Origin of the sequence: Microbacterium sp. A20 (assembly GCF_004794515.1) — a bacterium.
Lineage (GTDB): Bacteria > Actinomycetota > Actinomycetes > Actinomycetales > Microbacteriaceae > Microbacterium.
In genome coordinates this window covers 1-53,836 of record NZ_SSDF01000036.1, presented here as the reverse complement: position 1 = coordinate 53,836, position 53,836 = coordinate 1, and the positions used below count along the sequence as shown (strand labels likewise).

Annotated in this window: 52 protein-coding genes and 1 pseudogene; 17 read left to right on the top strand and 36 right to left on the bottom strand. The window is 69.0% G+C overall.

The features are described from left to right. The coding region (locus DW298_RS19185) for a hypothetical protein (protein WP_205820219.1) at positions 1–791 on the bottom strand (791 nt) is incomplete at its 3' end. Between the two features lie 164 nt (positions 792–955). Between DW298_RS19185 and DW298_RS01935 the strand changes: the two genes are divergently transcribed. Genes DW298_RS01935 through DW298_RS01925 form a run of 3 tightly spaced genes read left to right on the top strand, consistent with a single transcriptional unit; the run spans position 956 to position 3,902 of the window. Then, entirely contained in the window at positions 956–2,062 is a 1,107-nt protein-coding gene (locus DW298_RS01935) for an ABC transporter substrate-binding protein (protein WP_136040825.1), read from the top strand. Continuing rightward, entirely contained in the window at positions 2,059–3,132 is a 1,074-nt protein-coding gene (locus DW298_RS01930) for an iron ABC transporter permease (RefSeq protein WP_136040824.1), read from the top strand. The genes DW298_RS01935 and DW298_RS01930 overlap by 4 nt, the downstream gene beginning before the upstream one ends. Beyond that, positions 3,129–3,902 carry a heme ABC transporter ATP-binding protein gene (locus DW298_RS01925; RefSeq protein ID WP_136040823.1) on the top strand — a complete coding sequence of 258 codons (774 nt, stop codon included), beginning with the start codon at positions 3,129–3,131 and terminating at the stop codon, positions 3,900–3,902. The genes DW298_RS01930 and DW298_RS01925 overlap by 4 nt, the downstream gene beginning before the upstream one ends. A gap of 8 nt (positions 3,903–3,910) precedes the next feature. Here the strand turns inward: DW298_RS01925 and DW298_RS01920 are convergent, their stop codons facing one another. Then, a complete protein-coding gene (locus DW298_RS01920; protein ID WP_136040822.1) occupies positions 3,911–4,279 on the bottom strand; it encodes a sterol carrier family protein in 369 nt (122 codons plus the stop codon). A gap of 53 nt (positions 4,280–4,332) precedes the next feature. Between DW298_RS01920 and DW298_RS01915 the strand changes: the two genes are divergently transcribed. From DW298_RS01915 to DW298_RS01900, 4 genes are all read left to right on the top strand, one after another. After that, positions 4,333–5,007: a CoA pyrophosphatase gene (locus DW298_RS01915; RefSeq protein WP_136040821.1), complete on the top strand. Its 675-nt coding sequence runs from the start codon at positions 4,333–4,335 to the stop codon at positions 5,005–5,007. Positions 5,008–5,174: 167 nt separating this feature from the next. Further along, positions 5,175–6,452, top strand: coding sequence for a phosphoribosylamine--glycine ligase (gene purD / locus DW298_RS01910; protein WP_136040820.1), 1,278 nt, complete (start codon positions 5,175–5,177; stop codon positions 6,450–6,452). Positions 6,453–6,729: 277 nt separating this feature from the next. Next, complete coding sequence (locus tag DW298_RS01905; protein ID WP_136040819.1) at positions 6,730–7,209, top strand: helix-turn-helix domain-containing protein; 480 nt, start codon at positions 6,730–6,732, stop codon at positions 7,207–7,209. Further along, positions 7,206–8,546: an MFS transporter gene (locus DW298_RS01900; protein WP_136040818.1), complete on the top strand. Its 1,341-nt coding sequence runs from the start codon at positions 7,206–7,208 to the stop codon at positions 8,544–8,546. The genes DW298_RS01905 and DW298_RS01900 overlap by 4 nt, the downstream gene beginning before the upstream one ends. Positions 8,547–8,753: 207 nt before the next feature. Here DW298_RS01900 and DW298_RS01895 read toward each other — a convergent pair whose 3' ends face one another. The 7 genes from DW298_RS01895 to DW298_RS01865 all read right to left on the bottom strand — a co-directional run bounded on the left by DW298_RS01895 (position 8,754) and on the right by DW298_RS01865 (position 16,455). Next, positions 8,754–9,482, bottom strand: a complete 729-nt coding sequence (locus tag DW298_RS01895) for an amino acid ABC transporter ATP-binding protein (RefSeq protein WP_136040817.1) — start codon at positions 9,480–9,482, stop codon at positions 8,754–8,756. Next, positions 9,479–10,957, bottom strand: a complete 1,479-nt coding sequence (locus DW298_RS01890) for an amino acid ABC transporter substrate-binding protein/permease (protein ID WP_136040816.1) — start codon at positions 10,955–10,957, stop codon at positions 9,479–9,481. Before DW298_RS01890 ends, DW298_RS01895 begins: the two co-directional genes overlap by 4 nt. A gap of 127 nt (positions 10,958–11,084) precedes the next feature. After that, positions 11,085–12,173, bottom strand: coding sequence for an ATP-binding cassette domain-containing protein (locus tag DW298_RS01885; RefSeq protein ID WP_136040815.1), 1,089 nt, complete (start codon positions 12,171–12,173; stop codon positions 11,085–11,087). Between the two features lie 2 nt (positions 12,174–12,175). Beyond that, positions 12,176–13,069: a carbohydrate ABC transporter permease gene (locus tag DW298_RS01880; protein ID WP_136040814.1), complete on the bottom strand. Its 894-nt coding sequence runs from the start codon at positions 13,067–13,069 to the stop codon at positions 12,176–12,178. Then, positions 13,062–13,988 (bottom strand): sugar ABC transporter permease, encoded by a 927-nt coding sequence (locus tag DW298_RS01875; protein ID WP_136040813.1) that lies wholly within the window; start codon positions 13,986–13,988, stop codon positions 13,062–13,064. The genes DW298_RS01880 and DW298_RS01875 overlap by 8 nt, the downstream gene beginning before the upstream one ends. Positions 13,989–14,001: 13 nt before the next feature. Then, positions 14,002–15,330 (bottom strand): extracellular solute-binding protein, encoded by a 1,329-nt coding sequence (locus DW298_RS01870; RefSeq protein WP_136040812.1) that lies wholly within the window; start codon positions 15,328–15,330, stop codon positions 14,002–14,004. Between the two features lie 96 nt (positions 15,331–15,426). Then, on the bottom strand, positions 15,427–16,455 hold the full coding sequence (locus DW298_RS01865; RefSeq protein ID WP_240744982.1) for a Gfo/Idh/MocA family oxidoreductase: 1,029 nt from the start codon (positions 16,453–16,455) through the stop codon (positions 15,427–15,429). Between the two features lie 135 nt (positions 16,456–16,590). Between DW298_RS01865 and DW298_RS01860 the strand changes: the two genes are divergently transcribed. Then, complete coding sequence (locus DW298_RS01860; protein ID WP_136040810.1) at positions 16,591–17,808, top strand: ROK family protein; 1,218 nt, start codon at positions 16,591–16,593, stop codon at positions 17,806–17,808. Between the two features lie 21 nt (positions 17,809–17,829). Here the strand turns inward: DW298_RS01860 and DW298_RS01855 are convergent, their stop codons facing one another. From DW298_RS01855 to DW298_RS01835, 5 genes are all read right to left on the bottom strand, one after another. Further along, positions 17,830–18,369 carry a GNAT family N-acetyltransferase gene (locus DW298_RS01855; RefSeq protein ID WP_136040809.1) on the bottom strand — a complete coding sequence of 180 codons (540 nt, stop codon included), beginning with the start codon at positions 18,367–18,369 and terminating at the stop codon, positions 17,830–17,832. A 41-nt stretch (positions 18,370–18,410) separates the two neighbouring features. Further along, positions 18,411–18,647 carry a DUF2442 domain-containing protein gene (locus DW298_RS01850; protein WP_240744979.1) on the bottom strand — a complete coding sequence of 79 codons (237 nt, stop codon included), beginning with the start codon at positions 18,645–18,647 and terminating at the stop codon, positions 18,411–18,413. Positions 18,648–18,660: 13 nt separating this feature from the next. Beyond that, positions 18,661–20,232: an MFS transporter gene (locus tag DW298_RS01845; RefSeq protein ID WP_275087527.1), complete on the bottom strand. Its 1,572-nt coding sequence runs from the start codon at positions 20,230–20,232 to the stop codon at positions 18,661–18,663. Continuing rightward, complete coding sequence (locus tag DW298_RS01840) at positions 20,229–20,855, bottom strand: PadR family transcriptional regulator (RefSeq protein WP_136040808.1); 627 nt, start codon at positions 20,853–20,855, stop codon at positions 20,229–20,231. Before DW298_RS01840 ends, DW298_RS01845 begins: the two co-directional genes overlap by 4 nt. A 141-nt stretch (positions 20,856–20,996) precedes the next feature. Further along, entirely contained in the window at positions 20,997–21,545 is a 549-nt protein-coding gene (locus DW298_RS01835) for a GNAT family N-acetyltransferase (protein ID WP_136040807.1), read from the bottom strand. A gap of 90 nt (positions 21,546–21,635) precedes the next feature. Between DW298_RS01835 and DW298_RS01830 the strand changes: the two genes are divergently transcribed. Next, positions 21,636–22,514, top strand: coding sequence for a phosphoribosylaminoimidazolesuccinocarboxamide synthase (locus DW298_RS01830; RefSeq protein WP_136040806.1), 879 nt, complete (start codon positions 21,636–21,638; stop codon positions 22,512–22,514). Positions 22,515–22,518: 4 nt separating this feature from the next. Here DW298_RS01830 and DW298_RS01825 read toward each other — a convergent pair whose 3' ends face one another. Continuing rightward, a complete protein-coding gene (locus DW298_RS01825) occupies positions 22,519–22,917 on the bottom strand; it encodes a type II toxin-antitoxin system VapC family toxin (RefSeq protein ID WP_136040805.1) in 399 nt (132 codons plus the stop codon). Beyond that, a complete protein-coding gene (locus tag DW298_RS01820) occupies positions 22,914–23,177 on the bottom strand; it encodes a type II toxin-antitoxin system VapB family antitoxin (RefSeq protein ID WP_136040804.1) in 264 nt (87 codons plus the stop codon). The genes DW298_RS01825 and DW298_RS01820 overlap by 4 nt, the downstream gene beginning before the upstream one ends. Positions 23,178–23,288: 111 nt before the next feature. Here DW298_RS01820 and DW298_RS01815 point away from each other — a divergent pair, with 111 nt between their 5' ends. Then, positions 23,289–24,617: a solute carrier family 23 protein gene (locus DW298_RS01815; RefSeq protein ID WP_136040803.1), complete on the top strand. Its 1,329-nt coding sequence runs from the start codon at positions 23,289–23,291 to the stop codon at positions 24,615–24,617. Positions 24,618–24,753: 136 nt separating this feature from the next. Here the strand turns inward: DW298_RS01815 and DW298_RS01810 are convergent, their stop codons facing one another. The 8 genes from DW298_RS01810 to DW298_RS01775 all read right to left on the bottom strand — a co-directional run bounded on the left by DW298_RS01810 (position 24,754) and on the right by DW298_RS01775 (position 34,164). Then, the gene (locus tag DW298_RS01810; protein WP_136040802.1) at positions 24,754–26,409 is read right to left on the bottom strand and encodes an urea amidolyase family protein; all 1,656 of its coding nucleotides are present in this window, start codon (positions 26,407–26,409) and stop codon (positions 24,754–24,756) included. A 22-nt stretch (positions 26,410–26,431) separates the two neighbouring features. Then, the gene (locus tag DW298_RS01805) at positions 26,432–27,199 is read right to left on the bottom strand and encodes a 5-oxoprolinase subunit PxpA (protein WP_136040801.1); all 768 of its coding nucleotides are present in this window, start codon (positions 27,197–27,199) and stop codon (positions 26,432–26,434) included. A gap of 4 nt (positions 27,200–27,203) precedes the next feature. Continuing rightward, on the bottom strand, positions 27,204–27,875 hold the full coding sequence (locus DW298_RS01800; RefSeq protein ID WP_240744977.1) for a TetR family transcriptional regulator: 672 nt from the start codon (positions 27,873–27,875) through the stop codon (positions 27,204–27,206). 353 nt (positions 27,876–28,228) lie between these two features. Continuing rightward, on the bottom strand, positions 28,229–29,224 hold the full coding sequence (locus tag DW298_RS01795) for a LacI family DNA-binding transcriptional regulator (protein ID WP_136040829.1): 996 nt from the start codon (positions 29,222–29,224) through the stop codon (positions 28,229–28,231). 116 nt (positions 29,225–29,340) lie between these two features. Then, positions 29,341–30,771 (bottom strand): GH1 family beta-glucosidase, encoded by a 1,431-nt coding sequence (locus DW298_RS01790; RefSeq protein WP_205820217.1) that lies wholly within the window; start codon positions 30,769–30,771, stop codon positions 29,341–29,343. A gap of 5 nt (positions 30,772–30,776) precedes the next feature. Beyond that, positions 30,777–31,667, bottom strand: coding sequence for a carbohydrate ABC transporter permease (locus tag DW298_RS01785; RefSeq protein ID WP_136040799.1), 891 nt, complete (start codon positions 31,665–31,667; stop codon positions 30,777–30,779). Further along, positions 31,664–32,755, bottom strand: coding sequence for a sugar ABC transporter permease (locus tag DW298_RS01780; protein WP_136040798.1), 1,092 nt, complete (start codon positions 32,753–32,755; stop codon positions 31,664–31,666). Before DW298_RS01780 ends, DW298_RS01785 begins: the two co-directional genes overlap by 4 nt. A gap of 98 nt (positions 32,756–32,853) precedes the next feature. After that, positions 32,854–34,164: an ABC transporter substrate-binding protein gene (locus DW298_RS01775; RefSeq protein WP_136040797.1), complete on the bottom strand. Its 1,311-nt coding sequence runs from the start codon at positions 34,162–34,164 to the stop codon at positions 32,854–32,856. A gap of 240 nt (positions 34,165–34,404) precedes the next feature. Here DW298_RS01775 and DW298_RS01770 point away from each other — a divergent pair, with 240 nt between their 5' ends. From DW298_RS01770 to purQ, 3 genes are all read left to right on the top strand, one after another. Further along, positions 34,405–34,938, top strand: a complete 534-nt coding sequence (locus DW298_RS01770; protein WP_136040796.1) for an adenine phosphoribosyltransferase — start codon at positions 34,405–34,407, stop codon at positions 34,936–34,938. 293 nt (positions 34,939–35,231) lie between these two features. Next, on the top strand, positions 35,232–35,480 hold the full coding sequence (gene purS / locus DW298_RS01765) for a phosphoribosylformylglycinamidine synthase subunit PurS (RefSeq protein ID WP_017204254.1): 249 nt from the start codon (positions 35,232–35,234) through the stop codon (positions 35,478–35,480). Continuing rightward, the gene (gene purQ / locus DW298_RS01760; protein ID WP_136040795.1) at positions 35,477–36,184 is read left to right on the top strand and encodes a phosphoribosylformylglycinamidine synthase subunit PurQ; all 708 of its coding nucleotides are present in this window, start codon (positions 35,477–35,479) and stop codon (positions 36,182–36,184) included. The genes purS and purQ overlap by 4 nt, the downstream gene beginning before the upstream one ends. 93 nt (positions 36,185–36,277) lie before the next feature. On the opposite strand, the gene DW298_RS01755 is transcribed toward purQ, so the two are convergent. The 7 genes from DW298_RS01755 to DW298_RS01725 form a co-directional block, all read right to left on the bottom strand. After that, positions 36,278–37,549, bottom strand: coding sequence for a hypothetical protein (locus tag DW298_RS01755; protein WP_136040794.1), 1,272 nt, complete (start codon positions 37,547–37,549; stop codon positions 36,278–36,280). A 155-nt stretch (positions 37,550–37,704) separates the two neighbouring features. Beyond that, positions 37,705–38,841, bottom strand: coding sequence for an ROK family protein (locus tag DW298_RS01750; RefSeq protein ID WP_136040793.1), 1,137 nt, complete (start codon positions 38,839–38,841; stop codon positions 37,705–37,707). A gap of 40 nt (positions 38,842–38,881) precedes the next feature. Continuing rightward, on the bottom strand, positions 38,882–40,000 hold the full coding sequence (locus tag DW298_RS01745; RefSeq protein WP_136040792.1) for an ROK family transcriptional regulator: 1,119 nt from the start codon (positions 39,998–40,000) through the stop codon (positions 38,882–38,884). Between the two features lie 49 nt (positions 40,001–40,049). After that, positions 40,050–41,507 (bottom strand): hypothetical protein, encoded by a 1,458-nt coding sequence (locus tag DW298_RS01740; protein ID WP_205820215.1) that lies wholly within the window; start codon positions 41,505–41,507, stop codon positions 40,050–40,052. A 31-nt stretch (positions 41,508–41,538) separates the two neighbouring features. Continuing rightward, the gene (locus tag DW298_RS01735) at positions 41,539–42,405 is read right to left on the bottom strand and encodes a carbohydrate ABC transporter permease (protein ID WP_205820214.1); all 867 of its coding nucleotides are present in this window, start codon (positions 42,403–42,405) and stop codon (positions 41,539–41,541) included. Further along, on the bottom strand, positions 42,402–43,376 hold the full coding sequence (locus DW298_RS01730; RefSeq protein WP_205820212.1) for a sugar ABC transporter permease: 975 nt from the start codon (positions 43,374–43,376) through the stop codon (positions 42,402–42,404). Before DW298_RS01730 ends, DW298_RS01735 begins: the two co-directional genes overlap by 4 nt. 106 nt (positions 43,377–43,482) lie before the next feature. After that, positions 43,483–44,805, bottom strand: a complete 1,323-nt coding sequence (locus DW298_RS01725) for an extracellular solute-binding protein (protein ID WP_136040791.1) — start codon at positions 44,803–44,805, stop codon at positions 43,483–43,485. Between the two features lie 208 nt (positions 44,806–45,013). Between DW298_RS01725 and DW298_RS01720 the strand changes: the two genes are divergently transcribed. Both DW298_RS01720 and DW298_RS01715 read left to right on the top strand, forming a co-directional pair. Continuing rightward, positions 45,014–46,702 (top strand): beta-N-acetylhexosaminidase, encoded by a 1,689-nt coding sequence (locus DW298_RS01720; protein WP_342670880.1) that lies wholly within the window; start codon positions 45,014–45,016, stop codon positions 46,700–46,702. A gap of 123 nt (positions 46,703–46,825) precedes the next feature. After that, positions 46,826–47,722 (top strand): SDR family oxidoreductase, encoded by an 897-nt coding sequence (locus DW298_RS01715; RefSeq protein ID WP_136040790.1) that lies wholly within the window; start codon positions 46,826–46,828, stop codon positions 47,720–47,722. A gap of 46 nt (positions 47,723–47,768) precedes the next feature. Here DW298_RS01715 and DW298_RS01710 read toward each other — a convergent pair whose 3' ends face one another. Continuing rightward, complete coding sequence (locus DW298_RS01710; RefSeq protein ID WP_136040789.1) at positions 47,769–48,197, bottom strand: DUF1761 domain-containing protein; 429 nt, start codon at positions 48,195–48,197, stop codon at positions 47,769–47,771. 117 nt (positions 48,198–48,314) lie between these two features. Here DW298_RS01710 and DW298_RS01705 point away from each other — a divergent pair, with 117 nt between their 5' ends. Both DW298_RS01705 and DW298_RS01700 read left to right on the top strand, forming a co-directional pair. Then, on the top strand, positions 48,315–49,985 hold the full coding sequence (locus tag DW298_RS01705) for a glycoside hydrolase family 13 protein (protein ID WP_136040788.1): 1,671 nt from the start codon (positions 48,315–48,317) through the stop codon (positions 49,983–49,985). An 87-nt stretch (positions 49,986–50,072) separates the two neighbouring features. After that, complete coding sequence (locus DW298_RS01700) at positions 50,073–51,080, top strand: LacI family DNA-binding transcriptional regulator (protein ID WP_136040787.1); 1,008 nt, start codon at positions 50,073–50,075, stop codon at positions 51,078–51,080. 125 nt (positions 51,081–51,205) lie between these two features. Here DW298_RS01700 and DW298_RS01695 read toward each other — a convergent pair whose 3' ends face one another. The 4 genes and pseudogenes from DW298_RS01695 to DW298_RS01680 all read right to left on the bottom strand — a co-directional run. Then, positions 51,206–51,835 (bottom strand): superoxide dismutase, encoded by a 630-nt coding sequence (locus DW298_RS01695; protein WP_136040786.1) that lies wholly within the window; start codon positions 51,833–51,835, stop codon positions 51,206–51,208. Between the two features lie 22 nt (positions 51,836–51,857). Next, the gene (locus tag DW298_RS01690) at positions 51,858–52,295 is read right to left on the bottom strand and encodes a flavin reductase family protein (RefSeq protein WP_136040785.1); all 438 of its coding nucleotides are present in this window, start codon (positions 52,293–52,295) and stop codon (positions 51,858–51,860) included. 39 nt (positions 52,296–52,334) lie between these two features. Then, a complete protein-coding gene (locus DW298_RS01685) occupies positions 52,335–53,693 on the bottom strand; it encodes an FAD-dependent oxidoreductase (protein WP_136040784.1) in 1,359 nt (452 codons plus the stop codon). Beyond that, positions 53,690–53,836, bottom strand: a pseudogene (locus DW298_RS01680) (ferredoxin); the annotation flags it as partial. The pseudogene DW298_RS01680 and the gene DW298_RS01685, both read right to left, overlap by 4 nt.

Below are 53,836 nucleotides of genomic sequence, written 5' to 3'. Positions count from 1 at the left end.
GGGATCGGAACGCCGCGGCCTCCGACGTTGGCCGCCGGGTCGTAGCCGGAGCCCTTCACCACGATCTCGTCGCCGGCCTTGAGAGCCTTGCCCGTCGCGGGGGTCTTGCCGTCGGCCAGGAAGACCTCGATCGCCGGAGAGAACGGCGTCTCGCCCGGGTCGGTGCCGGGATCCGTACCCGGGTCCGTGCCGGGGTCGGTGCCGGGATCGGTGCCGGGATCCGTACCCGGGTCCGTGCCGGGATCCGTACCGGGGTCGGTCCCCGGATCAGTGCCGGGGTCCGTGCCCGGGTCGGTTCCGGGGTCGGCGCCCGGGTCAGTGGGCACGGGTCCGAACACGGCGTTCCACTGCCCCGCGGAGATCGCGACGTCGCCGCGACCGTAGATCGTCGTCTCGTTCGGGTTCGAGTGCTTCTGCCAGACGAGCACCTCGTAGGACTTGGTCCGATCGAGCGAGCCGGCGGGCGCATCGAGAGTGAACGTGCTCGCCCCCGCCGCGACCGTCGGCATCACGAACGCCGCGTATCCGCCACTGCCGCTGAGTCCGGCCTCGGTGCCCTTCACGATGAGGGCCGCATAGGCGCCTTGGACCTCCGGCAGGCCGCTCACCTGCACCTGCGCGCTCACGCCGGAGGTGGTCGCAGAGGCGACCGTCGCTGTGACCGCGGCTCCGGCGGCATGCGCGGGCGGGACGATCACCGCACCGGCGGCGACGAGGAGGAAGGAGACGAAAGCGGCGAGCAGCACGCGTATGCGGGTGCTCCCTGAGGATGCTGTGGCTGTGGCGTTCACGGTTCTCCACGGCTCCGGGCACGCAGAAGAGCACGCGCGCCGGCGGTGCCGCAATGCAGTCGGGCGAAGGGTCGGATGTTGGTTAGGCTTGGCTAAGCAAGCCGCCGTTCCTGAGCGTAGAGGTGCAAATCAGCGCCCGTCAAGTTTTAGGATAGCCTTGCCTAATGCGTCGCGTCTTTGCCGTCTTCTTCGTCGCCGCTCTCGCCATGGGTCTCACCGCGTGCGCCGAGCCCGGAGCGACCGCCGCACCACCCGCCGCCGCAGAAGACACCTGCCCGCAGGCATCCACTCCCCTCGCCTCGCTCGACGTGATCGACGACGTCCGCGGGCATGAGGGCCCCTCCACCGCGTGCCTCTCCAGCCGCGCGATCGAGGCAGTCGATGACGACACCGCGCCGACGCTCCCGGTGACGGTGACCGACAGCGAGGGCCGAGAGATCGAGATCACCGACGTCGACCGCATCCTCCCGATCGACATCTCAGGCACGATCGCCTCGACCGTCTTCGCCCTCGGACTCGGCGACCAGGTGGTCGGGCGCGACGCGTCGACGGTCTTCGCCGGCACGGAAGACCTCCCGGTCGTCACGAAGACCGGTCACACGCTGAACGCCGAGGCGATCCTCGAACTCGCGCCGACCGTCGTCCTCACCGACACCACGATCGGTCCGAAGGAGGTTCGTCAGCAGCTGCGCGACGCGGGCATCGCGGTCGTGGTGATCTCCAGCGACCGGCGGCTCGACACCACCGACGAGCTGGTCACCGAGATCGCGACGGCCCTGGGGGTGCCGAGCCGGGGCGAGGCGCTCATCGCGCGGCTCGACGCCTCGGTCGACGAGACGCTCGCCGAGATCGCCGAAGTCGTGCCCGCGGATGAGGCCTATCGCGCGCGGATGCTCTTCCTCTACGTGCGCGGCAGCGCGAACGTCTACTACATCTTCGGCGAGGACTCCGGCGCCGACTCCCTCATCGACGCGGTGGGCGGGGTCGACGTCGCCGCCGAGATCGGCTGGGAGGGCATGAAGCCCATGACCGCGGAGGCCCTCGTCGCCGCGCAGCCCGATGTGCTCGTGATGATGACCGACGGACTCGAATCCGTCGGCGGCATCGACGGGCTCATCGAACGGATCCCCGCCGTCGCCGAGACGCCCGCCGGAGCGAACCGTCGCGTGATCGACATGGCCGACAGCGAGATCCTGAGCTTCGGCCCGCGCACCGCCGATGTGATCGGCGCCCTGGCCCGCGCCCTGTACACCCCCGAGCCCGCGAAGTGACCGGGGAGGTCGTCACACCGACGCCGACCAGGCACCGGGGGCTGCGCTTCGCCCTGGTGACGGCTGGCCTGGTCGTCGCACTCGCGATCACCTGCGTCGTCTCGATCACGAGCGGGCAGTACGACCTGTCCCCCACCTCGCTCGTCGGCGTGCTGCTGCGCGGCATCGGTATCGACACCGCCTGGGCGCCCTCGGCATCCACCGACTACGGCGTGATCTTCAACCTGCGGATGCCGCGCATCGTGCTCGGGCTCCTCGTCGGCGCCGCACTCGCCGTCTCGGGCGTGCTCATGCAGGCGATCTTCGGCAACCCGCTCGCGGATGCCGGTGTCGTCGGCGTCTCCTCGGGCGCGGCACTCGGCGCGGCGGCGAGCATCACGTTCGGCCTGGCGACCTTCGGCATGTGGACCACGCCGGCATTCGCGTTCGCCGGCGGGCTGATCGCGGTGTTCTCGGTGTACTTCATCAGCCGATCCGGCGGCCGCACCGAGGTCGTGACACTGCTGCTCACCGGCATCGCGATCAACGCGATCGCCGGCGCGGGGTTGGCCTTCTTCACCTTCCTCGGCACCACGTCGACGCGCGAGCAGATCGTGTTCTGGCAGCTCGGGTCGCTGAACGGCGCGCTGTGGTCGAACATCCAGCTGGTCGCACCGCTGGTCCTGATCGGCGTGGTCGTCGCACTGATCGTGGCACCCAGCCTCGATCTCTTCGCCCTCGGCGAGCGCACCGCGCGGCACCTCGGCGTCAACGTCGAGCTGCTGCGGATCGTGGTCATCGTGACCGTGGCCCTGCTCGTGTGCGCGGCCGTCGCGTTCGCCGGAATCATCGGTTTCGCAGGACTCGTCGTGCCGCACCTGATGCGCATGCTGATCGGCCCCGCCCACCTGCCGTTGGTGATCGCGTCGGCCCTCGGTGGCGCGCTGCTGATCGCCGTCGCCGATCTTGTCGCGCGCACGGCCGTTCCGCTCGCCGACCTGCCGATCGGCATGATCACCTCGCTCGTGGGCGGGCCGTTCTTCCTCTGGCTGCTCGTGCGCACGCGCCGTCGCTCCGGAGGATGGGCGTGACCGTGCGGCTCCGCGGGGCGGGGCTCACGGTGCGCGTCGGTGAGGGGCGGATGATCCTCGACGACGCGTCCATCGAGATCCACGCCGGGGAGATCCACGCACTCGTCGGCCCGAACGGCGCCGGCAAGTCCACCCTGTTCGGGGTTCTCGCCGGCGATGTCAGCGCGCAAGCGGGCACGGTCGAGATCGACGGTCAGCCCATCGAACGCGTGAAGCCCCGCCTCCTCGCCCGGGAGCGGGCCGTGCTGCTGCAGGAGAACTCCGTCACGTTCCCGTTCAGCGCCGAGCAGGTCGTGCGCATGGGGCGGACGCCGTGGGCACGCACGCCCGCGGCCGACGAAGACGACGAGCTGGTGTCATCCGCGATGGCGCAGACCGAGGTGACCGCCCTCAAAGCCCGCGCGGTGCCCTCACTCTCCGGCGGCGAGCGCGCTCGCGTCGCCCTCGCCCGCGTGATCGCCCAGAGCACCGGCATCCTGCTGCTGGACGAGCCGACCGCCGCCCTCGACCTCAAGCATCACGAAGACGTCATGCGGCTGATCCGCGGGCGCGCGGATGCCGGCATCGCCGTGGCGATCGTGCTGCACGACCTCAACGCCGCGCTCGCGCACGCCGACCGGGTCACACTGCTCTCCGACGGCCGGGTCGCGGCGACGGGGCCGGCGGCCGAGGTGCTCACGGCCGAACGGATCGAGCAGGTCTACGGACAGGCGGTCGACGTGTTCCCGCACCCCGCGACGGGAGTGCCGCTGGTGGTCGCGCGGCGCTGAGTGGTCGACTAGGGACGCACCGGGAGCACGTCGCTGAGATCCGCGCGCGTTCCCGAGGCATGGATGCGGCCCGCTGTTGCGGCATCCGCCCAGGGCTCCATGCCGGTGGCCACGGCGATCCACGTCGCGGCATCCATCTCGACGACGTTCGGCGGGGTGCCGCGCGTGTGGCGGGGGCCCTGGATCACCTGCACCGCGCCGAAGGGCGGCACCCGGACCTCGACACTGTTTCCCGGAGCCTTCTCGTCGAGCAGCTGCAACAGGTAGCGCACCGCCGTGGCGAGGTCGGTCCGCTGCGGCTTCGCGCCGGCGGCATCGGCAGCGCGAACGGCATCCAGCGCCACCCGCCCGTCGATGATGTCGATCTTCCTGGCCATTCCCCCAGCCTAGAACCGGCCACGCGCTCCCGACGCGTCCTAAGCTCGGACGCATGAGCATGCATCCGCAGGGCGCCCGCGCCGAGCTGCTCGCCGCCGTCGCCGACCACTCCTGGGGCGTCCGGATCCCGCCCCTCGCCGACCCGCACAACGCGCACGATGCCGCGGTGCTCATTCTGTTCGGGGTGCTGGACCGCACGCCCGCCGCGACAGCCGACGCCGCCGTCGCCCGCGACCTCGACGTACTGCTGCAGCGGCGAGCGCCCACCCTCTCCTCCCATCCGGGACAGGTGTCGTTCCCCGGAGGCCGAGTCGAGGCGGACGATGCGGATCTGGTCGCCACGGCGCTGCGCGAGGCCGAGGAGGAGACCGGGCTCGATCCGGCCGGCGTCGAGATCCTGGCGACGCTGCCCGTGATCCCCCTCGCTGCAAGCAACCACCTCGTCGCACCCGTACTCGCCTGGTGGCAGTCGCCATCGAGGGTCGTTGCCGTCGACCATGCCGAGACGGTCGAAGTGTTCCGGGTTCCGGTCGCGCAACTGCTCGACCCCGCGACCCGGTTCACCTCGACACTCACGCGGATGGGCCGCACCTTCCGCGGACCGGCGTTCGACGTCGATGGGACGATCGTGTGGGGCTTCACCGCGATGGTGCTCGATGCGCTGTTCGACGCGGCGGGATGGACCGTTCCCTGGGACGCATCGGTGGAGCGTGTGATCGAGCTCTGAGCCGGTCTGCGGCGCGGAGTCTCGGCCGCTTCCCGTTCATAACTCCTCAAGAACGTGCCAATCGGGCCCGACACGCCGCTGCCGGCCGCCGACCGGGCGAGTTTCTCCTGAGTTGTGAACGCGCCACGCGCCGAAACCCGGAGCGCGAGCCTCGGTAGTCTGGACGCGTGAAGATTCTCGTCCTCGGTTCCGGTGCCCGTGAGCACGCGATCATCCTCGCCCTGCGGGCCGAGCAGACGGAGCACGAGATCTTCGTCGCTCCCGGCAACGCCGGCATCGCGCAGGATGCGACCCCCGTCTCGGTCGACCCTCTCGACGGCGGAGCGGTCACCGCTTTCGCCCACGAGCACGCGATCGATCTGGTCGTCGTCGGGCCCGAGGCCCCCCTCGTCGCCGGAGTGGCCGACGCCCTGCGCGTCCGCGGCATCCCGGTGTTCGGACCGGGCAAGGCCGCAGCACAGCTCGAGGGCTCGAAGTCGTTCGCGAAGCGGGTGATGGATGCCGCCGGAGTGCCGACCGGACGCGCTGTCCGCGCCGCCAGCACGAGCGAGGTCGAGGCCGCATTCGACGATCTCGGCGCACCGTACGTGGTCAAGGCCGACGGCCTCGCAGCCGGCAAGGGCGTCATCGTCACGTCCGATCGCGCCGAAGCCCTCGCCCACGCCCAGCAGTACCTCCCCGCCGGCCCGGTGCTCATCGAGGAGTTCCTCTCGGGCCCCGAGGTCTCCCTGTTCTTCCTGAGCGACGGCGACACCGTGCGCGCGCTCAGCCCCGCCCAGGACTTCAAGCGCGCACTCGACGGCGACGCCGGACCCAACACGGGTGGCATGGGCGCCTACTCCCCGCTGCCCTGGCTCGCCGACCAGTTCGGCAGCGAGCAGGCCTTCGTCGAAGAGGTCACGCGCGACGTGGCGCTCCCCGTGGTGCGCCAGCTCGACGCGGAGGGCACCCCGTTCATCGGGCTTCTCTACGCGGGCCTGATCCTGACCCCGGCGGGCGTGCGCGTGATCGAGTTCAACGCGCGCTTCGGCGACCCCGAGACGCAGATCGTGCTGCCCCGCCTGGTCACCCCGCTGTCGCAGCTGCTGTTCGCCGCGGCATCCGGCACCCTGGAGGACCAGCCGGAGCCCGAGTTCAGTGATGACGTGGCGATCACGGTCGTGCTGGCCAGCGAGGGCTACCCCGAGGCACCGCAGACCGGGCGCCCGATCGAGGGTCTGGCCGACGCCGCGGCCGTCGAGGGCGTCCGCCTCGTGCACGCCGCGACCGCGAGCCCGGATGCTCCCGGCGGATCGCTCATCGCGACGGGTGGGCGCGTGCTGAACGTTGTGGCCGTGGCCTCCGACTTCCGCACCGCGCGCGACCGGGCGTATGAGGCGATCGCCCGCATCCGCCTCGACGGTTCGCACTACCGCACCGACATCGCCGCCCGCGTCGCGGACTAGCCCGCGGCGCCCCGCCGCCCGCACGCCCTGCACCTGCGCCTGCACGCCTCGCCGAGTGCACGGCTTCGCGACTCTGCCGCCTCGGCGAACGCACGGCTTGTCCGCGACAGCACGGCATCTCGACGAGAACGCCCCGTGCGCTCGACAGTATCCCGTGCACTCGGCATCCGGCGCCCACGGCAGCGGTGGCGCGTGATTTCGGACGAATCCCGACGCGAATCCTGCCAACGTCGAGGTCGCGGTTGACGCGGCGAGCTTTCTTCAAGAAAGTGGATGGATGCCGCTCCGCTCCGACTGGTCGTCCTCGACCTGCCCGATCGCTCACTCCGCCGATGTGCTCGCCGACCCGTGGGTGCTGCTCATCCTGCGCGAGCTCTTCTCGGGTCGCACCCGCTTCGAGCAGCTGCGCGAGGCGACCGGCGCGGCCGACTCGGTGCTCTCCCGGCGACTGACCGCGATGGGCGAGGCCGACCTCGTCGCGCGCGAAGAACCCGACGACGCCCGCAGCGGCTACCGGCTGACGGACGCGGGGCGCCAGACGCTCCCGATCCTGCACGCCTACGCACGTTTCTCCCGCATCACCGACCCGAGGGGGTCCTGGGGCCTGACGGTCAGCTGCAGCCGGTGCGGCGACGTCTCGGAGTCGGTGGACTGGTGCGCGACCTGTGCGGCGCCGCTCGACGCCGACAGCACCCGCTGGGCACGACGCAGCATGGGCGGGGAGCCCTTCGCGCTCCACGCCGGGCGCGCGGCATGACCGCCGAATCGGTGGACGAGCCGACCGCCGAGCCGACCGCCGAGCCGACCGCCAAGCCCGTCCGCGCGCGTCAGCGCCGCTTCCACCCGGCGTGGACCGTGGCCCTCGTCGCCCTCATCGCCCTCATCGGAGCCGCCGGATTCCGCGCAGCCCCCGGCGTGCTCATGGTGCCGCTCGAAGAGGAGTTCGGGTGGAGCACGGCCGAGCTGTCGCTGGCGGTCTCGATCAACCTGCTGCTCTACGGCCTCATCGCCCCGTTCGCCGCCGCCCTCATGCAGCGCTTCGGCATCCGCGCCGTCACGGTCGTCGCACTCTTCGTGATCGGGGCGGGCGCGGCACTCAGCGTGTTCGTCGCCACACCCGGACAGCTCATCCTGACCTGGGGTGTGCTGATCGGGCTCGGCACGGGATCCATGGCGCTGGTGTTCGCCGCGACCATCACCGACACCTGGTTCGCCACTCGGCGCGGACTGGTCTCCGGCGTGCTGACGGCGGGCAGTGCGACCGGACAGCTCATCTTCCTGCCCGTGATCGCGGCGGCGGCCGAAGACGTCGGATGGCGCGGGGCCTCGCTCATCATCGCGGGTGGTGCCCTCGCGGTCATGCCTCTCGTCTGGATCTTCCTGCGCAACCGCCCGAGCGACATCGGTGTCGCCCGCTATGGGGAGACCACTCCCACCGTGGCGCCGGCGCCGGTTCTCCGCGGAACGGCGTGGGGAGCCGCGAAGCTCGCCCTCACCACGCTGCGGGAGGCCGCGCGCACGAAGACGTTCTGGGCGCTGGCGATCGGCTTCGCGATCTGCGGTGCGACCACCAACGGACTCATCGGCACGCACTTCATCCCCAGCGCGCACGACCACGGGATGGCGACCACGACCGCGGCAGGTCTCCTCGCGGTGGTCGGCATCTTCGACATCGTCGGTACCGTGTTCTCGGGCTGGCTGACAGACCGCGTGAACCCGCGCATCCTCCTCGCCGCGTACTATGCGCTGCGCGGGGTGAGCCTGCTGTTCCTGCCGAGCCTGCTCTCGGCCGAGGTGCAGCCGAGCATCATCGTGTTCATCGTCATCTACGGCCTCGATTGGGTCGCCACCGTGCCGCCGACCATCGCGCTGTGCCGTGAGGTCTTCGGCGACAAGGGACCGCTCGTGTTCGGCTGGGTGTTCGCGGCGCACCAGATCGGCGCGGGCATCGCCTCCGTGCTCGCGGGGATCGTGCGCGACCACACCGGTCAATACACGTTCGCGTGGTTCGCCGCCGCGGGCCTCTGCGCGGTCGCGGCGCTGGTCAGCGCGACGATCCGTCGACACCCCACCCCCGCCCGCGCCCGCGAGTAGTCCGTCCCGTTTCCCCACCGTCCCGGCATCCGCCCCGGGATCCGCCCCGGCATCCGCCCCGGCGTCCCCGCGCCATCATCCCCGTCGCCTCCGGTGCACGGGATGCTGCCGAATGCACGGCCTGTTCACGTGAACTGCCCGTGCACTCGGCGCGAACCCGTGCACTCGACGGAGGCGAAGGGGCCGCTCGACCCCCGGGAGGGAGGGTCAGAGCACCTTCGAGAGGAAGTCCTTCAGGCGCTCGTTCTTGGGGGCACCGAAGAGCTCGGCGGGCGGGGCCTCCTCGACCACGACGCCGCCGTCCATGAAGACCGTGCGTCCGGACACCTCGCGGGCGAAGCCCATCTCATGCGTCACCAGCACCATCGTCATACCGCCCGAGGCCAGGTCGCGGATGACCTGCAGCACCTCGCCGACCATCTCGGGGTCGAGGGCGCTCGTCGCCTCGTCGAACAGCATGATCTCGGGATCCATCGCTAGCGCACGGGCGATCGCCACGCGCTGCTTCTGACCACCGGAGAGGGATGCCGGCTTCGCGTCCGCCTTCTCCGACAGGCCGACGCGCTCCAGCAGCGCCAGCGCACGCTCGCGCGCCTGAGCCTTGGTCATCTTGCCGCACTCGACCGGCGCGAGGGTGATGTTCTCGAGCACGGTCATGTGGGGGAACAGGTTGAAGTGCTGGAACACCATGCCGATGCGCTGACGCACCTCGTCGAGCTTCACGCTCTTGTCCGTGAGGTCAACGCCGTCGATGATGACGTGCCCTGACGTCGGCTCCTCGAGCTTGTTGAGGCAGCGCAGCAGCGTGGACTTCCCCGACCCCGACGGACCGATGACCGCGACGACCTCGCCGTCTTCCACCGCCAGGTCGATGCCCTTGAGCACCTCGTTGTCGCCGAACGACTTGTGCAGGTTCTGCACCACGATCTTGCTCATGCGTTGAACGTCCTCTCCAGGCGGTTCGCGAGCAGCGTCAGCAGCGTGATCACGATGAAGTAGATGATGGCGACGATCGTCAGCACCTGGGCCGAAAGATACGTCGAGGCGATGATCTGGCGCGACACGAACGTCAGCTCCGCGAGGCCGATGACGCTGATCAGCGACGTGTCCTTGAGGGTGATGATGCCCTGGTTCACGAACGACGGGATCATGATGCGGAACGCCTGCGGGAGCACGACCTTCTGCATCGTCTTCCAGTGGCTGAGGCCCAGCGAACGCGAGGCCTCGTTCTGACCGGGATCGACCGCCTGGATGCCGCCGCGGATGATCTCGGTCATGTACGCACCCGTGTTGAGCGAGAGCGTGATCGCGCCGGCGACGAACGGATCGAACTTCAGATCGGGGATCAGCTGCGGGATCGCGAAGAACACGAAGAACGCCTGGATGAGGATCGGGGTACCGCGGAAGATGTAGACGTACGCGGTGGAGATCCAGCGCAGGGGAGCGAACTTCGCGAGACGGCCGAACCCGAAGATGATGCCGAGGATGAACGCGGCCACGATCGCGACGATCGTCGCGAGGATCGTGAGCCAGAGCCCCTGCATGAGCGCGGGCCAGTACTCGACGGCCACCGAGATGATGTCGGTCGGCTGCGCGGACTCCTCGCCGCCGGACAGGTAGGTGTCGACGATCTCGTCGTACTCGCCGGAGGCCTTCAGGTTCGCGAGACCCTCGTTGAACATCTCGATCAGCTCGGGGTTCTCGCCCTTGTTGACCGCGAAGCCGTACTCGCCACCCAGCTCGGGCTGGCCGATCAGACGGAAGCCGGAGCCCTGCTGGATGCCGTAGGCCAGCACCGGGAAGTCCTCGAAGTAGCCGACAGCCTGGCCCGCTTTCACGGCGTCCACCATGTCGGTCGTGTCCTGGTACGGAGTGACCTTGAAGCCGTACTCGTCCTTGTTCTCTTCGGCGAAGGTCTGACCCTGCGTGCCGGTCTTCACGGCGACGGCCTTGCCGTCGAGGTCGTCGAGGGACTGGATGTCGCTTTCCTCGAGCACGCCCAGCTGGATGCCACTGGTGAAGTAGGGCTCGCTGAAGTCGAAGGTCTCCTGCCGCGCCTCGGTGATCGACATGCCGGCCATGACGGCGTCGACCTGGTTCGACTGCAGCGCCTGCACGGCGGCGTCGAATCCGAGCTGGCGGATCTCGACCTCGAAGCCCTGATCCTTCGCGATCGCACGGAGCAGGTCCATGTCGATGCCGACGAGGTCGCCGTTCGCATTCGTGAACTCGAACGGGGCGAACGTCGTGTCGGTGCCGATGACGTACTTCTCGCCGTCATCGGCGGCGGTGGCAGGGGCGGCGCCGGCGAGCAGCGCTCCCACGGCGACGAAGGCGACGAGTGCGGCCGCACCGGCGCGGCGCACAGATCGGCGCAGGCGGCCGGTCGCGGCGGATGGATTTCGGATCACGACGTGTGCTCCTCGGGATCGGATGATGCGACCGGACGATCGCCGAGCATCCACCTTAGTCGCCGCCTCGGCGCGCGCCCGCCTCCGTCGGGCGTCGGAGGCGGGCCGGGTACCGGGCATGCGCCGCTCAGTCGGAGGCGATCCGCCTGCCCGTCTCCACGTCGAAGCAGTGCAATCGAGCACCTTCGTGGACGATCATCACGGCATCACCCACACCGTAGGATCCGAACCCAGGTACACGCACCAGGAAGTCGAGGTCACCGACCGCGACGTGCACATCCGAGACGTTGCCGAGGGGCTCGACAGCGACGACATGCCCGTGCGGCTGCTCGCCGACCGACGGCGCACGGACCCCGCATTCCTCCGGACGGAGGCCGGCACGGATCTCCGCCTGAGCGATGTCACCGACATCGAGCGAGAGCGTCGTGTCCAGCAGGACGTAGCGCCCCGCCTCCTGCCGCTGCACGGTGAACAAGTTCATGCGCGGTTTGCCGACGAACGACGCGACGAACTCGGTCGCCGGCTCGTGGTAGACCTCGAACGGGCTGCCGTACTGCTCGAGCCGGCCGCGGCTCATGACGGCGATCCGGTCGGAGAGCGTCATCGCCTCCTCCTGATCGTGCGTCACGTACACGCTGGTGGCGTTGAGCTCTCGATGCAGCATCTTGAGCTCGCTGCGCGTCTGATCGCGCAGGAGCGCGTCGAGGTTCGACAACGGCTCGTCGAACAGGAATACCGCCGGACGCCGCGCGATCGCTCGCGCCAGGGCCACGCGTTGCCGCTGCCCTCCGGACAGGCTCTTCGGCTTCACGTCCAGCACGTGGCCGATGTCGAGGCGGCCCGCCGCATCAACGACGCGGCGGTCGATCTCGTCCTTCGCGACGTGCCGCATCCGGAGCCCGAAAGCGATGTTCTCGTAGACGCTCATGTGCGGGTACAGCGCGTAGTCCTGGAACACGAAAGCGAGGTCCCGCTTGTCCGGATCCAGGTCGTCGACGCGTCGCCCGTCGATGAGGATCTCGCCGCCGGAGATGTCCTCCAGACCGGCGATCATGTTGAGCGTCGTCGTCTTGCCGCAGCCGGATGGCCCGAGAAGGGAGACGAAGTGCCCGTCCTCGATCACATAGCTGAGGTCGGAGACCGCTTTTCGCGCCTCCTGACCCCGCTTCGGGCGTCCGTACGACTTCTCGACGCCCACCAATTCGATCTGTGCCATTATCAGCCCTTCACCGCACCCTCGGTCATGCCGCGGATGATCCATTTCTGTGCCACGAGCGTCAGGATCAGGACCGGGATGGCCGTGATCACCCCTGCCGTCGCCGCGGATGTGTAGTCCATGGCGAACAGCCCCTGGAACGCCGCGGTCTCGACCGGAAGGGTCACCGCATTGTTCGAAGTCAGCACCTTCGCCAGGAAGAAATCGCTCCAGCTCGTGATGAACGCCAGGATCGCGGTGGCCGCCATGCCAGGAGCAGCCAGGGGGAACGCGATCCGGTACATGATCTGCAGCCTGTTGCAGCCGTCGATCCGCGCCGCCCGCTCCAGGCTCGGCGGGATGTCCTCGAAGAACCCCACGAGCATCCAGATCACCAGCGGCAGGATGAACGCCGTGTAGGTGGCGATCAGTCCCAGAAGCTGGTCGTACAGGCCGACCGAGCGGAGGAGGATGAACAGCGGCACGGCCAGCACGATCACCGGGATCGCCTGCACCGTCATCATGCTGAGCAGGAGCGGCTGACGACCGCGGAAGCGGAACCGCGCGATCGCATAGGCGCAGGCCGCCCCGACTGTCATGCAGATGATGGTCGTGGAGAGCCCCACGATGGCCGAGTTGGCCATCGGGGTGAGGAAGCTCCCGTCCGACAGCAGCCGGGTGTACGAGTCCACGGTGAGCAGTGACGGCGACAGGTCGGGGGTGCCGCCCTGCAGCGCGCTGGCGGGATAGACGCTGAACACGAACATCCACAGGAACGGCGCGAGGAAGAACGCCATCACGAGGATGAGCAGCACGGCGCACACGATGGCCGTGAGGCGTCGACGTCCGCGGCGCGACACCCGCCTGGCACGGGGGCGGTCGGTGGTCACCAAGGCGGTGGTGGTCAGGTCAGGCATGCGCCTCTCCCCTCTTCCGACGGAATCCGCCGAACAGCAGGATCCAGAACACGGCAACGACGAGCACGAGGATCATGATCCCCACCGCCATCGCCGAGCCGTACCCGCGGTCCAGGTTGCTGAAGTTCACCAGATAGGCGAGGAAGTTGATGGTGGTCGTGCCCTCCGCCGGCCCGCCGGATCCGCCCGTGAGCACGTAAATGGTGTCGAAGACCTTCAACGACCACATCGACTGCACGATGAGGGCGAACATCAGCGCGCCCCGCATGTTCGGCAGCGTGATGCGCCAGAAAGCCCGCCAGGGCCCCGCGCCGTCGATCGCCGCCGCCCGGTAGAGGTTCGACGGGATGCCCTGGAGGGCCGCAAGCATCAGGAGGCAGAGGAAGGGCAGCAGCTTCCACATCTCCGCGAACACCAGGATGTTCATCGCGATCGCCGGGTCGGACAGCCACTGCACGTTCTGGTCGGTGAGGCCGAGACCCCGGAGGATCGTGTTCGCTACACCGGTGCTGCCATCGAAGATCAGCTTCCACATGATGCCGTTGACCACCGGCGGCACGGCCCACGGAACGAGGAGCAGCACGCGGGCCAGTGTCCGCCCGCGGAACTCCCGGTTCAGCAGCACCGCGATCGCGACCGCCAGCGCCACGCCCCCGATCACCGTGATCACGGAGAAGTACGCGGTTCGCTCCATCGCCCTGTGGACAGCAGGATCCGTCAGCAGCTGACCGTAGTTGTCGAGCCCGATGAACGGATGCTCCATCCCCAGCTTGTCGTTCCACTCATGGAACGACATGAACACCGCGTACCCCATCGGATAACCCAGCAGCATCACGATGATGAGCACCGCCGGGGCGATCAGCATCAGGCCGAAGCGCAGGTCGCGCCGTCGGCTCCTTTCGGCGAGGTTCACGCCCATCCCTGTTCCGCCCCTACTTCAGGTACTTGTTCACGAGGCCCTCTGCCGTCTTCTGTGCACTGGCGAGAGCCTCCTTCGGAGAGGTCTTGCCGTTCATCGCGTTGATGAGCTGCACGGAGAGTGCCTGATCGAGCTCGTTGGACCAGGGGGTCCCATAGCGCTTGGTGACGTACTCGGTGGACTCCTCATAGGTGGAGAGGATGGGCAGCGCCTCGCGTGCCGCCGGGTCGGCCAGCACGGTCTGCGAGACGGGGAACCAGCCCTCCTTCTCGACGATGTCGGTCTGCACATCACCGGTCGTGACGAACTGCAGCCACGCCAGCGCGGCCTCCTTGTTCTTCGAGAACTTGCTGATCGCGAAGCCCTCGGATCCGTCGATCGATGCGGAGCGCACCGAGATGCCGGGGAGCAGTCCGTTGCCGACCGTCGACGCGCTCGTCGCCGCGCCGTCGGCCGTCGCCACCGCGTACTGGAACGGCCAGTTGAACACCATGCCCGTGTTGCCCCGCGCGAACAGGTCGGCGAGGTCGGAGGCGTTCGTGATCTGCAACGACGAGGGGTCCATCACTTTGTGCACCTGCAGCAGTTCGACGAGCTTGGTGAGTGCCTCGACACCCTCATCTCCGGCGAAGGTCGGTCGGTAGTCGGCGTCATAGAACTCGCCCCCGTTGAGCAGAAGCATGCGCAGGAAGTTCTGGTACGCGCCGGCCGGGTTGCCCATGTCGCACGCGTACCCGTACCGGTCACCCGTGGTGAGCGCCTTGGCCGCGGCCACGAACTCGTCCCAGTTGGCCGGTCCGACCTCGGGATCAAGTCCGGCCGAGCCGTAGAGGTCCTTGTTCCAGAACATGGTCTGGGCGCTGACGAACTTCGGCAGGCCGTAGACCTTGCCTCGCCAGGACACGGCATCGAGCGCCGGCTGGATCAGGTCCTTGGGGATCACGGACTTGTCGAGTTCCTCGAGCCAACCCGCCTGCCCGAACTCGGCCGACCACCCCGCCCATGTCATCACGACGTCGAACGATGAATCCTGGGCGGCGAACATCGTGGCCATCTTGTCGTGCAGGTCGTTGAAGTTGCCCTGCTGATAGGTGGCGACCTTGATACCCGTCTTCTTCTCGAACTCCGCGATGGCGCGGGCCTTGAAGACGCTGTTGGTGTTGTCGTCGAGGATGCTGATCTGGCCGGACGGCTTTCCGCTGCCGGCGGTGAGGGGGCCTGAGCTCTGCTTCTGGCCTCCCGGGGTGCAGCCGGCGAGCGCGATCGCGCCCACGGCCAGCCCACCGAGCTGGAAGACCTGGCGCCGGGAGAAGCCCTGGCTCATCGACGATGATGCGTTCATTTCCTTGCTCCTTCGTGAAGTTCCTGTCGGGGTATCGCGTGTGTTTCGGGGTGACGCGGTGTTGCGGGATGAAGGTGTTGCGGGATGAGGAGGAGGTCAGACCGAGATCTCGACGACCTGTCCGGTCTCGAGGGCGGTGTGCACGGCTTCGATGGCTGCCGTGATGAGCAGACCGTCGCGGGCGTCCGGCACTGAGACGTCTTCGCCGCGCACGAGGCGGACGAAGTCGGACACCATGTCGATCGGCACGCCGTGGATACGTCCACCGCGCTCGTGCACGGCGGACTGCACGAGCTGCCCGCGCTCGACGCCGTAGTCGATCACGCCGTCGTCGGCGCCGTCGATGTGCACGACGTGCTCCGCCGCCTGGATCTCATACCGGAAGTCGAAGACAGAGGGCATGGACTCCGGCAGCACCCAGGACGAGTTGAGGGCCACGTGGGAGCCGTCCGCCATGGTGAAGATCGCGTTGACCCGGTCCCAGGTGTCGATGCCGCCAGCCGCGAGCCGGTCGCGCGCGCCGACTGCGTAGACCGACACCGGACGAGTGCGGCCGATCCAGCAGGCCAGGTCGAGGGAGTGCGGCATGAGGAACCAGGCCGGAGAGCTCTTCGCCGACCAGGACAGCATCTCGGTCGGCACGAACACCGTGTCGTTGAGGTGGATGATCTGGGCGCTGATGCGCGGATCCCCGTCTGCCCCGAGCCGGTCCCGCACCGAGGAGTAACGCACGTTCCACCGGTTCTCGAAGCCGACCATGACGCGCGAGCCGGACTCGGCGGCCGCGTCGAGGATGGCACGCGCGTCGCCGACCTCGGTAGCGAGCGGCTTCTCGATCATGAGGTCGAGCCCGGCGCCGGCGCTGAGCACGGCGGCATCTCGATGCGCGAAGTCCGGGGTGGCGATGACCACGGCGGTCAGTTCCGGGTGGGCGGCGAGCATCTCCTCGGTGGAGGAATACCCGGGGACGCCGAGCTGGTCGACCATCATCGACAGGACGGCGGGGCTCCGGTCGCAGATCGCCACGAGCTCGGCATCGGGATTCTCCTGGAGCGCCCGGGCGAACATGCCGCCGCGGATTCCGCCGCCGATGACTCCGACTCGTGCTGACCTGTTGTGGTTCACTGCCAACCCCACTTCTTCATGGATTCACCCGCGTGCCGCGAGGTATGTATGACACTAAACCATACATTCTTCCTTGTAAACTGATCCGCAGACGGAGCATCGCCGCCACCCGTCGCGAACGGAAAGGCAGGTGCGATGGCACCGTCCCGCAGATCTCAGTCCGACCTGGCGTTCTCCGACCAGTCGGCGCGGAAGCCCCTCATCACCACCAGCGCCATCGGCGCTGCGAACCGGCGTCGAGTGCTCGAGACCCTGCACCGCCTCGGCCCCTCCAGTCGAGCACAGCTTGCCCGATCACTCGGCGTCAACCGCGCGACGATCGCGACCATCCTCCAGCCGCTGCTCGACTCGGCCACCCTCGTCGAAGGCGAGCCCGTCGCCCCGTCGGAAGCGGGAGGGAAGCCCGCCCGCCCGCTGTGGTTCCGCAACGATGGACCCTGGCTCGGCGCCGTGCACCTCTCCCCCGACTTCGTCGTCGCCGCGCGCATCGCGTTCGACGGCACGATCCACGAGATGCACCACGCGGCATACAGCCGCGACGCCTCCGCCGAGGAGATCATCACCTCCCTTCACCAGGTCACCGACGGGTGCTTCGCCGGCCAGCAGCTGGTCGGGATCGGCGTCGCGGCGGCCGGCATGGTCGACACCAGCACGGGCAGCGTCATCTCGATGCACCTCACGCCCGGGCTCAACGGCCTCCCCGTCGTCGCCCTTCTCGAGAAGCGCTTCGGCGCCACGACCCTGATCGACCACCACCCCCGCGTGCAGGCGCTCGGGGACCGCTGGTTCGGTCTCGGACGCGAGATCCAGGACTTCGCCTCGGTGTACACGGGCGAGGCGCTGGGCTTCGGCATCATGCACGGCGGCGAGGTGCTGCGCGGCGAGAACGGGGCCGGCGGGGAATCCGGACACACCATCGTGCAGATGGACGGCGCTCTGTGCCGCTGCGGACGCCGCGGATGCTGGGAGACGGTCGCGACGCTCGGCTGGCTCCGCGATCGTGCAGCCGCGGCGAAACTCCCCGAGGCGGAGACGCTCGACTCACGCGCGCTCGCGGCACTGGTCGAGTCGGGATCGGAGGACGCGGCGACCCTGCTCGACCTGTATGCCCGGAACCTCGCGATAGGCATCGCGAACAACGAGCAGATCCTGGCACCCGGCCACTACATCATGCACGGCGACGCCTGCACGGGGGGCGACGCGATGCGCATGGCTCTGCAGGCGTGGGTCACCCAGCTGGCACCGGAGCGCGGACAGCCGCCAACGGTCATGTTCGCCGAAGACCCCGATCAGATCACCCTTCTGGGCGGGGCCGGGCTGGTGCTGTCATCGGTCTTCAGCACGCAGGCCTGATCCGCGGGCGACCGGGGATCCTCAGGCCGGCGACAGCTCGATCCAGTACTGCCGCACGCGCGGCTGCCCCGACTCCGAGGCGTCGATCACGCCCTCGAGCTCCCCGCCGGCGCCCTCGATCGTGTGGATAGAGCCGACGTTGTCGTCGTCGCAGGTGAGCATCACGCGGTCGTAGCCTTCGGACTTCGCGAAGCGGAGCACGAGGCGGAGGGCTTCGCGCACGATTCCCTCCCGGCGCCGCGACGGGATCGTCGAGTAGCCGATGTGGCCGCCGAAGCGACGCAGCCACTCGTTGAGCTCACGCCGGAACGCGATGAACCCGACGACGCGGTCGCCCTCGGTGATCCAGAAGAAGTCGCACGGCACGTGCCCCTCGGGCAGCACCGCACCCGGAGTGGCGTACAGCTCCGCCTTCTCGACGAACGCTTCGCATGCGGCACGGTCGGGCACGAACCCCTGCTCATAACCGCCGCCGTCGATGTGTCCGCCGTCGAACTCGGCCACGGCCGCGGCCCAGGAGTCGAAGAGGTCGATGGTCGGTCGAACGAGTGCGATCGTCATCGCCCGATGACATCACATTCCGCGATACCCCGCAAAGCGCGTCAGCGGCCTCGGAGCAGCGCGGCGATGGAGAGGTCTTCGTCCAGCTGCCGCCAGTGGACACCCTCCCCCGCGCCGATCAGGCGCCAGTCCGCTCGCTCATCGGCGCTCGCGTCGACAAGGCGCGGGAACCAGTCGAGAGGAACACTGATGGTGCGTCCGTCCTTCATGTGCACGTGCAGCTCGCGGTCGTCGATCAGGACTCCGGTCGCGACAGCGTCATCCACCGAAGTGATCATGCCACGCCTCCTTCTACTCCGGCTGCGCGGCCGAGGGAGCCGCGGCATCCGCCTTGTCGTAGCGACCCAGGAACAGCGAGGCGATGAGCGCGATCACCATGACGCAGGCCGGCAGCAGGATCGCCTGCGACATGCCGGCCGCGAACCCGTCGGCCACCTGCGGAGGCAGCGTCCCCCCGGTCGAGATGCCGGCCGGCGCATCGGCGAGACCGGGCAGGTTCGCCTCGAGCCGGGACTGCATGAACGCGGCGATGGATGCCGAGCCGATGACCGACCCGATCGTCCGGGTGGTGTTGTAGATGCCGGCTCCGGCACCCGCCTGGCGCGGCGGCAGCTTGCGCGTCGCGGTGGTGGCGAGAGGGCCCCACATGCCCGCGTTGCCGATGCCCATCAGAGCCGAGGGCAGCAGGAACATCAGGATCGGGGTGTCCATGTTGATCAGGACCGAGTACCAGACGAGCGCGCCGGCGACGCAGAGCAGACCGGGGATCAGGATGATGCGCGGATCCACCCGATCGAGCAGCTTGCCCGCCGCCGGGGCGAGCACACCCGACAGCACCGCCATCGGGATCAGCAGCAGCGCGGCCTCGGTCGGGGTGAGCCCGCGCGCCGACTGCAGGAAGAACATCATCGGCAGCGACATGCTCGTCACCGTGAAGCCGACCGCGGCGATCGCGACGTTGGCACCTGAGAAGTTGCGGTCGCGGAACAGCTCGAGCGGAACCAACGGCTCGCTGCGGGTCTTGGCCTGCTGCACGATGAACAGCCCGAGCACGATGAGGCCGACGATGATCAGACTCCACACCGAGATGGGACCCCAGATCACGCCCCAGTCGTACTTCTCGCCCTCCTGCAGTCCGAAGACGATCAGGAACAGTGCCACGGCGCTGAGCACGACGCCCACGATGTCGAAGCGGTGCGGGTGGGTGGCGAGCTTCGGGACCAGACGCCAGGCGAGCACGAACGCGACGATGCCGACCGGGATGTTCACGAAGAAGATCCACTCCCAGCCGAAGCCGTCGACGAGCAGGCCGCCCACGAGCGGACCGACGAGTGTGGCGACACCGGCCGTCGCACCCCAGAGACCCATGGCGGCGCCGCGGCGCTCGGGCGGGAATGTCCGGGTGATCACGGCCATGGTCTGCGGGGTCATGAACGCCGCTCCGAGACCCTGCACGGCGCGGGCGACGATCAGTCCCTCGAGCGAGTTCGACAGTCCGCACCACAGCGAGGCGAGCGTGAAGATCGCGAGGCCGATCAGGTAGATGTTCTTCGGGCCGAAGCGGTCGCCGAGGCGTCCGGTGATCAGCAGCGGCACCGCGTAGGCGAGCAGGTAGGCGCTGGTGACCCACACGACGTTGTCGAGGTTGTTCGTGTCGGGGTCGAGCGCGGCCTTGATGGCCGGGTTCGCGACCGACACGATCGTGGTGTCGACGAGGATCATGAAGAAGCCGATGACCAGAGCCCAGAGGGCAGGCCACGGACTCGTGGGCTTGTGCCCGACGGAGTAGGTGCCGGTCGAAGGACCGGATGTGGCGGGCGCGGACACCGGTGGGCGGTCTCCGTCGCGAGGAGTGTCTGTCATTGCTGTGCAGCCTTTCGCTGAGCGCGGTAGCGGTCTGAGTTCGGGAATGCCGTGGGACCCCACGGCAGGACTTGGGCCTCGAGGCGGTCGAGGAGGGAGTCGAGCCAGCGGAGCTCTGCGTCCAGCAGGGCCTCCTGCCGTTCGATCTCGACGAGCACCTGTTCGGGCACGTTCTTCTGCCGGGCCTTCGCGAGGCCGTCGAGGTGTCTGGCGTGGTCCTCGACGAGCGCCGCACGCCTCGCACGCAGGAGATCCAGGACCTCCGGACGCTCGAGGTTGTGCGCCTCGGCGAGCGCGACGCGGAAGTCGGCCGGGCGATCGATGCGCGGCAGCTCGCGCTGCACCCACGCGACGACCGCATCGCGCCCGGCATCCGTCAGGGCGTAGGTCGTGCGCTCCGGACGGTTGCCGTCACGATCGATGCCGAGCTCGTCGATCAGCCCGGCGCGGTGGAGTCGAGAGACCGTGTGGTACAGCGTCCCGTTGGTGATCGTGAGCAGTCGGTCGTCGTGCCTGGCACGCATCAGACGCACCATCTCGTAGGGGTGCATGTCGCCCTCGCGCAGCAGCGCGAGCACCATCACCCCCATCGGGGTGAGCCGATCGACGGCATCCTTCTTCATATCACCTCAAATAGTCCATGTGGACTATACGCCCCGCGGGGGGCAGCGACAAGACCGACCACCGAGCGGCCGGTCGGTCGGCCAGCCGAGCAGCAGGTCAGCCGGTCGGTCAGGCGGTCAGCCGGCCGGTCGGTCAGCCGGTCAGCCGAGGGCGGCCGCGAGCTGCATCGGGGTGAGCGGTCGATCTGCGTACACGAGCCGCATCACCGCCGGATCGGGGTTGCCGACATCCGGTGCCCGATGCACGAGCTCGAGGCCCAGTTTCTCTGCGACGTGCGCCGACGCCCGGTTGTGCTCCACGAGATAGGCGATCACGGGGCGATCGGGCGCGATGATGCGCGCCTGCTCGATGCCGGCGCGTGCCAGCTCGGTCGCGTACCCGTGTCCGTGATGGTCGGCCGCGATCCGGTAGCCGACGTTCCACACCTCATCGCGGAGCAGCGTGCACCCACCGTTTCCGATGATCTCGCCCGTGTCACGCAGACGCGCGACCCAGGATCCGAGTCCCGCCAGCTCCCAGCTGCGCTCCCAGCGCTCCATCATCTCGAGGGTCGTCGCGGGGTCGGCGTGTCGAAGACTCGGAAAGTGCGTCCACACCCGCGGATCGTTCTGGATCGCGAAGACCGCATCGAGGTCGGACGGGGTCGACCGCGAAAGGCGGAGCCGGTCGGTGAAGATGTCAGCAGTCACCCCTCAACGCTAGACAACCGCTCCGACACCGGGCGGCGCGACCCACGACCGACGGCGTTCGCGGTCGGATGGAACCGGGATAATGGGCGGGTGAGCACTCCTTCAGAAGGCACGGCACAGAGCATCCCCGGCTGGCGGCACATCTACTCGGGCAAGGTCCGCGACCTGTACGCCTCGGAGGATCCGGCGGACACGCGCATCCTGGTCGTGGCCTCCGACCGCGTGAGCGCCTTCGACTTCGTGCTCTCCCCCGGCATCACCGGCAAGGGCGCGCTCTTGACGCGGCTGAGCCGCTGGTGGTTCGCACAGCTCTCCGACTTCCCCAACCACATCGCCGAGGGCGAGCTGCCCGACGAGGTGGCCGATCACGCCATGCTCGCCCAGTCGCTCGAGATGCTGCCGATCGAGTGCGTGGTGCGCGGCTACATCACCGGTTCCGGCTGGGCCGAGTACCAGGAGAACGGCACCGTGTGCGGCATCCCGCTGCCCGCCGGCCTGCAGAACGGCGACCGTCTGCCGGAGCCCCTGTTCACGCCGGCCTACAAGGCGCCTATGGGCGAGCACGACGAGAACATCACGTTCGAGCGCACCGTCGAGCTGGTCGGCGCCGAGCGCGCGGCCGAGCTGCGCGATACCTCGCTCGCGATCTACGCCCGCGCCGCCGCGATCGCCGAGGAGAAGGGTCTGATCCTCGCCGACACCAAGTTCGAGTTCGGGACGGATGCCGAAGGCACCCTGCGCCTGGCCGACGAGGTGCTCACCAGCGACTCCTCGCGGTACTGGGACGCCGAGGCCTGGCGCACCGGCAGCACCCCGAGCGCACGCATGGCGAGCTTCGACAAGCAGATCGTGCGCGACTGGATGGCCGCGAACTGGGACAAGCAGGGGGAGCCGCCCGCACTCCCCGACGACGTGGTCGAGCGCACCGCCGACCGCTACCGCGAACTGATCGACCGCCTCGGCGCCTGAGTCGTCAGGCGAGCTCCACCCGACGCACGTCGGTGTGGATGAAGTCGTCGCCCTTGAAGAGCAGCGGTTCGTCGCGACTGATCGCGAGCGCGTAGGAGAAGCAGTCGCCGTAGTTCAGGCGCGCTGGGCTCCCGGAACCCCGCCCGTACGCAGCATGCCCACGACTTGCACTCCTGGCCTGCGTTTCATCGACCGGGATCACGCCGACGCCTCCTTCACGGAGGAGCCGGTCCACCTTCTCCACGCCGGGCTCACCCAGCCGCCGGCGCATCACGATATGCGACTCGAGCAGCGTCGCCGCCGAGATCACCGGATCCGCCTCCTCCGCCAACAGGCGCTGGAACAGAACTCCGTCGGGTTCACTCGTCAGGATCGCGACGATCACGGATGAGTCGAGGATCATCGAGGAAGGCCCATCTCGTCATACATCTCGTCCATGATCTCCTCATAGCTCGGCCCGATGACCGGTAGCTTCCGCGCTTCCTCCACCACAGCGGCGATCGCCGCACGCTTGCGCTCTATCTCCGCCTCACGCGTCTCCTCCAGCTCGGCGAGACGCCGCCGCACCGCATCCTCCACCGCACTCGTCTGACTCTGACCGGTCAACGCCGCGAGTCGGCGCACGAGCTCGTGCGTCGTCTCGTTCTTGATGTTGAGGCTCATGTCTACCATTCTACCGTCGCGTCTACCATGGTAGAAGCGCTCAGGGAAAACTCAGGAATCGATAGTGTTGCTCCAGCACTCCCGCCATCCCCCGAACCCTGAGGAGCCCGCATGGCCCTGTGGAAGCTGCACGGAAACGGCCGGACGGTCGAGCCCGGCGCCGTCGTCCGTCCCGACGAGCGCCTGAACTGGCCCGCCACGATCGCGATCGGACTCCAGCACGTCGTCGCGATGTTCGGCGCGACGTTCCTGGTGCCGATCATCACCGGCTTCCCGGTCGCCACGACCCTGCTGTTCAGCGGCGTGGGCACGATCCTGTTCCTCCTCGTCACGCGCAACAAGCTGCCCAGTTACCTGGGCTCGTCGTTCGCGTTCATCGCTCCGGTCACCGCCGCCACCGCCTCCGCGAACATGGGCACCGCCCTGGCCGGCATCGTCGCGGTCGGTGTGCTGCTCGCCATCATCGGCGTCGTGGTGCACACGGTCGGCGTGAAGTGGGTCGACCGCTTCCTGCCTCCGGTCCTCGCAGGGACGATCGTCGCCCTCATCGGATTCAACCTCGCGGGCGCCGCGCACAACAACTACGCCGCAGCCCCCGTGACCGCGACGTTCACGCTCGCCATCACGATCCTCTTCGCCGTCGTGTTCCGCGGCTTCCTCGGACGCATCTCGATCTTCCTCGGCGTGATCGCGGGATACATCTTCGCGGCGTTCCGCGGCGAACTGGACTTCTCGGCCGTGGAGAAGGCCGACTGGGTCGGCCTTCCCACCTTCCACTTCCCGAACTTCACCGAGCCCGGCACCCTCACGGCGCTCGCGATGTTCCTCCCGGTCGTGCTCGTGCTGATCGCCGAGAACGTCGGACACGTGCGCGGCGTCGCGACCATGACCGGCGACGCGAGCGTGAACCAGCAGACCGGAAAGGCGCTGATCGCCGACGGCGTCTCGACCACCCTGGCCGGCTTCTTCGGCGGTTCGGGCACCACGACCTACGGCGAGAACATCGGCGTGATGGCTTCCACCCGCGTGTACTCGACGGCCGCCTACTGGGTCGCTGGAGCCGCCGCGATCCTGCTCAGCCTCTCGCCCAAGTTCGGCGAGGTCATCAACTCCGTACCGGCCGGTGTGCTCGGCGGCGTGACCACTGCGCTGTACGGCCTCATCGGCGTCATCGGCATCAAGATCTGGGTCGACAACCGCGTCGACTTCTCGCGCCCGGTCAACCAGTACACGGCAGCCGTGGCGCTCATCATGGCGGTCGGCGGCTTCATGATCAAGGACGAGGCATCCGGCTTCGAGCTCGGCGGCATCGTCATCGCCACGGTCGCGGCGATCCTCATCTACCACCTGGGCAACCTGATCGCCCGCCTGCGCAAGACCGGCGCCGACGACCCGAAGCCGCTCGAGGCGGTCGGCCCGCTCGGCGGCGACCCCGCCTGAGCGGTCCCGCAGCGTCGGGTGCTTCACCCGTCGCGTTCACAACTCCTCAGAAACCAGCCCGCACGGCTCTGTACGGCGGTATCACTCCGGATCGGTGCAGTTTTCTGCGGAGTTGTGAACCGTCCGACGGCGGAACTCAGCCGGCGGACGGCACCCGGAGGGTGAACCGAACGCGCACTCCCGGCGGCAGCTGACCGGCGAGATCGAGGCTGCGGTCGGTCAGGGCGCCGATGATCGGGTACCCGCCGGTGAGCGGGTGGTCGGCGAGGAAGAGCACCGGCTGCCCGTCGGGCGGCACCTGGATCGCACCGGTGACCGCACCCTCGCTGGGCAGCTCGCCGTCGACGGAACGCTCCAGCGGCACCGCGCCATGGAGGCGGATGCCGACGCGGTCGGAGCGCGGTGTGACCGTCCACTCCTGGGTCGTGAGCACCTCGAGGGCACGGGTCGTGAACCAGTCGTCACGAGGGCCGAGCGTGATGTCGAGCTCGACGAGGTCGCCGGGGGCCGGGAGGTCGCGCGGCACGGCCCCGGGCTCGACCAGGTTCGGGGCGGCATCGCCGATCGCGAGGAGCGCACCGGCGGTGAGCGGCTCCGGCCCCAGCCCCGCGAGGGTGTCGGCCGCACGACTGCCCAGCGCGGGCGTCGCCTCGATTCCGCCGCGAACCCCGATCACGTACCGCAGACCACGGTCCGGATGGCCGAGGGTCAGTTCGTCGCCGTCGATCGTGGCGAAGGGCTCGCCGTGCACGACCGGACGGACGAGCCCCTCGGCTCCGCTCAGGGTGAGCGCGCCGACAGCCCCGATGACCACCGCGACGCCGGCCCCGTGGAACCGGAGCACCGCTCCGCCGACACTCTCGAGCACAGCAGCCGTGGGGGCGTTCCCCACGGCGCGGTTCGCATCCCGCATCGCGCGTCGGTCGGCGACTCCGGATGCCGAGACCCCGAGCGCCGCGTAACCCGGGCGCCCGGCATCCTGCACCAGGAGCTGCAGCGACGGCCGGATGACCTCGACGGCGGATGCAGCGCCCGCGGATGCCGCGCCGAATCCCGGATCATCCGCTTCCGCGTCGGCGAGTCGCTCGACGGCGCGCCGGGCGTCCGCCGGATCATCTCCGTTTCGGTCCGGCTGAGCCGCACCCGGCTGAGCCGCACCCGGCTGAGCCGCGGCCACAGGAGCATCCGCCCGCACCCGCTCGAACCGCACCGCCGTCCCCGGAGACAGGAGCGCCGGCGGGTCGCGGTCGATGTCCCACATCACGGCATCCGTGCGGCCGATCAGCTGCCACCCACCGGGGCTCTCGCGCGGATAGACACCCGTGAACGCCCCGGCGAGCGCGACCGACCCGGCAGGCACATGCGTGCGCGGAGACGAGCGGCGCGGCACGTCGAAGAGCGGATCGTCGCTCACCAGGTAGCCGAAGCCGGGGGCGAACCCGGCGAAAGCGACCCGCCAGTCCGCGGCGAGATGCCGGTTCACGAGCTCCTCCGCCGGGACACCGAGCAGCGATGCCGCCTCGTCGAGGTCCTCACCGTCGTAGTTCACGGGGATCACGACCTCCCCGGTGCCCGGGAGGGATGCGGCATCGACTCGGGTCGCCGCCAACGTCTGCGCGAGATCGGCGGCCGATACCCGCAGCGGATCGAAGCGCACCAGCACGGTCCGGGCACCCGGGATGCGCTCGACGATGCCGGGCACGCCCTCCCACGCCCGGTTCAGCCGCATCGCCTCGTCGAGGTCGTCCGCCTCGACGAGCAGTGCGCGATCGGATGCGGTGAGGATGCGCATCAGCCGACCTGCGCCGGCTGTGTCATCGGGGGCCCGCGAACGGGGCGATCGTGATGCCCGCGTCCTGCAGCATCCGCTTGGTCTGGGCCGCCATCGCCACCGAGCCGGGACTGTCGCCGTGCACGCAGATCGACTGCGCCGTCACCGGCACGTCGGAGCCGTCGATCGCCCGGATCACGCCGTCGGCCGCGAGACGCACCATGCGCTCCGCCACCACGGCCGGGTCATGCAGCACGGCTCCCGCCTCGGTGCGCGGCACGAGCTGCCCGTCGGGTTGATAGGCCCGGTCGGCGAAGGCCTCCGCGGCGACCGCCAGCCCGGCCCGTTCGGCGACGTCGAGCACGACACCCCCGGCGAGCCCCAGCAGCATCAGGCTCGGGTCGATCGCGCGGATCGCCGCCACCACGTCCTTCGACTGCCGCTCGTCGCGGGCGATGGTGTTGTAGAGCGCCCCGTGCGGCTTGACGTAGGAGACCGTGCCGCCGACCGCGGCGGCGAGACCCATGAGGGCACCGAGCTGATACTCGACATGCGCCTGGAGCGTGGCCGAGTCGACGTCCGCCATGGTGCGGCCGAAGTTCTCGTAGTCGCGGTAGCCGGGGTGCGCACCGATCACGACGCCACCCTCGACGGCGGCGGCGAGCGTCTCGCGGATCCCCTCCGGGCTGCCCGCGTGGAATCCGCACGACACGTTCGCGCTCGTGACCAGGCGCAGCATGCTCGCGTCGTCGCTGACGATCCGGTCGGCGACGTTCTCGCCGAGGTCCGAGTTCAGGTCGATCGACGTCATGCGATCACGCCTGCCGCCCCGAACCCAGCGCCGCCGTCGCGCGCGGGCGCGGTTCGCCGTCCCGGAGCGGAACCGGCGGAGCGATGGGTGTCGTCGGCTCGGGCAGTCCGTACCGGCGATGCACCCAACGCCGGGCGTCCTCGAGCGGATAGGTATCGCCGAACACGGCGAACTTCACGAAGACACCCTCGAGCGTGCTGCGGAGCATGACCTCTTCCAAGGCGGGATCTTCGGCGCCGCGGGCGCGGAACAGCTGTCGCACGGCATCCTCCGCCGCAGTGGCGCGCGCTTCATGACGAGCCTCCGATTCGGCGAACAGTCGATGCGTGGCGGGCTGCTGCTGCATCGCCAGCACCGCCCGTTGCAGCGGGATCGCATAGGCGGTGGCGGTGAGGGCTCCGTCGATCACGGCCGCGAGCATCTCGTCCGGGGTGCCTTCCACGCGCGCGAAGCTGAGCACCGTCTCGAACCATCGGTCGATGACGGCGGCGACGAGCTGCTCCTTGCCGCCGAAGTGGTAGTTGACGAGGCCCTGTGCGACGCCCGCCCGCTTCGTGATCGCGGCGATGCTCGCGCCGGTGACGCCGCGTTCGCTGAAGACCTCGATCGCGGCCTCCAGGATGTTCTCCCTGGCGCGCTGACGGGCCAGTCGGTTCTGCTCGTCGGAGCGTGCCACGCGGCATCCACCTCCTGAGTTCAGCCGGTCCGTTTTCCCGAATGCGCCCCCTGCCGTATAGATTACTCACTGAACGTCCGTTCAACCTATGAATGGATGCGATCTTCGGCTGACCAGATCAGCCGAGCACAACTTCGGAGATCCGGGGCGACACGCCGCGGCATCCGTGCCTTCCACCGGCGGTTCGCCGCCGATCTCCGAAGTTGTGCTGCAAAGACGCACGGGTGCGTCCCTGGCCAGGAGGGGGCGTCAGGGGCGCGCCCGTGTTTCCTCCCGGCTCCGGACGAGACGCCCGGGCCGAGGTCGACCCCGGACGAGACGCCCGGGCCGAGGCGTGCCGGCCGAAGACCGACTCAGGCCGAGGCGCGGACCACGAGCTCGGTAGGCAGGATGGTCGTCTGCGGCGGATCCTCCCCCGCGAGACGCGACAGCAGCACGCGGGCCATGGTCTCACCCTGCGCGTACATCGGCTGCCGCATCGTCGTGAGCTGCGGGTCGGTCGTGAGCGCGACCGAGGAGTCGTCGAAGCCGACGAGGGCGATGTCCTCCGGGACGCGCACACCGGTGGCACGCAGCGCGGTCAGCGCACCACGCGCCATCAGGTCGCTGGCCACGAAGATCGCATCGGGGCGACCGGCGGCGAGGATGCGCCGCACGGCATCTGCGCCGCTGGCCTCGCTGTAGTCGCCCTCCTCCTCGGCGAACGGCGTCAGCCCGGCATCCGCCAGCGCCGCCCGGAAGCCCTGGATGCGGTCGCCGGAGGAGACCATCGTCAGCGGGCCCGAGATCGTCGCGATGCGTGTGCGCCCGATGTCGATGAGTCGACGGGTCGCCGCGCGTGCCCCCGCGACGTTGTCGACGTCGACGACGTAGTCGCCTTCGAGGCGGCGCACCGGCCGACCGCCGTAGACCACCGGCACGGCATCCGCGACCCGGTCGATGAACGCGTCGCTGGTGTGATGCGAGACGATCAGCGCGCCGTCGACGCCGCCGTTGCGCACGAAGCCGGTCATCTTGTCGCCCGGGTCGTCACTCGCGATGAGCAGGTTGAGCAGATAGTCGGAACCGCCGAGCGCACCCGTGATGCCGGCGACGATCGCGGCGAAGAACGGGTCGCCGAAGAAGCGGTTCGTGTCTTCAGGGACGATCAAGGCGATCGCGTGCGTCTGGCGGGAAGCGAGCGAACGGGCGGCACGGTTGGGCACGTAGTTCAGCTCATCGATCGCGGCGCGCACCGCGGCGAGCGCCTCCGGACTCACCGCCGTCGACCCGTTCACGACCCGCGACACGGTCGACCGGGAGACACCGGCGGCCGCGGCCACCTCTTCGATGGTCGCTCGTGGCGACATCAACGTACGCACTCTTCCATCGCCCTATTCTCACTGACGTCCTGCTTCGAATCGCGCAAGTGGTCCCATCCCGGCCCCGGATGGGACCATTCGCACGATTCGGAAGCCGGGGAGGGCTACAGCGACCGGGCCTCGATGATGCGGGCGTACTCCCGGGCGGAGTCCTTGAGGCTCCGCTCCTGCGTGTCGTAGTCGACGCGCACGATGCCGAAGCGCTTGTCGTAGCCCCAGGCCCATTCGTAGTTGTCGAACATCGACCAGTAGAAGTAGCCCCGCACGTCGACACCCGACTCTGCGGCATCGAGCACCGCACCGAGGTGCAGGCGCAGGAACTCCGTGCGGTCGGCGTCGTGCACGCGTGTCTCGCCGTCTTCGACCACCACGACGTCGTCATAGGCGGCACCGTTCTCGGTCATGTACAGCACCGCGCCCGCGGGCTCGGCGTACTCGCTCCAGACCCGCTGCAGCACCCGGGTGAGCCCCTCGGGCTGCACCTCCCAGTTCTGCGCCGTGCGCGGCAGCCCGCGCTCGACCGAATGGATGCCGTCGCTGGACGGGTAGGGGCTGCGGACGGGGCGCTCGGTGGCGGGCCCTCCGGACACCGGCGCCTGGGCCGGAGCCGTGCCCGACAGGAAGTCGCCGTGGTAGTAGTTCACGCCCTGCGTGTCGATGTGCTGGGAGATGGTCTCGAGGTCGCCGTCGTGGACCGCGGCCTCGAACTGTGCGACGGCGTCGGCATCCACCGCGCGGATGTCCTCGACGATGTCCGCCGGGTAGCTGCCGCGGTAGATCGGGTCGAGGAACCAGCGGTTGAACTGCCCGTCCACGCGGCGGACGGCATCGACGTCGGCCGGGTTCTGCGGGTCGGCGGGGTCGGCGACCGTGTGGTTCAGGGTGATGCCGAGGTTCAGCGACGCATCGCGGCCGCGCAGCTCCTGCACCGTCTTGCCGTGTGCGAGCAGCAGGTGGTGCGAGGCGAGCAGCCCCTCGGCGACGCTGGTGTGCCCCGGCGCGTGCTCGCCACCGGTGTAGGAGAGGAAGGACGAGCACCAGGGCTCGTTGAGCGTCGTCCACACGTTCACCCGGTCGCCGAGCGCGTCGTGCATGGTGCCGGCGTACTCGAGGAACCGGTCGACCGTGTCGCGGTTCGTCCAGCCACCGGCATCCTGCAGCGCCTGCGGCATGTCCCAGTGGTACAGCGTCAGCCAGGGCAGGATGTCGGCGGCGAGCAGCTCGTCGACCAGGCGCTCGTAGAAGTCCACGCCGGCCGCGTTCACGGCGCCGCCGTCCGGTCGCACCCGCGACCACGACGTGGAGAAACGGTACGTCTGCAGGCCGAGCTCGGTCATCAGGGCGACGTCGTCGCGGTACCGGTGATAGTGATCGCAGGCCACGTCGCCGTTGTCGCCGCCGATCACGGCACCGGGCACGCGGGCGAACGTATCCCAGATGGATGCCGTGCGTCCGTCCTCGAACGCCGCCCCCTCGATCTGGTACGCCGCCGTCGCGGCGCCGAAGAGGAAGTTCTCGGGGAAGGAGCGGGTCATAGGGGTCATCCTTTCACCGCGCCCGCCATGATGCCACTGACCAGCTGACGACCCGCGACCACGAAGAGCACGAGCAGCGGGAGGGTCGCGAGCACCGCACCGGCGAGCACGATCGAGTAGTCGATGTAGTAGCCCGACTGCAGTTGGCTGAGCGCCGTCTGCAGTGTCGGGTTCTGCGGGGAGAGCACGATCAGCGGCCACAGGTAGTCGGTCCACGCCGTCATGAAGGTGAAGAGTCCGAGGATGGCCATGGCCGGTCGAGCCGCGGGCAGCCCGACGGTCAGGAACGTGCGGAACTGGTTGGCGCCGTCCATACGCGCCGCCTCGATCAGCTCGTCGGGGATGACGTCGACGAGGTACTGCCGCATGAAGAACACCCCGAATGCGGTGACGAGGGTCGGCACGATGACCGCGCCGATCGAGCCGGTCCAGCCGAGCTCGCGCATCAGCATGAACAGGGGGATGATGCCCAGCTGCGTCGGGATCGCCATCGTCGCGATCACGAAGACCATCAGTCCGTCGCGTCCCTTGAACTTCAGCTTCGCGAACGCGTAGCCCGCGAGGGTGGAGAACGTGACGACCGAGATCGTGATGATGCCCGAGATCAGGAATGAGTTGCCGAGGGCGAGCCAGAACGGGATGGCGTCGAACACCTTGGCCGCGTTGGCGAAGAAGTTGCCCCCGGGGATCAGCGGCAGCGTCTCTCCGCGGGTGGCGTTCGTGCCGCTGGCGACCACGACCGACCACCACAGCGGATACACGCTGCCGATGATGAACGCGGCGAGGAGCCCGTAGGTGAGGAAGCCCGGGCGGCTGCCGATGCCGGCGGTGCCTCCCGCGGCGCTGCGCCGACGGCGGATCTTCTCGGGCACGCTGAGTGCCTGGGTGGCGGTCATCGCGCGTTCTCCTCGGTGGTGGTGGCGATCGTCGTTCCCGCGGCGGCGGTGGCGGCCGTCGTGTCGGCGGTGCGGGCGCGTCGGCGGGCGGCACGGTTCTTCGGCCCGTCCCCGGTGGAGATGCGCCGGGAGATCAGGAAGTTGATCACGCCGATCCCGACGATGAGGAGGAACAGCAGGATGGCGACCGCGGACGCCTCGCCGAGGTCGCGGCGGAAGAATGCGAGCTCCCAGAGGAACAACACGGTCGTCTGGAACTGTCGATCGCTGCCGCCGATGCCGCCGGCCGTCGAGACGTCGAACAGGCGCGGCTCGGCGAAGATCTGCAGGCCGCCGATCGTCGCGGTGATGATCACGAAGATCAGGGTCGGCCGGATCGTCGGGATCGTGATCGAGAAGAACCGACGGGCCGCGCCTGCCCCGTCGAGGGCGGCCGACTCGTAGAGATCGCGCGGCACGGCCTGCATCGCGGCGAGGAGGATCAGGGCGTTGTACCCGGTCCAGCGGAAGTTCACCATGACGGCGATCGCGATGTGCGACAGGGCGGTGTTGTGCTTCCACTCCTGGTCGGCGATGCCGATGAGGTTGAGCAGGTTGTTGGCCAGGCCGTCGGCCTCGTTGAAGATGCTCGAGAAGATGATGGCGACCGCGACAGGGGTGACGACGAACGGGATCAGCACGCTCATCCGCCAGAAGGTCGGGGCGCGGAGCCCCCGGTCGAGGAGATAGGCGATCACGAGCGCGACGGACAGCTGCGGGATCGCGGAGAGCAGGAAGATGCTCAGGGTGTTGCCGATGGAGTTCCAGAACATGGCGTCGCCGAGGATCTCGACGAAGTTGCCGACGCCGACGAAGTCACCCTCGCCCTTGAGCAGGTCCCATTCGTGCACGGCGACCCACACCGTGTAGAGCAGCGGGAACAGGCCGACCAGCCCGAACAGCAGGAAGAACGGAGAGATGTAGAAGTACGGGGAGGCGTTCTGGTCGAACCGCGAGACGCGGTGGCGCCAGGAGCGTTTGGCGGGCGCATCCGTCTTGTGGGCGGATGCCGCGGCCTGCTGCTCCGCGGGCGGGGCGGTGAGAGTCATGGAGGGGTCCTTGTCCCGGGGTTCCGAGGGTTCCGGTCGCAGTTCCTGCCGCCGACCGTGGGGTGGAGGCGGCAGGAACTGCGACCGGAACGGGGGTGTCAGTCGACGAGGTCGTTCAGCAGGCCGATGGCCTGATCCCAGGCGCCCTGCGTGTCGGTCTCGCCGCGGTCGAGGCTGCTGAGGGCCGGGCCGAACACGTTCTCCTGGATGACCGAGTCGTCAGCGCCCTTGAACTGCGCCACGACGCCCTTGGCACGCTCGGCGAGGATCGCCCCGGTGGGAGCGTCGTTGAAGAACTCGTTCGGCGTCGCGTCGGCGGCCAGAGTCTCCTGCGCCTCGATCGTGGAGGGGAAGTTGCCCGCGGCGGCGGACTGCTTCACCTGCTGCTCGGGCTGCGTCAGCCAGTCGGCGAGCTCGGCGGCCGCCTCCTTGTGCTGCGAGGACTCCGGGATCGACAGGAACGCGCCACCCCAGTTGGCTGCGCCGCCGGGGAACACGTCGGCGAAGTCCCAGCCAGTGGAGGCGTCTCCGCCGCCGGCCTCGACCTGACCCTGCACGACACCGAGCATCCAGCCCGGGCACACGAAGGTCGCGAAGGTGCCGTCGACGAACGACTTGCCGCCGTTCCAGTCCCAGGCCGTCTGGGCAGCCGACTGGCCGCCCTCGGTCGCCGCACCCAGCAGCTCGAAGCGCTCCTTGAGTTCGGCGTTGTCCTCGACGTTCAGCTCGCCGTCGGTGGTGTAGTAGCCCTCGTCGAGCTGGTTGACCATGGCGTTCCAGACGAAGCCGGAGTGGTCGTACCAGGCCTTGCCGGTCTTGGCCGTGTAGTCGGCGCCGACCTGGAAGTAGTTCTCCCAGTCGCCGTTCAGCAGTTCGGCGACGGACTCGCGGTCGCTCGGGAGGCCGGCGGCCTCGAACGCGGCGCCGTTGTAGCAGATGCCGCTCGGGCCGATGTCGGTGCCGTAGCCGATGACGCGGCCTTCAGCATCCGTCGCCTGTCCGTACTTCCAGTCGACCCAGTCGGCCTTGCGGTCTTCGATGCCGTAGTCGCGCAGGTCGACGAAGGTGTCGGACACGTCCATGACGGCTCCGAGCCAGCCCTCTTCGATCGCGACGATGTCGCTGAGGCCGGAGCCGGCGGCGATCTTGGTGAAGGCGTCGGTGCGAGCGTTGCCACCCGTGTCGATGTTGGTCGCCTCGATCTTCACGTTCGGGTGCGCCTTCTCGTATTCCTTGTAGAGGTCGTCGTAGCCGAAGGTGCCGAACGTGGTGACGGTGAGCGTCACCTCTTCGTCGGCGCTGCCTTCGTCGGCACCGCCGGCGTTACCGGCACAGCCGGCGAGGGCGAGGGCGGAGACGGATGCCACGGCGGCGATCGCGAGGATCCGGTGGCGGGCACGTGTGTTCACGGTTCACTCCTTTGTGTGGTGGGGGTCGTGCTGTGTTGCTGCTTTCGGGACGCCGTGGGAGCGCTCCCACGAACTGAGCAGTCACTCTATGGGAGCGCTCCCACGGTGTCAAGCCGGTCTGGTTGCCGACGATCTGCCGAGGTAGGGACGATTCCCCGAGGGGATGCCGGGAAACCCTCGGCCGATCGTCGCCCTGTCGGCGAATCGTCAAGGCCGGGTCGAGCGGCGTACCCTTGTCCGGTGCCCGAAGCCGCCCTGTCTCCTGCCCTCGTCCGTGCCGAAACCCTGATCCGCAACGTGCCGGACTACCCGCAGCCGGGCATCATCTTCCGCGACATCACGCCGCTCCTCGCCGATGCCGAGGCACTGCGGGTCACGACCGAGGCGATCATCGAGCCCTTCGCCGGCCAGTTCGACGTGATCGCGGGCATCGAGGCGCGCGGCTTCATCCTCGCCAGCGCCGCCGCGATCGCCGCCGGCGTCGGCCTCATCCCGATCCGCAAGGCCGGAAAGCTGCCCCGCCCCGCGGCATCCGTCGACTACGCCCTCGAGTACGGCACCGCGACGATCGAGATGCACGACGACCTGCCCGCCGGCTCCCGCGTGCTGCTCATCGACGACGTGCTGGCCACGGGAGGCACGCTCGCTGCCGGGCGCGAACTCGTCGAGCGTCTCGGCAGCCACGTCATCGGCATCTCGGTGCTGTTCGAGATCGACGGCCTCGGCGGTCGCGAAGCCGTCGGCGACCTGCACACCGTCTTCCACTCCGCGTAGCCCGCACTCCCCGTCGCCCGCACTCCCCGTAGCCCGCACTCCCGTCGCCGAGTGCACGGCTTCTCGCCGAGTGCACGGCCTCGGCGCGTGAACAAGCCGTGCGCTCGCCACCAAGGCGTGCACTCGGCGAGAAGCGCGCACGGGCGCGCGGTGCACGGCAGGGGCGGGAGGGGCAGGGCGGGGACGGTAGACTGGGTGCGCCCGTCCGCCCGCGACTCTTGGCGTTTCGACTCCTCGCTGCGCTCGTCGCTCAATGACCGATAGCTGTGGCCTGCGGCCACTGGAGGATCTTCATGCCCACCATCGTCGTCGACGTCATGCCCAAGCCCGAACTGCTCGACCCGCAGGGCAAGGCCGTCTCCGGCGCCTTCGCCCGCCTCGGCGTCGAGGGCTTCACCGACGTCCGCATCGGCAAGCGCTTCGAGCTCACGGTCGAGGGCGAGGTCACCGACGAGGTGCTCGCCGAGGCCCGCCGCATCGCCGACGAGGTGCTCTCCAACTCCGTGATCGAAGACGTCGTCGGCATCGAGGTCGCGGAGTGACCATCCGCATCGGCGTCGTCACCTTCCCCGGCTCGCTCGACGACCGCGACGCACAGCGCGCCGTCCGCATCGCCGGCGCCGAGCCCGTCGCCCTGTGGCACGGCTCGCACGACCTCGAGAGCGTCGACGCGCTCGTCCTCCCCGGCGGCTTCAGCTACGGCGACTACCTGCGCGCCGGCGCGATCGCCGCGCTCTCGCCGATCATGTCCGAGGTGAAGGATGCCGCCGCCAAGGGCATGCCCGTGCTCGGCATCTGCAACGGCTTCCAGATGCTCGTCGAGGCGCACCTGCTGCCGGGCGGACTGATCCGCAACAACCACCAGCACTTCGTGCGCCGCGACCAGCGCCTCACGGTCGAGAACTCCGACACCGCCTGGACGAACGCGTTCCGCAGCGGCCAGGAGATCGTGATCCCGCTGAAGAACGCCGACGGCGGCTACATCGCCGACGAGCAGACCCTCGACCGCATCGAGGGCGAGGGCCTCGTGGCCTTCCGCTACGCCGGTGTGAACCCGAACGGTTCGCTCCGCGACATCGCCGGTGTCACGAACGAAGCGGGCAACGTGGTCGGCCTCATGCCGCACCCCGAGCACGCCACCGAAGCCGGCTTCGGCCCCGACACCGCAGCCGCCATGCGCAGCGGTGTCGACGGACTCGACTTCTTCACGAGCGCGATCGCCGCCGTCGCCCGCGTCGCCGCGTAACCACTTCGCCCGCGTCGCCCGACAGCCCGACCCGACCCACCCCATTCGGTTCGAACGGCCCCTTGCGTCTGCACGCACAGGGCCGGCTCGTCCTCAAGAGGCCGGGTCGACCGGCAGCACGAACGGGTTGTCCTCCGCTGACGCGAGCAGGTACCACGCCGTCGCTCCGGTGTGCAGGCTCGCGTAGTAGAGGTCGCCGAAGCCTGAATCGAGACCGTCGTTCGAGGTCGCGACGATCCCCTTGCCGTCGCCGTTCGGCGCGTCGCGCTGCGCCAGGCGGATGCTGTCCAGCAGCATCTCCGCCGTCGCGGCGTCCTCCGAGCCGTCGCGCAGCCGGAGGGCCAGCGCCAGGTGCCCGCTGCCCTCGAACCACGCCTTCGACACGTCGACCTCGCTGATCGACGGACCGGTGTACGGGCCGTCCGTCGCGATCAGGTTCTCGAGTGTCCAATCCAGCGCTGTCCCGTACCGCGGGTCGCCGGTGGCGAGTGAGCTCCACGTCTGCGCGTCCAGCGGGATGGGCCGGGTGTTGATCGTGGAGCCGTCGAGGCCGGTGCCGGTGTTCACGTGGCCGTCCGCGCTCTGCATCGCCGCGACGAAACCCGCGGCAACGGCTGCGCGATCGGACCACACCGCATCGCCGGTGAGCTGCGCCAGTTGAGTGAAGAACCCGGCCACGTCGGCGTTGTGCTCCGTGGACTTCCAGGTCAGCGACGTTCCGTCCTCGAGCTGGCCGCCGGTGTAGCCGTAGGGCGCGCGGGCCATATCGGCCGTGTGGTCCTGGATCCACCGACCGACACGCAGTGCCCCCTCGAGGTACCGCGGATCCCCGGTCGCGTGCGCGAGCCGCGTGAACGCCATCCCGACCCAGGCCTGATTCCCGGTGAACGTGCCGGGCCCGGTGATTTCCACCCGCCCCTGCCGGATGCCGTGCGGCTCGTACGACGCGCGGGTGCGGCCGTCGCCGATCGGGTCGTTCTCCTGCACGAAGAGGAGCGCGTCGCCGATCGTCCGCGCGCGTCGGATGTCGTCCGGCAGACCTCGGGCGGTGTACGCCATGATCACCAGTGCGTCGTCGTAAACGAACGACGGCGTGAAGTCCCAGCTCGGCGTGGTGAAGAACCCGCCCTCATAGCTGCGCGGCAGGCAGCGGCCCGCGCCGTCGCAGAACTGGTCCACGCGCGCGTCGAGGAACTCGTAGGCCAGGGCCACCGAGCGCGACGGGTCCGGTGCATCGCCCCCGGATGCGGAGCCGTCGGCCGCGGCGAAGGCGCCCGAGACGGCGGGCACGGCGGCCGCGAGCGCGGCTGCGACGAGCGCGGCGGTGACCACCGACGGCATCCTTCGGCGCGACGAACCGGACATCGGAATCCCTCTGGCAAGACCACGGTCCGGGTGCGGTCCGCGGGCGGCCGGACGGCCACGATAGGAACATTCGCATATCGCGGAGCCCCGCAGAAGTGGCGAAGGTCTAGATTCCGTCGCCCGTGATCGCATCTCACAGGGCTTCGTGGCTCAGCTCAGCGGATGCCGAGTTCCTCGGCGATGACGAGAGCCGTGCCGCCCAACAGCACGATGTCGTCCCCGCGCACGGCCACGCGGATGTCGAGCGCGTCGGTGACGATCGCCAGGGTCTGCTCCTCGATCGTCGCCCTGGCCTGTTCGAGGAACACGCCTCCCACGATGTCTTCCGGACCGGACAGGACCACCTGCTCGAGCCCGAGAGCCGTGACGACCGGAGTCAGCACCCGCCCCAGCGCCCTCCCGGCGGCACCGAGGACCTCGGCGGAGGAGGCACCCGGTTCGGCCAGCAGCTGCCGGACGTAGGGGACGGCCGCGACGACTTCCAGGCAACCGCGGCGACCGCACCGGCACCGCGCGCCGTCATGGTCGATGAGGACGTGGCCGATCTCTCCTGCGGTGAACCGGTGGCCGGTGACGAGCGTGCCCCCGACGACGACACCACTGCCGATGCCCTGCCCGATCCGCACGAGGACGAGGTCGTCGACGGCCGGTTGACCATAGGTCCGGGCGGCGAGGGCGGCGGCGTTGGCGTCGTTCGCGATGTGCACCGGCACCGGGACCACCGCGGCGATCGCGGACCCGACGTCGAGATCGTGCCAGTCGAAGGCGACCGCCTCGCGCACGACTCCCGTGGCGTCGACGACGCCGGGCGACCCGACGCCCACTCCGAGGACCCGGACGGTGGAGCGCTTCACGAGCGCCGACGCCAGCGCGCATACCTTCTCGAGGAGTGCGGGTCCCGTCGCCCCGTCCATCGGCACGCTCATGGAGTGCACCACGTCGCCGTCGAGGCTCATGATGGCGCCCGTGAGCTCGGCGTAGGCGGAGAGATCGAGGGTCACCACGTGGTAGGCGTGGGGGTTCAACGCGATGGAGGTGCTCGGCTTGCCGACGCGGCCACCGGAGCTCGGCTCGTGCTCCAGGACGAGCCCCTCGGCGATGAGGTCGTCCACGATGCGCGAGACGCTGACCCTGGTCAGCCCGGTGACCCTGGCGAGATCCGCACGGCTCATGGCCGCTCCGTGGAACAGCGTGCGCAGGATCAGCGAGCGGTTCACCTGACGGGTGTGCTCCGGAAGCGCCTTCTCGGTGCCGCGGCTCGCCACGATCGCATCCGCTTTCCTCGACCCCATCAGGCACGCCCCCGCTCATGACGGCATCCGACCCCCGTGGTCACGAGATGCCCAGCTCCGCCGAGAGTACCGCGACGGCCGCCCCCTGCAGGCCGAGCAGCCCGCCGTCGGAGCCGATGTCCACGCCGATCGGCCGCGTCGTGGCGGGGAGTGTCCGGGCGGTCAGGCATCGCTGCACCGCCGCGGCGAAGTCGTCGTCGAGGACGTCTTCCGGCCCGGCGAGCACCACGCGCGTGGCGCCGAGCACAGCGATGATGGGCGCGACGGCTGCGGCGATGGCGTCGGCGGCGTCCTGCACCACGCTCTCGCGCGCCTCCCCCTCGTCCATCCGACGACGCAGCTCCGGGATCGCGACGATCGATTCCAGGCATCCGCGCCGCCCGCACGCGCAGACCTTCTCCCACTGCGGAGCCACGACCACATGCCCGATCTCCCCCGCCGCGAAGTCCTCACCGACGATCAGCTTCTCGCCGACGATCAGGCCCGCGCCGACGCCCCGCTGGATGGTGAGGATCAGGATGCTCCGACCGTCGTTTTCGCGGAAGGTGTGCACGGCGAGCGCCATGCCGTTGGCATCGTTGACGATGTGCACGGGCACGCCGAAGCGTTCGTTCAGCGCGCCTCGCACGTCGGCGTCGAACCAGCCGAGGTGCGGGGCGTAGCGGACCACGCCGTCACGATCGACAAGGCCGGGGCTGCTCACACCGATGCCGAGCACGGGCGCCGGCGCTGCGCCGATCAGCTCGTCCACCATCTCTATGACGCGGGCGATCGTGGCCGCGGCGTCGCGTCGGTCGACTTCCCCGTCGAAACGCGTCAGTGTCGAGGCCTGTCCGCGCAGGTTCATCACCGCTCCCCGGAACGCCTGTTCATCCGACAGGTCGAGGCTGACGATCGACCGCGAGTCGTCGTCGATGGCGACCAGGGTCGCGGGCTTGCCCACGCGCACGGCGGCGGAATGCCCCGCGTCCACGAGGATGCCCTGCTCGATGAGCTCGCCCACGATCGCCGACACCGTCACCTTGTTCAGTCCGAACAGGCGCGCGATGTCGGCCCGGCTGCGCGGTCCGTCGTGGAACAGCGCCTGCAGCAGCATCGCGCGATTGCGGACGCGGCCGTGCTCCGGGAGGGCCTTTGTCGTGATGCGGAGTTCTGCCACGGCTCCATCCTCCCTCGTCCGGATACCGGCTGCGACGGACGGTTCGGCGTCAGCCGCGGGCACGTCGTCGCCGGGACATCAGCACGGCGCCGATCGCTGTGATGACGGCCGCTGCAGCGATGAGGCCCACCGGGGTCGCGGATCCGCTCTCTGCGAGGGCCTCCCCGCCACCGTCGGACACCACCGGAGCGCCGGTCGGAGCGCCGGCGCCGGGGCTGGTGGGCGGTTCGGCGTCGGCGGCCAGTCGGAACGGGTTGTGACCGGTGACGGCGAGCAGATACCAGGACGTCGCCCCGGTGTGCAGACTCGCGTAGTAGAGGTCGCCGAATCCGGTGTCGAGGCCATCGCTCGACGAAGCGACGATTCCTCTGCCGTCGCCGTTCGCCGCCTGCCGCTGCGCGAGTTCGACGCTGGAGAGGATCGTCTGGACGTACGCGGCATCGCCTTCGCCGCCGCGAGCGCGCAGGGCCAGAGCGAGCTGACCGCTGCCCTCGAACCACACCTTCGAGACGTCCGCGCTGCTGAACGAGGGCCCCTGGTAGGGCCCGTCCACGGCATGCAGGTTCGCGACCGTCCAGGTCAGCGACGACGAATACCGGTCGTCGAGCGTCGCCAGGTAGCTCCAGGCCTGGGGGTCCTCGGGCGTCGGGTAGTAGTTCGTCGTGACGCCGTCGGGGTTCGTCCCCGTCCAGAGGTGCCCGTCGTCGTCCGCCTGCATCGCGGCGATGAACCCCTCGGCGATCGCGGCCCGACCCGCCCACACCGTGTCGCCGGTGAGGGTCGCGAGCTGGGTGAAGAAGGCGGTCACATCGATGTTGTGCTCGGTGGACTTGAACGTGAAGGGCGTGCCGGCGGCATCCTGCCCACCGGTGTAGCCGAACGGAGCGCGGACCGTGTCGGCCGTGTTCGTCTCGATCCACTCACCGAGGCGGAGGGCGCCGTCGAGGTACTTCTGCTCCCCGGTCATGTCGAAGAGCCGGGCGAGCGCCATCCCCACCCACGCCTGGTTGCCGGTGTACGAGGCCGGGGACCCGATCTCCACGGCACCGTCGCGGAGGCTTCCCGGCTGATACGAGGCGCGGGTGCGCCCGTCGGTGTAGTCCGGGTCGTTGGCCTGGACGAAGAGCATCGCATCGCCGATCGACCGCGCGCGGCGGATATCGTCCGGCAGGCCGCGCGCGGCGTACGCCATCACGGTCAGGGCGTCGTCGTAGAGGAACGACGACGTGAACTCCCATGTCGGCGTCGAGAAGAACCCGCCCTGATAGCTGCGCGGCAGGCACATCCCGTCGGCGCTGCAGTACTCGTCGACCCGGCTGTCGAGGAACTCGTACGCCGCCGCGGCGGACCGCGCGTAGTCGGTGGTTCCGTCGGGGCCCGTGAACCAGCCGTTCTCGGCCGTCGCCGCGGCCCCCGACGCTGCGGGCGCGACGCTGACCGCGATCGCCGCAGCCACGACGGCAGTGGCGAGCACACGACGCAGGGATGTTCCCGATGATCTCTTCATGATGCTTCTCTCTCCGTTGAGGTGCACGTTGTCAGCCCTTGACCGCGCCGGCCGACATGCCGGTCACGAGGTTCCTCTGGATGATCATGAAGAACACGACGACCGGCAGCGCGAACAGCGTGGCCGCGGCCATCTGCCCGCCGTAGTCGGTGCCCATCTCGCCGCCCACCGAGACCGTGAAGGAATTCAGCCAGACCGGCAGCGTGTAATTCGCCTGGTCCTTCATGAACGTGAAGGCGACGATGTAGTCGTTCCAGGCGGCGATGAACGCGAACACGCTGCTGGAGATGATGCCGGGCATCACGAGCGGGAACAGCACCTTCGTGAGCACCTGCCAGGTCGATGCGCCGTCGATACGCGCGGCTTCGTCGAGTTCGATCGGGATCGCGAGGAAGAATCCGCGCATGACCCAGATGGAGAAGGGCAGCACACCCGCCACATAGGCGAATATCAGCCCCCAGTACGTCCCGAGCAGCCCAATCGAATTGAAGATGAGGAATTGCGGGATGAGCAGTGCGGTCGCCGGCAGCATCTGGATGATGAGGATGAGCACGAGAATCGGCCGCCGCCCCCGGAACCGGAAGCGGGAGAGGGCCGCGGCCGCGAACAGTCCCAGCACGATCGAGAAGATCACCGCGCCGGCGACCACGATCACCGAGTTCTGGAGGTAGACGAGGAACTGCCCCTTGCCGATCGCCGTGAAGAAGTTGTCGAGCGTCGGCGACTCCGGCAGGAAGTGCGGGGTGCTGCTGAGCATCTCGGACCGCGGCTTGAACGCCGTGTTGACCATCCAGTAGACGGGGAACGCCCACACGATGCAGAAGAGGATCGCGATGGTGCTGCTGATCCAGGGCAGGCGCCGGCGGCGGCGACGCGTCCGGTGGGTGGTGATGGTCACAGGTCTTCTCCCGAACGCACGAGGTTGCGGATGTACAGGGCGCTGAGCGCCACGAGGATGAGCGTCGACGCGACCGCGATGGCCGATCCCGCCCCGATCTGCAGGTTGCCCGAGAAGGCGGTGGTGTAGGTGAAGACGCCCAGTGTCGATGTCGCCCCGTCCGGACCGCCTTCGGAGATGAGCCAGATCTGGTTGAACACGTTGAAGTCCCAGATGATCGAGAGCATCGTCACCAGCAGCATCGTCGGCGCGATCGAGGGGAGCACGACGACCCGGTAGATGTTCCATTCGGATGCTCCGTCCAGACGCGCAGCCTCTTTGAGCTCCGGCGGCACCTGCGTCTCGGCGGCGTAGAGGGTGAGGGCGATGAACGGCACGGCCTGCCACACGACGAGGAGCCAGATGCACACCCAGGCGAGCGTGGGATCCGACGCCCAGTCGACGCTGGTCATGTCTCCGAAGAGGCCGGTCTGCGTCAGCATCCAGTTGATGACGCCGTACTGCGGCTGGAACAGCCAGGACCAGACGATCGAGGAGGCGACGTTCGGCATCGCCCAGGCGAGGATCAGGACGACCGTCGTGAGGTAGCGCAGCGACGAGGGCAGTCGCGTCATCAGATGGGACATGCCCGCACCGATGACGACACTGCCGCCGACCAGAGCGGCCGTGAAGAGGACGGTCCGCAGGAGCGACCACCAGAACTCCTGATCGGAGAGCACGGCCGCGTACTGGTCGAGTCCGACGAACGAGAAGGCTCCGGTGAAGAGGGTCCGCTGGTTGTAGTCGGTGAACGACGTGAAGACCAGGAACCCGATCGGGAGCAGGGTGACGAACACGATCATCAGGCCCGCGGGCGTCAGCAGCCACAGGGGCGCGGTCGATCGGCGCTGTCCTTTCCGTTCGGACGGCCCGGAGGGGCGGGGAGCGACGGTCTGCGGGGGCGGAGGTGCGGCAACAGCGGTGTCGACCAAGGGCTCGCCTTTCGTGGGATCGGGATGACGACGTCGGGGCGCGGTCGCCCGCCGGATGCGGGGTGCCGTGCGACCGATCGGGGGCGATCGCACGGCACCGGCCGCGCTACTTCGTGTTGAGCGCCTTGTCGGCGGCGGCGTCGAAGTCGGCGGCGGCGTCCTCGACGGACTTCGAACCGGAGGCGATCGACGAGAACAGGCCGTTGACGTCCTTGTTGCTCTCGATCGTCGTCCAGTTGGCGTTCGCCGGCGTGGCCTTCGAGCTGAGCGCGGCGGTGAAGAAGCTGACCTTCACGTCGTCCAGGGATTCCTGGGCGAACTCGATGCCCTCGGTGCTGTTGGGGATCCAGCCGTCGACCCCGAACACGTAATCCTGCTGGATCTCGGGGCTGGCGGCGATCTTGACCCAGTTCAGCGCGAGATCGCTGTTCTTCGACTTCACCGGGATCGCCCAGTCCGAGCCGCCGAGCATGACGGGCTGCGCCTCACCGGAGAGTCCGGGGAAGGGGAACGTGCCGAGGTCGTCTTCGAGCTCCGGGTCGATCTTGAGGATGGCGCCGGTGTTGGTGTTGAGGATCGCGGAGGTCTTGCCGTCGGCGAAGATCTGGCTCTGGTTCGGCTCCAAGGTGTCGAGCGTCGAGGACGCTGCGGAGGAGTACTCGTTCTGGAAGGACTGGAACGCCTCGAGCCCTTCGAGGGACTCGTCGGTGCTGAACCCCGAGGTCCACTCGCCGTCCTTCTCGCTGGCGATGTCGCCGCCCGCGTCCCAGACGAACTGCAGTCCCGCGTACCAGTACTGCCCCGGCAGGTAGAACGCAGAGAAGTCCGGGGTCTGGGCGTTGGCGGCCTTGACCTTGTCGAGCGCCACGGTGAACTCCTCGTAGGTGGTCGGCGCCTCGGTCACGCCGGCTTCGGCCCACATGGTCTTGTTGTAGATGACGGCACGAGCGCCCGCGAAGCCCGGAACGCCGTACAGGCTGCCGCTGATCGTCGCAGGGTCGACGAGTCCATCGAGCCACGTCTGCCCCTGAGCGAGGTCGTCCTTGTAGGGGGTGAGGTCGAGCAGACCGCCGTTGGCGCCGTAGCTGGCGACCTGCGTGTTGCCCACGTCGAGAACGTCCGGAGGCGTGTCGGTGGCGAGCGCGGTCGTGATCTTCGTGGTGATCCCGTCCCAGGTCTGCACCTGGAGATTCACCTCGGCCCCGGTGACCTCGGTGAACTTCGCGTTGATCGCGTCGAGGGTCTCGGGGGTGTAGTCGCCGTCCATGACCCAGACGGTGAGCTTCTGTCCCTTGCCGTCGACCTCGGGGACCTTGCCGTCGGTGGGTGCGGCTCCTTGACCGGCACCGGCGGAACCGGAACATGCGCTGAGCGCGAGAGCGGTCACGACGCCGAGTGCGCCGATCGCTGTCAACTTCTTGATTGCCACAGAACTCTCCTTGGTGAATGGGAACCGCAATTGACACGTCGATGTGTGTGGCGGTGAACGTTAGTACACCTCTGTTTCATATCCCTTGTCAATCATTTCCTTGCGAGATGTGGAACTGTTATATTTCTGCGCGATGACGGTGTTGTTTCCAAATCGACCGTGATTAGCGTTCTGCAATTAGGTCACTTTATTTACTAACTATTAGGCCATGAAACCAACGAATTCAGGATTGCCTCCCATGCATTCAGCACACATGCCCTCGCCGACTCTCCTTCCCCGAGCTCAGAGCCGGAATTCGACGGAGGGGGAGTTCGAACTCACGTCCCAGACGACGGTGTCGACGCATCCCGCGCTGCTGCAGCCGGCGCTGCGTCTGCAGGAACGGCTGCGCGCCGCGACCGGCCTCGTCCTGCCGCTCACGGTCGACGACGACGGCTCGCGCGACCAGGGCCGGGGAATCCGGTTCGACCTCGACACGGAGCTCGAGCCGGAGGCATTCGATCTGCAGGTCACCCCGGCGACCGTGCGCGTCTCCGCATCCGAGGCACGCGGGGGTCACTGGGCCATGCAGACCCTGCTGCAACTTTTCCCGCCGGCGATCCATCGACACTCCCCCGCACGCGGCATGCGCTGGGCGGCGCCGGCGACGCACGTGCGCGACGCACCGAGATTCGGTTGGCGTGGGGCCATGCTCGATGTCGTCCGCCACTTCACTCCGGCCCGCGAGGTGCGGCGCTTCATCGACCTGCTCGCCATGCACCGTCTCAACACGCTGCACCTGCACCTGACCGACGACCAGGGCTGGCGCATCGCGATCGACCGCTACCCCCTGCTGACCGAGATCGGCGGCTGGCGCCCGGAGAGCCAGGTCGGCGCCACCCACGGCTCTCCCGGCGACGGTCGGCCGCACGGCGGGTTCTACACGCAGGACGACATCCGCGAGATCGTCTCCTACGCGGCGGATCGCGGGGTGACCGTGATTCCGGAGATCGAGCTGCCGGGGCACGCGCAGGCCGCGGTCGCCGCCTATCCGCACCTGGGCGTCGGGCAGAACGCGCCGGCCGCGCCGTGGACGAAGTGGGGCATCAACCCCGCCGTCTTCAACGCGGAGGAGACGACGATCGACTTCCTCACGAACGTGCTCGACGAGGTCATCGATCTGTTCCCCTCGGAGTACGTCTGCATCGGAGGCGACGAGTGCCCGAAGGTGCAGTGGCGCGAAGACCCGCGCACGCAGGAGCGGATGCGGGAGCTCGGCCTGCACGACGAGGAGCAGCTGCAGAGCTGGTTCATCGGCCGGATCGCAGAGCACCTGCGCTCTCGGGGGAAGAAACCGCTGGGATGGGACGAGATCCTCGAGGGCGGCCTCGTTCCCGGGGCGAGCGTGCTGTCGTGGCGGGGGCGGGTCGGCGCACTGGCGGCTGCGCGCGCCGGGCACGATGTCGTGGCATGCCCCGAAGACACGGTGTACCTGGATTACCGCGAATCGGCGCTGCCGACGGAGCCGATCCCGGTGGGCACGGTGACCACGCTCGAGACCGTCTACTCGTTCGATCCGGTGCCCGCAGAGCTCGATGCCGCAGAAGCCCGTCACGTGCTCGGCGGCCAGGCGAACCTGTGGACCGAGCACATCGACTCGGCACGCGGTCTCGACTACCGGGCCTTCCCTCGGCTCTGCGCTGTCGCCGAGGCGCTGTGGACCGACGGCGAACGCGACTTCGATGAATTCGAGCCGCGGCTCATCGAGCATCTCGCCCGACTGGATGCGGCGGGCGTGGAGTACCGGCATCCGGACGGCCCGCGCCCGTGGCAGCAGCGACCCGGCGTCGAGGGGCGCCCGTCGTCGGTCGAGGAGTCCGCCGCCCACCTCGCGGCCATCACGGCGAACATCGGCTGACGTCGAGCGACGCCGGGCTGCTCACCCGTATCAAAGGGGGCGGAGGCTGACAAGGGTTTTGCCTGCGCCCCCTGACCGCGCGCACGATGGCCCCATCCGCAGCCACTGTCGAAAGGACGCCTCATGCCCCGCGACCAGTACACCTTCACCAACCCCGCCGAGCTCTATGCGGACATCGAACCCGAGAAGCAGCACATGCCGGAGCCCGGTCTCGACGCCGACCTGGCTCCAAAGGCCGACCTCGGCGAGGAGAGCTACCGCGGCACCGGACGCCTGACCGGACGCAAGGCTCTGATCACCGGCGGCGACTCCGGCATCGGCGCGGCCACCGCGATCGCGTTCGCCCGAGAGGGTGCCGACGTCGCGATCTCGTACCTGCCCGAGGAGGAGAAGGATGCGAGCCGCATCGCCGGCATCCTGCGCGACGCCGGCGTGAAGGTCGCCGCTCTGCCGGGAGATCTCCGCGACCCCGAGTACTGCCGGACCCTCGTCGCCGACGCGGTGGCCTCGCTCGGCGGGCTCGACATCCTCGTCAACAACGGCGGGAAGCAGGTGTATCAGGAGTCGCTGATCGACATCACGGACGAGCAGTTCGACGACACGTTCAAGACCAACGTGTACGCGATGTTCTGGATCACGAAGGCGGCGCTGCCGCACCTGCCCGCCGGCTCGACGATCATCAACACCACGTCGATCCAGGCGTACTCGCCCTCCGGCATCCTCGTCGACTACGCCTCGACCAAAGCGACCATCAACGCCTTCACGAAGGGACTGGCCGAGCAGCTCGCCCCGAAGGGCATCCGCGTGAACGCCGTGGCGCCCGGTCCGATCTGGACCCCCCTGCAGCCCAGCGACGGACAGCCGCAGGAGAAGCTCGACAGCTTCGGCGAAGACACCCCGCTCGGCCGGATGGGACAGCCCGCCGAACTCGCCCCCGCCTACGTCTTCCTGGCGTCGGCCGAGTCGAGCTACGTGGCCGGTGAGACGCTGAACGTCAACGGCGGCATGCCCACGCCGTGAGCAGACGGGGTCGTCGACGGGCTCCCCGCCGACGACCCCGTACGACCTAACCCAGTGCCGGCGGCCAGACGCCGATCAGCACGGCCATCACCACGACCGTGACCAGTTCGTGCGCGATGTTCAGGGTCGTCAGCCTCGTCGAGCGGCCCTCGAAAGCGTCGTGCGTGATGAAGCGCGCGGCGGTGAACCCCGCCCACAGCGTGACCGCCGTGACGATGGTGCCCCAGAAGAACGGACCGCCGTAGAAGTGCCAGGCGATGGCGGATGCCCCGGCGAGCACCCAGGCCGTGATGAAGCTCACGATGACGGTGGTGATGATCGGCCACATCGCCGTGGCGGCCGGACGATCCATGTCGACGTTCGCGAGCTTCGACCACCGTGTGCCGAACACCTTCGGGGCGTACCAGATCGAGCCGACGAGCATGCTCGACGCGGTGGCCAGCAGCACCGCCCAGTAGTTGATCTCGGGAACCATGATTCCTCCACTCATCGGATGCCGTCAGGCTACTCCCCCGATGGACGCCCGCCCGGGATCGAACCGATTCGATGCCCGCTCTGGCAAGACTGTAAGCGTTTGCAGTAGCCTGTTCGCATGGCACAGCTTGAGCAGATCGCAGCCCCCGGTTCCGAGTGGTGGCGCAGCGCCGTCATCTACCAGATCTACCCCCGTTCTTTCGCGGATGCCTCCGGCGACGGCATCGGCGACCTCCCGGGCATCACCAGCCGCCTCGACGCGCTGCAGGAACTCGGCGTCGACGCGATCTGGCTCAGCCCCTTCATGACCAGCCCGCAGCGCGATGCCGGCTACGACGTGGCGGACTACCGCGACGTCGACCCGCTGTTCGGCACCCTCGCCGACTTCGACGAGATGCTCGCGCAGGCACACGAGCGCGACATCCGCGTGATCGTCGACCTGGTCCCGAACCACTCGTCCGACCAGCATGTCTGGTTCCAGGAAGCCCTCAAGGCAGCACCGGGCAGCCCGGAGCGCGCGCGGTACATCTTCCGCGACGGCCGAGGCGAGAACGGCGAGCTCCCCCCGAACAACTGGGAGTCGGTGTTCGGCGGCGGCATGTGGCAGCGCGTGACCGAGGCCGACGGCACCCCCGGCCAGTGGTACCTGCACATCTTCGATGCCACGCAGCCCGACTTCGACTGGAACAACGAAGAGGTGCAGGAGGAGTTCCGCTCGATCCTGCGCTTCTGGCTCGATCGCGGTGTCGACGGCTTCCGGGTGGACGTCGCCCACGGCATGATCAAGACCGAGGGCCTCCCCGACTACACGCCTCCCACCGACTCCGACTCCATGGGCGGCGGCGAGTCGAACGTGCCGTACTGGGGCCAGGACGGCGTGCACGAGATCTACCGCGACTGGCACAAGGTGCTCGCCGAATACGACGGCGACCGCGCCCTGTGCGGCGAGGCCTGGATGCCGACCCTCAAGCAGACGGCTCTGTGGGTGCGTCCGGACGAGATGCACCAGACCTTCAACTTCCCGTACCTGATGACGCCGTGGGACGCACAGCGACTGGGTGACGTCATCCGCGAGTCGCTCGACGAGTTCGGCGGCGTCGGAGCGCCCAGCACCTGGGTGCTCTCGAACCACGACGTCGTGCGGCACGCCTCGCGCCTCGCGCTCACGGCCGACAACCCCCAGGGCGAGGGCATCGGACCGAACACCCCGAACAAGCCCGACATCGTCATCGGACTGGCCCGTGCCCGCGCGGCGACCACCCTCATGCTCGCCCTGCCGGGCTCGGCCTACCTTTACCAGGGCGAGGAGCTCGGGCTCCCCGAGGCGATGGAGATCCCCGACGAGTTCCGTCAGGACCCGACCTGGTTCCGCACCGAGGGCAAGCGCTACGGACGCGACGGATGCCGCGTGCCGCTGCCCTGGGAGGCCGAGGCTCCGGCCTTCGGCTTCAACGAGACCGGAAAGTCCTGGCTCCCGCAGCCGACCGAGTGGGCGACGTACGCCCGCGACGTCGAAGAGGTCGACCCCGGCTCGACGCTCGCGCTGTACAAGCGACTGCTCGCCGCCCGCCGTGAGCACGGCTTCGGCAGCGGCTCGCTGATCTGGGAAGACGCCGGGGCCGAGACGGTGGCCTTCCGCCGCGGTGATGTGCACGTGGTCGCGAACCTCGGCACCGAGCCGATCGAGCTGCCCGCCGACGCGACGGTCATCCTGCAGAGCCAGCCCTTCGACGGAGCGGCCATCCCGGTCGACACCGCCGTCTGGTACACCACCGCCGCCCAGGTCTGACAAGCCCCTTCCGGTCGCGATTTCTGCCGCTCACACCCGCGTGAAGCGACAGAAATCGCGACCGGAACACTTTTCGAAGAGGAACACATGGCCAGCATCGATGAGGTCGCCCGCCTCGCCGGGGTCTCCACCGCGACCGTCTCGCGCGCCCTCAGCGGTCGCGGCCACGTGTCCGAGTCCGCCAGGGAGCGGGTGCAGGCCGCGGCGCAGTCGCTCGGCTACGTCGTCTCCTCCCGCGCGTCGAGCCTCGCGTCGGGGCGCACCCGCAACATCGGGGTCGTCGTCCCGTTCTTGGACCGGTGGTTCTTCAGCACGGTGCTCTCCGGTGTCTCGGCCGCGCTGATGCGCGCCGGCTACGACATCACGCTCTACAACATCACCGCCGACAAGGACGTGCGCCGGCACGTGTTCGACACGTTCCTGCGGCGGCAGCGCGTGGATGCCGTCATCGCCGTGTCGATCGAACTCGACGCCGACGAGACGCAGCACCTGCTCGACCTCGGCCTGCCGGTGATCGCGATCGGCGGCCCGAACCCGAAGCTCGACACCCTCACGGTCGACGACGTCGCGGTCGCCCAGCTCGCCACCGAGCACCTGATCGGCCTCGGCCACACCGACATCGCCCACATCGGCGCGAACCCCGAGTTCGACATCGACTTCCACATCCCCACCAACCGCCGCCTCGGGTTCGAGAAGGCCCTGGCGGAGGCCGGGATCCCCCTCAACCACGCCTTCCTCGAGCCGGCCGACTTCACGGTCGAAGGCGGTTATCGCGCGGCGAAACAGCTGCTCGGACGACCGGGTCCACGACCGACCGCGGTGTTCGCGGCATCGGACGAGATGGCGATCGGAGCCCTGCTCGCCGCGCGCGACCTGGGCTTCAGCGTGCCCGAGGAGCTGTCGATCGTCGGCATCGACGGGCACGAGCTCGGGGAGTTCTTCCGCCTGACCACGGTCGACCAGTTCCCGCTCGGACAGGGCGAGCGCGCGGCGGATGCCGTGCTGGCGAAGCTCACCACGCCCGACGAGGTGCACATCCCGTCGGCGCTGCCGTACGAGCTGAACGTGCGCGGGACGACCGCGCGCCTGATCTAGCTCGACCCATCGAACTCGACCCACCGAACTCGACCCGGCCCGTTATGTGCGACCGGGCCCCCTGCGGACGTCCGGAACGGGCCGGGTCGCACCAATGAGGCCGGGTCGAGCAGAGTACGGGAGGCTCAGCCCGCGACGATCAGACCCGCGGTCGCGGTGCGGGCGGCCTCGAAGCGGCGCTGCACGTCGGGCCAGTTCACGAGGTTCCAGAACGCCTTGACGTAGTCGGCGCGCACGTTGAGGTAGTCGAGGTAGTAGGCGTGCTCCCAGACGTCGAGCTGCAGCAGCGGGGTGACACCGAGCGGCGCGTTGCCCTGCTGGTCGAACAGCTGGAAGATCACGGGACGAGCGCCCACGCTGTCCCAGGCGAGCACGGCCCAGCCTGACCCCTGCACACCGAGTGCGGTCGCGGTGAAGTGCGCGCGGAAGGCTTCGATCGATCCGAACGCGTCGACGAGCGCGGCCTCGAGCTCACCCTCGGGAGCGCCGCCACCCTCGGGCGAGAGGTTCTGCCAGAACACCGAGTGGTTGATGTGGCCGCCGAGGTTGAAGGCGAGGTCCTTCTCGAGCTTGTTCACGTTGGCGAGGTCACCCGCGCTGCGGGCGGTCGCCAGCTGCTCGAGTGCCGTGTTCGCACCCGTCACGTACGCCTGGTGGTGCTTGGAGTGGTGCAGCTCCATGATCTTGCCGGAGATGTGCGGCTCGAGGGCCGAGTAGTCGTAGGGCAGCTCGGGGAGTGTGTAGAGAGTGGACATGGCGTCTTCCTTTCGATGAGGGTCAGTGGTCGGTGTCGTGCGGGAGGGAGTGGAAGCGGCGGTCGAGGTACACGAGCGGACGCCCCTGCGGCCCCGCCAACACCTCGAGGACCTCTGCGATCACGACCGTCGACGAGCCGACGGCCACGGTCTGCAGGGTGCGGCAGCGCAGGGCTGCCCGCGCCGAAGCGAGGTGCGGCTCGCCCGTCTCCAGGGCCGACCATCCCTGCTCGGGGGTGAACCGCTCGGAGCCGCTGACCGCGAAGCTCTGCGCGAGATCGGAATGCTCGTCGTCGATGAGGTGGACGACGAAGGTGTCGGCGCCGAGGATCGCGCCCGCTGAGCCGGTCGCCCGAGTGACCGAGAACACGATCGCCGCCGGGTCGACCGCGACGGACGCGACACTCGAAGCGGTGAGCCCGACCGGGCCCGCGGGGGTGGATGCCGTGATGATCGCCACTCCGGCGGGGTGCGTGCGGGGTGGGTACTGGTATCGCGGTCATCGGCCGGCCTCCGTCATCTGTTCCTGTTTCGCGTGCACGAGCATCTCCGCGCGTTCGACGATCTTGGTGCGCTCCCGTCCGCGTTCCGCTCCGGCCCCACGTTCGGCGGCGTCGATGCGCAGCCAGCCGGCGAGGTCGACGGCGTGGTCCACGTGGGCGAGCGGGTCCTCGCCGGGTGCGGCCGGCTCGGCGTCGGCGAGATCGTCGACGAGGTGCCGAACGGTCTGCGCGGCATCCGACTTGGTCGAGCCGATGAGCCCGACCGGACCGCGCTTGATCCAGCCGGTGGCGTACAGCCGCGGGATCGGCGCGCCCTCCGCATCCACGACCCGTCCTTCGGCGTGCGGGACCACTCCGAGCTCTGCGTCGAACGGCATGCCGGGAACCGGGGTCGAGCGGTAGCCCACCGCCCGGTAGACCGCTCCGACGTCGTAGCGCAGCAGCTCGCCGGTGCCGACCATCCGGCCCAGTTCGTCGGATGCGGTGCGCTCCATCTCGATGCCGGTCACGCGGTCCGTGCCCAGCAGGCGCACGGGGCGCTGCCGCAGGTGCAGGTGGATGCGCCGCGAGGCCGTGCGCGTGGCGGGGTCGCGCGCGGCCCACTCGGTCATGGTGCGCACGATGATGCGGCGCTGCGAGAACTGCGCCACCATCCGCTCGGCGTGCTCATCCAGGGCGAGCTCCTCCGGGTCGACGATCACGTCGACGTCGTCCTGTTCGGCGAGCTCACGCAGCTCCATCGCCGAGAAGCGCACATCAGCGGGGCCGCGCCGGGCGAACAGGTGCACGTCGCGCAACGGGCTGGCGGTGAGCTGGTCGAGCACGGCATCCGGGGTGTCGGTGTGCGTCAGTGCGGAGGCGTGCTTCGCGAGGATCCGCGTGACGTCGAGGGCGACGTTGCCCGCACCGAGCACCGCGACCGACTCGGCCTCGAGCGGCCAGGTGCGCGCGACATCGGGATGCCCGTCGTACCAGGCGACGAACGCGGCCGCGCCGAACGAGCCCGGCAGATCGATGCCCGGGATGTCGAGTGCGACGTCGAGGTCGGCGCCGGTCGCCACGATCACACCGTCATAAGCCGCACGCAGTGCGTCGATCCCGACGTCGACGCCGATCTCGACGTTGCACAGCAGCCGGATGCGCGGGTTCACGAGCACGTCGTGCAGGGCATCGGTGATCTTGCGGATGCGCGGATGGTCCGGGGCGACGCCGTAACGGACCAGCCCGTAGGGAGCCGGAAGCTTCTCGAACAGATCGATCGACGCGGTCGGGGCGAGCCCGAGGAGGATGTCGGCGGCGTAGATTCCGGCCGGCCCTGCTCCGACGATGGCGATGCGCGGTTCGGTCACGGTCATGCGTGTTCCCCCTGGGGTGCGAGCGCGGCGATGATCGGGTGATCGAAGGGCAGCATCCCCGTCTTGGCGGCGCCGCCGGGCGAGCCGAGCTCATCGAAGAATTCGACGTTGGCCTTGTAGTAGTCCTGCCACTCGTCGGGCAG

Coding starts and splice junctions, on each gene's coding strand:
- DW298_RS01915 (WP_136040821.1), top strand. CDS start 4,333: ATGAGCATGCATCCGCAGGGCGCCCGCGCCGAGCTGCTCGCCGCCGTC.
- DW298_RS01755 (WP_136040794.1), bottom strand. CDS start 37,549: ATGTCCGGTTCGTCGCGCCGAAGGATGCCGTCGGTGGTCACCGCCGCG.
- DW298_RS01715 (WP_136040790.1), top strand. CDS start 46,826: ATGCCCCGCGACCAGTACACCTTCACCAACCCCGCCGAGCTCTATGCG.
- DW298_RS01875 (WP_136040813.1), bottom strand. CDS start 13,988: ATGGGCGTGAACCTCGCCGAAAGGAGCCGACGGCGCGACCTGCGCTTC.
- DW298_RS01700 (WP_136040787.1), top strand. CDS start 50,073: ATGGCCAGCATCGATGAGGTCGCCCGCCTCGCCGGGGTCTCCACCGCG.
- DW298_RS01810 (WP_136040802.1), bottom strand. CDS start 26,409: ATGCGCATCCTCACCGCATCCGATCGCGCACTGCTCGTCGAGGCGGAC.
- DW298_RS01685 (WP_136040784.1), bottom strand. CDS start 53,693: ATGACCGTGACCGAACCGCGCATCGCCATCGTCGGAGCAGGGCCGGCC.
- DW298_RS01825 (WP_136040805.1), bottom strand. CDS start 22,917: ATGATCCTCGACTCATCCGTGATCGTCGCGATCCTGACGAGTGAACCC.
- purS (WP_017204254.1), top strand. CDS start 35,232: ATGCCCACCATCGTCGTCGACGTCATGCCCAAGCCCGAACTGCTCGAC.
- DW298_RS01720 (WP_342670880.1), top strand. CDS start 45,014: ATGAAACCAACGAATTCAGGATTGCCTCCCATGCATTCAGCACACATG.
- DW298_RS01740 (WP_205820215.1), bottom strand. CDS start 41,507: ATGAAGAGATCATCGGGAACATCCCTGCGTCGTGTGCTCGCCACTGCC.
- DW298_RS01870 (WP_136040812.1), bottom strand. CDS start 15,330: ATGAACGCATCATCGTCGATGAGCCAGGGCTTCTCCCGGCGCCAGGTC.
- DW298_RS01780 (WP_136040798.1), bottom strand. CDS start 32,755: ATGACTCTCACCGCCCCGCCCGCGGAGCAGCAGGCCGCGGCATCCGCC.
- DW298_RS01860 (WP_136040810.1), top strand. CDS start 16,591: ATGGCACCGTCCCGCAGATCTCAGTCCGACCTGGCGTTCTCCGACCAG.
- DW298_RS01895 (WP_136040817.1), bottom strand. CDS start 9,482: ATGAGCAAGATCGTGGTGCAGAACCTGCACAAGTCGTTCGGCGACAAC.
- DW298_RS01900 (WP_136040818.1), top strand. CDS start 7,206: ATGACCGCCGAATCGGTGGACGAGCCGACCGCCGAGCCGACCGCCGAG.
- DW298_RS01820 (WP_136040804.1), bottom strand. CDS start 23,177: ATGAGCCTCAACATCAAGAACGAGACGACGCACGAGCTCGTGCGCCGA.
- DW298_RS01840 (WP_136040808.1), bottom strand. CDS start 20,855: ATGAAGAAGGATGCCGTCGATCGGCTCACCCCGATGGGGGTGATGGTG.
- DW298_RS01695 (WP_136040786.1), bottom strand. CDS start 51,835: ATGTCCACTCTCTACACACTCCCCGAGCTGCCCTACGACTACTCGGCC.
- DW298_RS01850 (WP_240744979.1), bottom strand. CDS start 18,647: ATGATCACTTCGGTGGATGACGCTGTCGCGACCGGAGTCCTGATCGAC.
- DW298_RS01750 (WP_136040793.1), bottom strand. CDS start 38,841: ATGGGGTCGAGGAAAGCGGATGCGATCGTGGCGAGCCGCGGCACCGAG.
- DW298_RS01790 (WP_205820217.1), bottom strand. CDS start 30,771: ATGACCCGCTCCTTCCCCGAGAACTTCCTCTTCGGCGCCGCGACGGCG.
- DW298_RS01815 (WP_136040803.1), top strand. CDS start 23,289: ATGGCCCTGTGGAAGCTGCACGGAAACGGCCGGACGGTCGAGCCCGGC.
- DW298_RS01795 (WP_136040829.1), bottom strand. CDS start 29,224: ATGTCGCCACGAGCGACCATCGAAGAGGTGGCCGCGGCCGCCGGTGTC.
- DW298_RS01710 (WP_136040789.1), bottom strand. CDS start 48,197: ATGGTTCCCGAGATCAACTACTGGGCGGTGCTGCTGGCCACCGCGTCG.
- DW298_RS01885 (WP_136040815.1), bottom strand. CDS start 12,173: ATGGCACAGATCGAATTGGTGGGCGTCGAGAAGTCGTACGGACGCCCG.
- DW298_RS01905 (WP_136040819.1), top strand. CDS start 6,730: ATGCCGCTCCGCTCCGACTGGTCGTCCTCGACCTGCCCGATCGCTCAC.
- DW298_RS01705 (WP_136040788.1), top strand. CDS start 48,315: ATGGCACAGCTTGAGCAGATCGCAGCCCCCGGTTCCGAGTGGTGGCGC.
- DW298_RS01855 (WP_136040809.1), bottom strand. CDS start 18,369: ATGACGATCGCACTCGTTCGACCGACCATCGACCTCTTCGACTCCTGG.
- DW298_RS01805 (WP_136040801.1), bottom strand. CDS start 27,199: ATGACGTCGATCGACCTGAACTCGGACCTCGGCGAGAACGTCGCCGAC.
- DW298_RS01845 (WP_275087527.1), bottom strand. CDS start 20,232: ATGACAGACACTCCTCGCGACGGAGACCGCCCACCGGTGTCCGCGCCC.
- DW298_RS01920 (WP_136040822.1), bottom strand. CDS start 4,279: ATGGCCAGGAAGATCGACATCATCGACGGGCGGGTGGCGCTGGATGCC.
- DW298_RS01880 (WP_136040814.1), bottom strand. CDS start 13,069: ATGCCTGACCTGACCACCACCGCCTTGGTGACCACCGACCGCCCCCGT.
- DW298_RS01935 (WP_136040825.1), top strand. CDS start 956: ATGCGTCGCGTCTTTGCCGTCTTCTTCGTCGCCGCTCTCGCCATGGGT.
- DW298_RS01785 (WP_136040799.1), bottom strand. CDS start 31,667: ATGACCGCCACCCAGGCACTCAGCGTGCCCGAGAAGATCCGCCGTCGG.